Origin of the sequence: Janibacter sp. Y6, from assembly GCF_040900765.1 — a bacterium.
GTDB classification, from domain to species: domain Bacteria; phylum Actinomycetota; class Actinomycetes; order Actinomycetales; family Dermatophilaceae; genus Marihabitans; species Marihabitans melonis.
Genome location: NZ_JAKLYZ010000002.1, coordinates 1 through 55,577, shown reverse-complemented (window position 1 = coordinate 55,577; position 55,577 = coordinate 1). Strand labels below are relative to the sequence as shown.

The following is a 55,577-nucleotide window of genomic DNA, read 5'->3' as shown; positions in this document are numbered from 1 at the left end:
GACGTGCAGGTGGCCCTCGGTGGGCTTGATGTAGACGGTCTCGCCCTTCATCGGGGGGCGGCGGCCGTCGACGCGGGCGATGAAGGGCTTCGCCGTGTCGTCGTCGGTGGTGCCGACCTGCTCGGCGCCCTCGGCCGTGCCGTAGATGTAGGCGTCGGCGCCGAGCTCCTCGACGACGTCGACGGTGATCGCCAGGCCGTCACCCTCGCGGGTGAGCTCGACGTCCTCGGGACGCACGCCGACGATGACCCGGTCACCGGCCTGCGAGAGCGCGTCGCGCTCCACGGGCACGGTCGTCGAGCCGAAGCGGACGCCGCCGTCCTTGACGGGGGTCGAGACGAGGTTCATCGCGGGCGAGCCGATGAAGCCGGCGACGAAGACGTTGTCCGGGTGGTCGTACATGCGGCGCGGGGTGTCGCACTGCTGGAGGATGCCGTCCTTGAGCAGGGCGACGCGGTCGCCCATCGTCATGGCCTCGACCTGGTCGTGGGTGACGTAGACGGTCGTGACGCCGAGACGGCGCTGGAGGCTGGCGATCTGGGTGCGGGTCTGCACGCGCAGCTTCGCGTCGAGGTTCGACAGCGGCTCGTCCATGAGGAAGACCTGGGGCGAGCGCACGATCGCGCGGCCCATGGCGACACGCTGACGCTGACCACCGGAGAGGGCCTTGGGCTTGCGGTCGAGGTACTGGGTGAGGTCGAGGATCTTCGCCGCCTCCTCCACCCGCTTGCGGATCTCGCTCTTGTCCGTGCCGGCGATCTTCAGGGCGAAGCCCATGTTGTCGGCGACCGACATGTGCGGGTAGAGCGCGTAGTTCTGGAAGACCATCGCCACGTCGCGGTCCTTCGGCGAGAGGTCGGTGACATCGCGGTCCCCGATCCAGATCTTGCCGTCGTTGACCTCTTCCAGACCGGCGAGCATGCGCAGGGACGTGGACTTGCCGCAGCCCGAGGGGCCGACGAGGACGAGGAACTCGCCGTCCTCGATGTCGATGTCCAGAGCGTCCACGCTGGGCGTGTCGTTGCCCGGGTAGACCCGGGTGGCGCTGTCGAACTTCACTGTTGCCATGGCGTCGTTGCCTTTCCTTCACCGGCAGGTACGTGCCGGACGATCCGTCGTAAAGGGTGGGGTGGTGCGCGCCGATCGTAGCCCGGCGGCGCCCCCTCCGCCCGGTGGTCGCCCCAACCGTTACCCGCCGGTTGCAAGAAGTGTCGGCCGTTGCCGACTTCTTGCAGCCCCGGTTATCGTGCGCCCGTGGACCATCCCTCGCAGCCCACGCCCGGGAGCCCGGCCACGCGCCGCTCCCGGCTCGCCGACCTCGCGGCGCACGCGGGCGTGAGCGAGGCGACCGTCTCGCGGGTCCTCAACGAGCGGCCGGGGGTCTCCGAGAGCACCCGGCAGGCCGTCCTCACCGCGGTCGACGTCCTCGGCTACGACCGCCCGACCCGGTTGCGCACGACGGCGGTCTCGCTCGTCGGTCTCGTCATCCCCGAGCTGACCAACCCGATCTTCCCCGCCTTCGCCCAGGCCATCGAGGTCTCGCTCGCGCACCGCGGCTTCACCCCGGTGCTGTGCACGCAGTCCGAGGGCGGCGTCCACGAGGACGAGTACGTCGAGATGCTCCTCAGCCGCGGGGTCGCCGGGATCATCTACGTCTCCGGCCAGCACGCCGACGCCGGCACCTCGCCCGAGCGCTACGCCCGGCTGCGTGAGCGCGGGCTGCCGATCGCCCTCGTCAACGGCTACATGGAGGGGGTCGACGCCCCCTTCGTCTCCGACGACGACGTCGCCGCGATGGATCTCGCGGTCACCCACCTCGCCGAGCTCGGCCACGAGCGGATCGGCCTGGCGCTCGGGCAGGAGCGCTTCGTGCCGGCGCGGCGCAAGGTCGCCGGCTTCCGCGCGTCGATGGCGGCGCTGGGTCTCGAGGTGCCCGACGAGCACGTCGTCCACACCTTCTTCAGCGTCGAAGGGGGAGCGGTCGCGGCCGCCGCCCTCGTCGAGCGCGGGGTCACGGCGATCGTCTGCGGGTCCGACCTCATGGCGCTCGGCGCGATCCGTCAGATCCGCACGACGGGGCGCTCCGTGCCGCAGGACGTCTCGGTCGTCGGCTACGACGACTCCCCGCTCGTCGGCTTCACCGACCCGCCGCTCACGACGATCCGGCAGAGCGTCCAGGCGATGAGTCAGGCAGCGGTGCGTGCGCTCACCGACGAGATCGCCGGCGACGCCGCGGCCCGCGGCGAGTTCGTCTTCCGCCCCGAGCTCGTCGTGCGCCGCTCCACCGGGGCCGTCCCGGCCTGAGCCGCCCTGGAGCCCGAACTTTCCCGCCCAGGGCGGGAACATGCGACCTCGGGAAGGAAATGTTCTTGCCCGAGGTCGAGCTTTCCCGCCCTGGGCGGGAAAGCTGAGGCGGGGCGAAGGGGGGTCAGCCCCCGGAGCGCAGGGAGCGCAGGAGCGCGAGCACGGCGGGGACGTCCTCGCAGCGCTCGACGCGGTGGCGGGCGGCGGTGTCGCCCTCGCCGACCTTGATCGTCACGTCGTCGGGGCCGGCGGCCTCGAAGACGTGCTCGTCGGTGACGTCGTCGCCGAGGTAGACGAGCGCGTCGCTGCCGAGCTCGCGAGCCAGCGCGAGCAGGGCGGTCCCCTTGTCCGCCTCGGCGACGCTCAGCTCGACGACCGACTTGCCCCGCATGAGGCGCACCCCGTCGGCCGTCGCCGCGTCGTCGGCGATCTTGTCGACGACCGCCACGTCGGCGTCGTCGAGCCCGCGGGTGTGCAGGACAGCGGCGCTGGGCTTGAGCTCGAGCCGAGCCCGCGGGCTGCGCTGCGCGACCTGTGCCTGGAGGTGCCCGACGAGCGCGGCGAGCCGGGCCCGGGCGGCGGGGTCGAGCTCGGGGGCGGTGCCGCGGCTGGACTCGCCGCCGTGGCTGCCCAGGCGGGTGAGCCCGTCCTCGGACCCGGTGAGGGTCACCAGCGTCTCGAGGTCGCGCCCGGAGACGAGCGCGGCATCCGTGCCCGGCACGGCGGCGAGGGCGCGCAGGTCCTCGAGCGTGCCCTCCTGAGCACGGGCCTGCATGGGGTCGAGGACGAGCGGGGCGAGCACCCCGTCGAAGTCGGAGGCGACGAGCAGCCGCTCGACCCCGGCGACCCGCTGCAGCGCCACGACGAGGTCGTCGGGCAGGCCTGCGGTCACGACGCGTCCCGCCGGCGCTCGGGGCGCTCCGGCGCGGCCTCGAGGTTGGCGAGGAAGCGGTCGGCCCACACCCGCACGTCGTGGTCGGCGACCCGCCGGCGCAGAGCGCGCATGAGGCGCTCCTTGTCCTTGGTCTCGGTGCCGATGGCGCGCAGGATCGTCTGCTTGAGCCCCTCGATGTCGTGGGGGTTGCACACGAAGGCCTGGTGCAGCTCGTGCCAGGCGCCGGTGAACTCGCTGAGCACGAGCGCCCCGCCGTTGTCGTGGCGGCAGGTGACGTACTCCTTGGCCACGAGGTTCATCCCGTCGCGAAGGGGGGTGACGAGCATGACGTCGGCGGCGAGGAAGAGAGCGGCCATCTCCTCGCGCGGATAGCTCTGGTGCAGGTAGTGCACGGCCGGCGACCCGATCGCGCCGTGGTTGCCGTTGATCCGCCCCACGGTCGTCTCGACCTCGGTGCGCAGCTGCTTGTACGCCTCGACCCGCTCGCGGCTCGGCGTCGCGACCTGGACGAAGGTGACGTCGGGCGTGCTCAGCCGGCCGTCGGCGAGGAGCTCCTCGTAGGCCTTGAGCCGGTGCCGGATGCCCTTGGTGTAGTCGAGCCGGTCGACGCCGAGGAGCAGGGTCTTCGGGCTGCCGAGCGACGCCCGGATCTCCGCGGCCCGCTCCTGGACCTCCGGGGTGCGGGCGAGGGCGTCGAGGCCCTCGAAGTCGACGCTGATCGGCACGGCGCTCGCCCGGACGGTGCGCTGGGGGCGCCCCTCGTCGGAGGGGAGGGTGACGGTCTCCCCCTTCGTGCTCGCGCCCAGGTGCTGCCGGCACGCCCGCACGAAGTTCTGCGCGTCGGCCTGGCGCTGGAAGCCGAGGTAGTCGGCCCCGAGGAGGCCGGTGAGGAGCTGCTGGCGCCACGGGAGCTGGGCGAAGAGCTCGACCGGCGGGAAGGGGATGTGGTCGAACCACCCGATCCGCACGTCGGGGCGCAGCTCGCGCACCATCGCCGGGACGAGCTGGAGCTGGTAGTCGTGGACCCACACGACGGCGCCCTTCGCGGCGACCTCGGAGATGGCCTCGGCGAAGCGGCGGTTGACCCGCTCGTAGGCCTGCCACCACACCCGGCGGAAGCGGGCGGGGACGATGACGTCGTGGTAGATCGGCCACAGGGTGTCGTTGCTGAAGCCCTCGTAGTACTGCTCGACCTCCTCGGCCGAGACCGGCACCGGGTGGAGCCACATGCCCGCCTCGTCGAAGGGCTCGGGCGCGTCACCGGTGTCGCCGGCCCAGCCCACCCAGGCGCCGTCGCGGCCGCGCATCACCGAGTCCATCGCCGTGACGAGACCGCCGGGGGAGCGGTGCCACTCGACCTCGCCGTCCGGTCCGACGACCCGGTCCACGGGCAGCCGGTTGGCTGCGATGACGAAGTCGAAGGTCGTGCGGCGTGCCATGGTCTCCCTCACTGCGGCGGCCCTTGCCCCGCCACCATATGACCCCTTCACGCGGAGAGGGCTGGGGACTACCGTGCCGATCATGAAGATCTCGGACGTGCTGCGGGACAAGGGCCAAGACGTCGTGACCATCGGTCCTGACGCCACCGTCGGCGAGCTCCTCGCCCTCCTCGCCGAGCACCGCATCGGCGCCGTCGTCGTCTCCACGGACGGGGCGAGCGTCGACGGGATCGTCAGCGAGCGCGACGTCGTGCGGCACCTGCACTCCGAGGGTGCGGCGATCGTCGAGGGGCCGGTGCGCTCGATCATGACCGCCGAGGTGCACACGTGCAGCGTCGGCGACCAGCTCGTCGACCTCGAGAGCGCGATGACTCAGCGGCGCATCCGCCACGTGCCGGTCGTCGAGGACGGCCGGCTCGTCTCGATCGTCTCGATCGGCGACGTCGTCAAGCACCGCATCCGCGACCTCGCCGCCGAGCGCGACCAGCTCGAGGCGTACATCCGCCAGTAGGACGCGGAGCGGCTCGACACGCTCAGCCGGCGCACAGCCGGTGCTGCGAGAGCGCCCAGCGCGGTGCCCCTACCCTGGACGGCATGACGACCGAGCTCATCCCGGGGGACCCCGTGCCCGAGGAGCCGGACGGGCAGGACAGCACGTCCGAGGACCTCGTCGTCGACGACTTCGCGCGGATCGGCCCCTACCGGGTGGTCCAGCAGCTCGGCGAAGGGGGGATGGGCGTCGTCCACCTCGCCCTCGACCAGCGCGGTCGCGCGGTCGCGGTCAAGGTGCTGCGCCCCCACGTCGCCCACGACGAGGACGCCCGGGCCCGGCTCGCCCGCGAGGTCGCGACGCTCGCGCGGGTGCGCTCGCCGCGGGTGGCCCCGGTCTTCGACGCCGACCTCGACGGCGACCAGCCCTACATCGTCACCCGCTACGTCCCCGGGCCCTCCCTCGACGCCCACGTCAAGGAGCACGGCACCCTCTCGGCCGAGGAGCTGCTGCGCCTCGGGCGGGGCCTGGCCGAGGCGCTGCGCTCGCTGCACGAGATCGGCGTCGTCCACCGCGACCTCAAGCCGGGCAACGTCCTGCTCGTCGACGGCGACCCCGTGCTCATCGACTTCGGCATCGCCCACGACGCCGACGCGTCCCGGATGACGATGACCGGTCTCGTCATGGGCACCCCCGGCTACCTCTCGCCCGAGATCATCGAGGGCGCCGAGGTCGACGCCGCCACCGACTGGTGGGGCTGGGCGGCCACCCTCGTCTTCGCGGCGAGCGGGCACCCCCCCTTCGGCAGGGGCGGGATGGAGGCCGTCCTGTCCCGCGTCACCCGGGGCGACGTCGACCTCACCGGCGTCGACCCCCGCCTCGCGCCGCTCCTCTACGCCGCGCTCACCCCCGACACCGCCCGGCGGCCGCACGCCGACGAGGTGCTCGAGGCCCTCGAGACGTACGCGAAGGGGCACCCGGTCACCGAGGCGCTCCCGCAGCGTGCGCGGGCGATGCCCGGCAGCGAGCCGACGAGCGTCGTGCCGGCCGCGCCGCAGACGTCCGTGCTGCCCGCGGTCGCCCCCGCCCCGGCCCCCCGGCCCGAGCCCGCGCCCTCCATCGCCCCGCGGCCGACGCACCAGCCGCCCGCGCACCAGCCGTACTCGCCGCAGGCCTACGCCTCGCAGCAGCTCGCCCCCCAGCCCGCGCCGCAGCAGCTCGACCCCTCGCCCCAGGCCTGGCCGGGCACGACGCCGTCCTCCCGCGAGGGCGACCCCCGGATCGGGCTGCCCCGGCGCACAGGCGTGCTCCTCGGTCTGCTCGCGGCCGTCGTCGGCGGAGCGGCGGTCGCGCCTCTGCTCACCGCTGTCGTCGTCCTCGTCGGCTCGGCGCTCGCCCGTCTCGTCGACCGCTCGATGACCTCGACGGTCATGCGCCGTTACCAGCACGGCCGGCGCCGCAGCGACGGCGCGGTCGCCGCCGCGAAGTCCCCGCTCCACCTCGTCGTCGCCGTCGTCGGCGCACTCGTGGCGATGCTCCTGCCCCTCGCGGTCGGCGCGAGCACGCTGCTGCTCGTCTCCGTCGCCTTCTCGCTGCTCGCCGTCGACGTCGGCCCCGACCACCCGGCCGGGCTCGCGCTCGCCGGGCTGATAACGGCGCTCGTCGTCTGGTGGGGGCCGGGCAGCGCCTCGCTGCGGCGCGGCACCCGAAGCATGACCCGGGCGGTCACGGGCAGCCCGGCCGCCCGCACCGGCATCACCCTCGCGCTGTGGGCGCTCGGGGTCGTCCTGCTCGGCCTCGCGCTGAGCGCGGGCTTCCCCTCGACGTGGTGGCCGCTCGTCGAGTCGCCGCTGCCCGACACGACCTGGCTCCCGGCGCGGTGAGCGAGGAGCAGTGAGCGATCGACCCAGAGGCGCACGGACCGGCCGGCAGGCGTGGCTGCCCGGGCAGTACCGCCAGCCGCGGCAGACCCAGCCGATCCCGACCCAGCCCGGTCTGCCGAGCCAGCCGATCCCCGTCAAGCCGGCGACCATGCCGACGAAGCCGCCGCAGGGCACGAAGCCGGCCCAGCCGAGGCCCCGGCGCCGCCCGACCGTGCGCGGCGAGGCACCGACCGAGACCCTGCCGATGCTCGGGTCGCTGCGCGGCACGCCGTACCGCGACCCCCGTGTCACCCGTGCCGTCGCCGAGGAGCACGCGGTCGCCGAGGTCATCGACGTCTGCCTGCGCGTCGGCGAGCTCATGCTGCGCAGCGGCGCCGGTGCGCCGTCCGTCGAGGCCGCCGTCATCGGGGTCGCCGTCGCGGCCGGTGTCGACGAGATGGACATCGACCTGACGATGCAGTCCCTGCACATCCAGGCGCGCACGCCGTCGGGGTCGAGCATCTCGCGGCTGCGGGTCGTGCGCGCGCCCCAGATGGACTTCGGACGGCTGGCGTCCGTGCACTCCCTCGTCGACGACGTCATCTCCGGCGAGACGAGCATCGACCAGGCACGGGTGCGCTTGCAGGAGATCCGCCGGGCGCCGCGCACGTGGGCCCGGTGGATCGTCACGACGGGCCAGGGCGCGGTCGCCGCGGGCGTCGCGATGGCGCTCGGCGCCGGGTGGGTCGGTGTGCTCGTCGCGCTGCTCACCGCGATCGTCGTCGACCGCGTGCTGCGGGCCCTGTCGGCGGTGCACCTGCCCGACTTCTACACGGGCGCGATCGGGGGCGCCGTCGCGACCGTCGTCGCCTTCGTCGCGTACGCCCTGGGGTCTATCGAGTGGTTCCCCATGACGCCCTCGGACTTCGCCTACGTCGTCGCGGGGGGCATCGTCATGCTCCTGCCCGCGCGCACCATCACCTCGGCGATGGAGGACATCATCGGGGGCTACCCGGTGACCGGCACCGCCCGGCTCTTCGCGGTGCTCCTGCACTCCTTCGGCCTCATCGTCGGCGTGGCCGCCGGGCTCACCGCCTCGCTGGCCGTCGTCGAGATGCTCGGCGTCGTGCTCAGCCCGCCGGACGTCGGCCGGCTGGCCTGGGCGTCGGCGAGCCCCCAGACGGTGCTCCTCGGCTCGGCGATCGTCGGCGCGGCCGGGGCGATCACCGTGCAGGCGCGACGCCGCATGCTCGTGCCTGCGGCCCTGCTCGGGGTCGTCGCCGTCGGCCTCGCGAGCTATCTCACCCAGAGCGGCCTCGGCCGGGTGACGGCCACCGGCGTCGCGGCGGTGACGCTCGGCTTCGCCGCCCGCCTCGTCGCGCTGCGGATGGACTCGCCGCCGATCACCCTCGGCATCCCCGCGAGCTTCGGCCTCATGCCCGGTCTGTCGATCTTCATCGGGCTCTACCACCTCACGGTGCCGGGGTCGGACGCCGGCGCGCAGGGGTGGACCAGCGTGCTCACCGCGCTCGGCATCATCTTGGCCATCGCCACCGGCGTCACCCTCGGCGAGGTGCTCGCCGCCCCGCTGGACTCGCCGGTCAACCAGAGACGACGTCTCGAGGGCGTGCGGGACACGCGAGACGACCCCTCGGGGGCGAGCCACCCGGGGACGTGAGCGGGTCCCCCTTCGTCGAGGGGCGGTTGACCCGAAAGGTCACGGGAAGGTAACGTCCGTACGCGTCGCGCGTCTGACCCCTGGACGGCGCGCACGTGCGTTGATCCCCCTGAGAGGACCCTGCCCTGATGTTCTACGCGCCCAAGCACGCCCTGCCCACCCACCGCTCGACCGCCCGTCGGCGCGTCACCGGTGTCGCCGTCGCCGGTGCGACCGCCGCCGTCGGCACCGTCGCGACCGCGGGCTCCGCCTCCGCCGGCACCGTGTGGGACCGCGTCGCCGCGTGCGAGTCCGGCGGCAACTGGTCGATCAACACGGGCAACGGCTTCTACGGGGGCCTGCAGTTCCACCCGCGCACGTGGAGCGGCTTCGGCGGCGGCCGGTACGCCGCCTACGCCCACCAGGCGAGCAAGTCGCAGCAGATCGAGATCGCCAAGAAGGTCCTCAAGGCCCAGGGCCCCGGCGCCTGGCCCGTGTGCTCGCGCCGTGCCGGTCTGACGACCGCCAACGGCCTGGCCGTCGGCACCGAGCCGCAGCGCGCCGCCCGCTCGCAGGTGCGCGTCTCCGAGAACGGCTACGTCGCCGTCGACGGCATCCGCGGCCGCCAGACCAACCGGGCCATCGAGAGCTGGATCGGCTCGCGCCAGGCGCGCAACGGCGTCCTCTCCGCGAAGTGGGAGGTGCACCGCCTCCAGCGCAAGGTCGGCGTGCCCGCCGCGCAGCGCAACGGCAACATCAACGACGCGACCTTCGTCTCCGCGCTCCAGCGCACGCTCGGCGTGAGCCGGACGGGCTCGTGGGACGTCAGGACGGTCAAGGCGCTGCAGAACCACCTCAACACGGTCGGCTGACCCGACCCGCGTCCAGCGAAGGGGGCCCGCTCACCACGGTGAGCAGGCCCCCTTCGCCGTGCCCGGGCGCCCTGGCCGCCCTCGCCGTCCCCACCCTCGACCCCACTCGACGAGACACCCGGCTACCACGCAGTACTGGTCGTGATCACCACCAGTACGGCGTGGTAGCCGGGGTCTGGACGGGCCGGGGTGGGGCAGATGGGGCCGGAGTTACAGGTCTGTATTTACGCGCCAGGTGTTGTTGGTGTGACTGAAGTGCACATAGCGTCGCGCACGGCTCCCGCGAGGACCCCCTGACCTCGCGCCAACCGAAAGGCCCGCCACATGCTCGCCACCACCGACTTCCCCGACCGCTCCTCCCTTCGCCGCCGGATGCGCCTGCGCGCCGGTGTCGCCGTCCTCGGCGCGACGGGTGCCGTCGTCGGCGGGATCGGCCTGGCGAGCAGCGCCGGCGCCGCCGGCACGGTCTGGGACCGCGTCGCCGCGTGCGAGTCCGGCCAGAACTGGTCGATCAACACCGGCAACGGCTACTACGGCGGGCTGCAGTTCTCCGCGCAGACGTGGAGCGGCTTCGGCGGCGGGCGTTACGCCGCCTACGCCCACCAGGCCACGCGCTCGCAGCAGATCGAGATCGCCCAGAAGGTGCTCCGGGTCCAGGGCCCCGGCGCCTGGCCGGTGTGCTCGCGTCGCGCGGGCCTGACCCGCACCAACGGCCTGGCCGTCAACCCCTACACCGGCGGCGACCGTCCCTCGCGCGACGACGCCCGCCCCCCGGTCACCTCGACCGGTGGCAAGCTCGTCGTCGACGGCGTCATGGGCCCGCGCACCAACGCCGGCATCGAGACCTGGGTCGGCGGCTCCGTCAACGGCTGGCTCGACACGAGCGACAAGATGAAGATGCAGGGCAAGCTCGGCGTCGCCCGCGACGGCGCCATCGGCCCGCTGACGACCAAGGCCCTCCAGCGTCGCGTCGGCGCCACCCCCGACGGCGCGTGGGGCCCGCAGACCACCTCGCGCCTGCAGAGCTACCTCAACGGCAACGTCCTGCGCTGACCCGCTCGCCCACCCGGGCGCACCGATGGCCGCGACCTGACGGGTCGCGGCCATCGGCATGCTGCGGCGAAGGGGAGCTGGCGGGGGGACTCGAACCCCCAACCACCTGTTTCCCTGCGGGGCTCCTCGGTTGGGTACTGCTGGGACTCGGATTCCCTGTGTTTCCAACGGTCTTCGCGTGCATGTGCGGAGCCGACTCGGGCTGGATCGGTCCTTCTCTGGACGAAAGAGGAGGCGTAAGTGGAGGGCTGGCCGGATCTAGCCACCGACCCTGTAGCGGAGCAGAGGATCCTGCCGGAGTGGCCGGGTCAAGGGTGGACGGAGTCCATCACGCAGTGACGCGGAGCGCCCTTGATGCGGTCCGGAGGTGGGCGGAGAGTGAAGCGGAGGGTCGGAGGCGTGAAGGTGACGTATTCGCGCGGCGGCGTGTCCGCCCAACTTCACTTCTGGACCACCGACCTTGCTCACGTCATTGCTCCGAGCCAGCAAGGCCATCTCGGCTGCAGTTCCGTCGATGTTTCGTTGGCGCTATGTCCCAGATAGGACCTGGACTAGCTGTTCAACTGTGGGAGAACCCTCCACGCCATCTGGTGTCCGATACAGCCGACACGACAGCCCGACCGGCGCGCCTGGCTCGGCGAAGTGGTCCTCACCGTCGACAAGGATCGACGGCGAGCCACGAAAGCTCCACTGCTCAGCTTGTTCGGGGGTGGTCACCAGGACCTTCTCCACGTCGACGTGGATGCCTAGGGTTTCCAGCGCTTCACGGATGCGGCCGTCGGCCACCTGCCAGTTCGGGCACCCGTCGAAGTACAGGAGTTGGACGCGCATACTGCCAGCCTACTTATCGCACGGTGGCAATCACGTAGCTGCATGGCGAAGGGAGCGACGCTCGGGATGAGGTCCTGGGCGTCGCTCCTTTTGGTCTGCCGGTTGGGTCGAGGTTCGCCGCCGCGCCCGGAACGGCCGCAGGCCGCACGCCCGGCACGGCGGCGGGCCGAAGGCCCGCCGGCTCGCGCCGGAGGCGCGCTTGAGTCAGTGGAGAAACTACTCACAGGTTGGACGGAGGTCAGCGTCCCTACTTGGGCGGCCCTGCTACAACGTCGGCTTCTAGGATGTGAAGGCAGGAACTGTCGTTTGGCCCACAAGAGGCGGTCTCTTCAAAGAGCTAAGACGGTTGCGTCACGAGTGGGTTCGTCTAGTCTCCGAGTCGGGACAAGACAGATGGCCAACCAGCAACTTGGGGCGCCGCAGTAGGGACTGTCCGGCCACGGCTGGGCCTGAGGGGAAAATCTATGGCAAACGAACCAAAGGTCTGGATGACCAGTGATGTCGCCGTACCTCAACGCGTATTGGACGCTTTGACCGAGGGGCGCTTGGTCCTCTTTGTCGGCGCCGGCGCCTCAGTGGATGAGCCATCAAATCTCCCACTTTTCGATGCACTCGCCAGAAAATTGGCCGAACTCGCTCACTCTGACTACGAGCCAGACCTGGCTATTGACTTCTTCCTCGGCTCTTTACCTAAAGATTTCGACACTCACACACAGACCAAAAATCTGCTCTCGCGGGGCGAGTCCCGACCAAATTCAACTCATGACGCGATAACTCGGCTGGCCAGCGCCGGAGGCCCACTTCGTCTTGTCACAACAAACTTTGACGACCATCTCGCCGAGAGTGCAGCACTTCAAGATATTCCTGTTCCTGAGAGGTGGGATGGTCCAGCCCTACCGATTGGCGACGACTTCGTTGGCCTGGTCCACCTGCATGGATCTGTACTAGGCGAGGCTCGCCGATTGGTCCTGACTGACAGCGACTTCGGGCGCGCCTATCTAACCCAAGCGTGGGCAACCCGGTTCCTGTTACCAATGTTTCAACATTTTACTGTCCTCTTTATCGGATATAGCCACGACGACCCAATCATGAGGTATCTCGGGCTCGGTCTTCCTGCAGGCAGCTCTAGGTACGCGTTTGTTTCTACAGAGGATGCGCTGAGTGCACGGTGGGCCAGACTTGGAGTTTCACCAATCGGATATCCCGTCAAGCAGGGCGACCATGCCGCTCTTGTCGCCTGTCTAGACGCGTGGGCCACCCGGGCACGCATGGGGCAACTTGAGCATAGGGCGAGAATACAAGAGATCATTAGAGGAAACACTTCACTGACTCCCGTCGATCAGGATTATCTAACGGAGAGAATCGGGTCCGCGTCCGGCGCCAAGGAGTTTGCTCAAGAGGTTCGTGACTCGACTCCCTCCCAGCGCATCAGTTGGCTCCGGTGGATTGAGGGGCAAGAAACTTTCCAGGGACTCTTCCGAGGCGCCCCCCAGTCCGAGGCGACATCGGTCCTAGCCCGCTGGTTTGGTGAGTGTTTCATCGCCGACCCCGACCTGCACTGCGAGGCACTGGGCACCGTTCAGCGGCTGGGACAGAACTTTAGCGAAGAGCTCTTTAATTGGGCCTGTTGGGCTGCTGGGGATCTCAGCAGTCTGGATGCCGTCGCGGGCATTCGCTGGAAGACCCTGTTAGGCACGTCCGTCCAGAATGTTCCAAATATCGCCCCCCTCATACGTTACCTTCCCGGTGACTCTGCAGAGAATAGCGCGGTTCTGCGCACTGTGTTAAGGCCGCGGCTTGAGTTGAAGGCAGACTGGCTCGCTGAAGAGTCGTCCGAGCCCATGAGTCGGCCTCCTGATGTGGAACTCAAGTGGCCCATCAATGCAGAGAGTCTGTCAGCCAACCTTCTGAAGGCAATTGAAGCGAGCGAAGCCGGCAATCGCAGCCTGGGAGTCCTCCTAGAGGACACACTGAGCGGGATTCACGAGCTTTTCAGTGCATTTTTGGGGAAGCCCAATGACCGCAGGATGAGCTTCGCCCGATCCGCAATTGAACCGCACGATCAAGATCAGTTTCCGCGGCCCATCGACTCCCTCATCGACGCTCTCCGCACCTATGGTGAGCGGGCCATCGGAGTTGACCCAAACCTCCCGAACGCTTGGTGGTCCCTTGGATACACCTTATTTCAGAGACTCGCACTACATCTTTTAGTTGAAGATGCCTCACGCACGCCTGACGAAAAGATTCGGTGGCTTCTTGATCGAACTTCGCTCTATGCTGCCGACCTGAAGCACGAGGCGTATCGGGTTCTCTCTGTAACCGCTGAACATGCGTCTCAATCAGTCCGCGAAGAACTCTTAAGCGCAGCAGAAGCGGGGCCTGATTATCCCGAAGAAGTTCCCGACCGAGAACGCCATATTGCCTACGGGAGATACAATCTGCTCGTCTGGCTCGCTCGAGTAGCTCCCACTTGGGTCGAGGCCGCGACAAAGCTGAAGGAAATCGAGGACGCGAACCCGACATTTGCCCCGAGGGATCATCCTGATTTCGACCACTGGATGGAGAGTGGAGTATGGGGACGCAGGCTACCAATGGAGGTCGATGAGTTTATTGGTCGTTTCGAGCAGCGCCCTCATGAGACTCTCGATGAATTGCTGAAGCGGGACTATTCGAGAATAGAGTTTAGCCAACCTGAGTGGAGCGATGCACTCGACTTGCTGCGAAGCGTGGCAGAGTCGCGCGCCGACCTAGGCTTGCGGCTTTGGAGGGAAGCTAGCGCCCGATCTGACCTCACTACCCGGAGTAGCGAGATCCAACGGGCTGTCGTTGGTGGCTGGGCAGGTGCCGATCTTGGTGAAAGTTCAGGGGACGTCCTCTCCCTTGTAGGATCTCTGGTCAATGACCCTGACTCAACGGACGTCATCTGCGATTTTCTGTCCCGTCAGGCCGAGGCACACATTGAGTGGAGCGAGTCTGAGTCGATAATCGCAATGCGCGCGATCGCCAATGAAGTATGGGACGCGCAGAAGGAATCCTTCAGCAGCGTTGAGGACGCGGGAACCTTGTCCTTCGCTCCAATGTACTTGAACTCCTGGCCGGGCCAGCTTGTATCATTCTGGTTACGGGAGATCGATCGGCGGTGGCGCCGCCATAGGGCAGAGTGGTCAGGGTTTAGCGATGAAGAGGCCTCCAGCCTCGGCGCGCTCTTGTCGGGCCCAAGCGCTACCCACGATGCCGTCCATCCGGCATTCGCCCGCGCCCTCTACTTCCTATTTGCAGCTGACCCAGTCTTCGCCCAAGGACGGCTCTTCCCTCTTTTTCGAGGCGAGTCCTCGACGAAATGTTGGTTTGCCTACCTCCACCACCCCCGCGTGAACGACAAGATGCTTGCGGGTGGTCTCCTAGAACTGATCCTTGAAGAGTGGGTTTACCTCGACCGGTTCGATGAGCACCTAGACGTTCAAGGAAGTTTTCTACGGCTGGTCGCGTCCATCGCTTGTTTTGCTGGAATTAGCGGGGATGATAGGCGCTCATTGCTGGCACAGAGCGTTGTCGCCCGAGAGGGCGCGTTTGCCCCAGCCTTTGCATCGGCAACCATTGATGTCTTGCGCGCCGATGAAGTCGATGGAGGCGAAGTCTGGACGACTTGGTTGCGGGAACACGTTGACAACCGCCTTCGGGGCATACCCAGAATTGCGAAACGGGATGAGCTGATGCGGTGGGCAGATGTGGTGCCATACCTTGGCGCAAGCATTCCGGAAGGAATCGAAATGCTTTCAAGTCAAGGCCTCGACCTAGGTGAGGGATTCCGTGAATACAATCCCCCCAACGGGGCGATTAATGATTATGGGAACGATCTTGTCTTGCACTATATGCAACGACTGGATCATTCCAGTTCACTCACGGGGTTGAACGCCTACAGGATTAATAAGTTGATTGCCTCCTTGCGAGAGATCCTCGGCACAGAGGCGGTTCAACCGCTCGTTGATAGAGCAAAAGAAAAGGGAGTTGGGGAGTAACGTTAGCGGCTAGCCTGGCCAACAAAAGGCTAGTGCTTTAACGCGGCTCCCTTGGGTGATGACGTGGTCTAACTCGCCGAGAAAGCGCCAACCGGATGAGCGGTATAGCTGGATGGCATTTCTATCTTTGGACATTACATCAAGCACTACCGCTAGGTCATCACGACGCGCTCGGTCCAAAGCTGCGTCCAGAAGACATCTTGCCGCAGAGCGGCCTCGCGCTGTCGGGGACACGAAAAGACGGGCCAGGGTGGCAATGCGCGATGGCGGGACGCCCTGCTGCTCAGTGAGTAATCTTGGCGCTCCGTCTCCAAGATCAGGCCGCTTCAGTGCCACGTGGCCAACGGGCTGCCCTTCCAGCAGAGCGGTCCACTGGCCTAGCGCCTTCGGCAGGTCGACCCATGCCCGGGCGTCATCAACACCTTCGACTGGATACCCATCGGTCGCGTGGACCTGAAGCAGAATATCGGCCAGGGCGTCAAGGTCAGCCGGAATAGTTGGGCGAATCTCGATATCGCTCATTCGTCCACCTTCATCGTGTAGTCGAGGCCCGAGTAATCAGCGCGCATGATGAACTGCGTCACCTCAAACGGCTTGCGGTCTTGGTCCAGGCCAGTGTGCAGAACGACGAGGACCGGAACTCCTTCGGGCAGCCGCAGCCCGTCAACCTCATCGAGCGTTGGCATACGGGCTGTGACTTCCTCACGGGTATAAGTGATCTCGTGCCCCAGTTCGGCGAAGCGGGCATAGAGGTCGCCTTTGCCGAGGTTGTCGCCTTCCCCGAGCTCCGTTCCGCCCGCGATGCTCCACGGCACGTAGGTGACGCCAATCTGCATCGGCTCGTCGTCTGCGAAATACCAGTTCTCCCGCCGCACCACGCTCGCCTCGGTAGGGCTGACGTTCAGGCGCTCAGCGATCTCAGGTGATGGCACTACACGGCCAATCTCCTTCAGGAAGGCGTTCGGCACTCGACCCTGGGCGGCTACCTCAGCGTGGAACGGAGACAGGCCCGTCTCTTCGCGCAGTCTCCGGGAGTAGCGCCACTGGCCGAACCGCATCAGCCGCGGCTTGGTCCGCACGAAGACGCCCTTGCCGTGGTGTGCGGTCACGAGCCCCGCCTCGGCTAGTTGCCGCACGGCCTCGCGGGCGGTGTTGCGAGCAACCCCGTGGTCTGCAGCCAGCACGCGCTCAGAGGGCAGCCGGTCGCCTGGCTCGTACTCCCCCGACTCGATGGCAGCACGCAACGCGGCCGCCACCTGACGACTCGCCGTGCCCGCCCCTTGGGCCGACACCTTCTTCTCACTCATATCCACAGTGTAGGCCCCTGGCTTAAGCCACCTGTTGACACTGGCTTGAGCCAGTTGTAGCGTCGTCGCACTGGCTTAAGCCAGCACCAATCAAGAGGAGCAAATCATGGCGATGCAACGTCGGTTCCCGGTCGGTCACGCGGACGTCTTCCCCGCGGGTGCGTTCTTGAAGGGGGGTGTGGAGCCGGTGGCGGACTTCGATGCGGACAAGCGGCCGGATGGTTCGCGGCCGCAGCAGTTGGATAAGGACTCGGGCCTGCCGTTGTGGCAGGTGACGGTCCTGGACGCGGACGAGGAGGCCGGCAAGAAGGAGACGGCTCTGTCGATCAAGATCGCGGCGAAGGTGCAGCCGGTTCCTCCGGACAACGGGACGCCGTTCCCGTGGACTCCGGTGGAGTTCGTGGGGCTGACGGCTCTGCCCTACGTCGATGACAACGGGGTGCGTCCTCGGTTGGCGTGGTCCTTCCGGGCGGAGGGGATGACTGCTCCGGGCAAGGGGGCGAAGCCCTCGGTCTCGGGTCGCTCGGAGTCGGCGGCTGCGTGATGCGTGCCGTGAGGGTTCGTCGTCTGGTCCGTGGGGGTGTCCTCGCGGTCCAGGCGGCTGGCCCGGTCCTGTGGCGGCTGCTGGCGGTGTGCGTGGCGCTGCTCGGTGCGGGCTGGTTCGCTGGTCGCGCCCCTGAGCGGACGTTATGGGGGCTGCCGACCGATCCGTCTGACACCTCGTGGGTCGCGGCCTTCGGGTCGCAGCTCCAGATGCTCGGGGCCGTGGTGGGCGTGGCTGCGCTGCTCGTCTTCATCGCGGCCTTCGTGGTCGCGCTGCGGTACCCAAATCAGGTCGTGGCGTGGTTCTACCGGCGCTATGTGCGTGGAGACTTCGCGCATGTCGCTCGGGCGGCTGGCCTGTCGAAGGAGATTCAGACCAAGGACGGTCGCGGGTGGGTCGATCCGGCGTTGCTGGGTGTGACCTCGTGCGGTGGTGTGGTCGTGGCTCGCATCCGGGCTCGCCGGGGGCAGTCGTCGTCGGAGATCGCTGCGGTGGCGGAGAAGTTCGCGGCTGACTTCGGTGCTGCGAGTTTTCGTGTCTCGACGCCTTCGGCTGCGGTCGCGGTGCTGCGGTTGACGATGGGTGACGCGCTGGCGGGTGCGACGACGGCGAGGATTCCTGCGGATCGTGCGCCGGGTGCGGCCCTGGAGCCGGTGGAGGTCGGTCGGGAGGAGTCGGGCGACCCGTGGCGGCTGTCGCTGGTGGGTCGGCACACGCTGGTCGCGGGTCGGTCGGGCTCGGGGAAGGGCTCGATCCTGTGGGGCTCGGTGGCTTCCTTGGGTCCGTGGATCAGGCAGGACACGGTGCGGGTGCACGGCGTGGACCTCAAGCGTGGCGTGGAGATCGCGATGGGCGACGGGCTGATGTATCGCACGGCGTATAAGCCGGAGCAGGCCGTGGAGGTGCTGCGGGATCTGCTGGCGATCATCGATGAGCGTGCGGTCCGCATGGTCGGGCAGTCGCGGCTTCATGAGCCGATGCCGGGTGATCCGCTGCACGTCTTGGTCATTGACGAGCTGGCGGCGTTGACGGCCTATGCGGATGCCGGGGTGAAGAAGGAGGGCAATCGCCTGCTGTCGGAGATCTTGACGCAGGGCCGGGCGATGGGGGTTGTCGTCGTCGCTTTCGTGCAGGACCCGAAGAAGGAGACGGTCCCGATGCGGGGGCTCTTCACGCAGACGGTGGCGCTGCGTCTCCAGAGCGTCGAGGAGGTGCAGATGGTCCTTGGGTCGGGTCTGAGTGATGAGGCTCCGGCCCATCGCATCCCGGATGACATGCGGGGTGCTGGCTATCTCGTCACGGAGGAGGGCGAGGTGGCGCGGGTGCGGGCGCACTTCTGGCCGGACTCGCTCATCAAGGCCACAGCGGCGCACTACCCGGCGGCGAAGCGCTGGGAGTCATCTCGGGAAGGGGTTCGTCATGATGCCGAATGAGCGCTCTCGCGCTGCCACGCGGACGTTGGCAACGCTCAATCTCCACGGGGCGTGCGTGCGCCATCCGCACCCGGATTGGTGGTTTCCGGAGCGTGGCCGCGACGACACGGACAAGGCGCTGGAGGTGTGCGCCTCGTGCCCGGTGCGGGCGATGTGCCTGGACTACGCGCAGACGTGGGACGACCAGGGCGTGTGGGGCGGCACGTTGGATCACGAGCGGTTCGGGCTGGGTGAGACGGCATGAGCTGGATGCTGGCGGCGGCTCCGTCTGAGGTGCTCCCCCTTCGCTCGTCGTTGGGTCGGGGTGCGGCGGTCGCGTGCGATGAGTGCGGGGTGGTCTTCGTGCGGCGCTTCGATGCGCGGACGATCTTCCCGACGACCTCGGACGCCATCGCGGCGGCGACGACGTTTTGTGAGGGCTGGGCCTATGTGATCGGCAATGGCCGCGATCACCTCGTGTGTCTCGACTGCGTGTGTGCGAGTGGCGCGGCAGGCGAGTTCTGATGGTTGACCGCAGCGCCCCCTTCGGGTTCCCCGGCTACAGCGACGATGCGCCGCTGGATCTGGGGAGCCTCGGGGCGGCTGCTCGGCAGGGCGTGGTGGATCGCCTCGTGGGCGGCACCTTCGATGCCTGGGCGGATGCTGCGGCGCGGGTGGGTCATTGCGCGCACCCGATCCGGCTGGTCGGGTCCTCTCGTCGCGTCGACCGGGCCACGGGTGAGGTGTTGAGCAGCTATTCGTCTGCTCACGAGCCCTTCGGGGTGACCTATGTGCGGTGCGGCAATCGGCGGGCGAGTGTGTGCCCGGCCTGCTCGCGGATCTATGCGCGGGACACCTTCGAGATGATCCGGGCCGGTGTGGTCGGGGGCAAGAGCGTGCCGGAGGAGGTCAGCGGTAATCCGTTGGTCTTCCTGACGTTGACGGCTCCGTCCTTCGGTCCGGTGCATGCGGCGAAGGGGGGCCAGCGGTGCCGTCCTCGTGATGGGCGCGGGGTGTGCGAGCACGGTCGTCCGGTGGCGTGTTGGCGGGCTCACGAGGACGGTGACCTCGACGTGGGGACGCCGATCTGCTCGGACTGCTACGACTACGTGGGGCACGCGATCTGGCAGTGGTGGGCTCCGGAGTTGTGGCGGCGGTTCACGATCGCGGCGCGTCGGGTCATCGCGCGTGCGCTGGGTGTGCCGGACTCTCGGCTGCGGGAGGTGGCGACCTTGCAGTACGCGAAGGTCGCGGAGTACCAGGCGCGGGGCGTGGTGCACTTCCATGCGTTGGTGCGTCTCGATGGGCCGAAGACGCTAGAGGGGTATGCGGCTGCGCCTGCGGCGGTCTCGGCTGGGGTGTTGGCGGGGCTCCTCGAGGATGCGGTGGCGCGGGTCCACTTCGATGCTCCGTCGTGCGGTGGTCAGGGTGGCGGTCGGCTGCGGTTCGGCGCTCAGGTCGATGCCCGGACGGTGACCGGCTCGCGGGGCGATGATCCGGACGCCCCGCTCGTGGGTGAGCAGGTCGCTGGCTATCTGGCGAAGTACGCGACCAAGGCCGCGTCGGACACGACCGATCCGCGAAGGGAGTCGGCCCACTACCGGCGTCTGCGGGCGACTCTGGATGACCTCGCGGACCAGCGCACGGCCGGCGATGACTACGAGCTGCTGGGCAAGTGGGTGCACATGCTCGGCTTCCGGGGGCACTTCTCCAGCAAGTCGCGCAAGTACTCGATCACGCTCGGGGCTTTGCGTCGGGCGCGGCAGCGGTGGCAGCGGATCGCCTCCGACTGTGCTCGGGAGGGGCGTGAGGTGCCGGTCCTCGACTTCGCGGACCTGATCGCGGATGACGAGGAGGAGACGACCCTCGTCGTGGGCTCCTGGAGCTACGTGGGCACCGGGTGGGACAACGACGGTGACACGGCGCTGGCTCTGGCGGCTGCGGACCGTGCTCGGGCCTACGACCAGTGGCGTGCCGAGAAGGCACGGGCGAACTGAGAAGACACGACAGACAAGGGAGAGAAGGGATTCAGATGTGCAATCGACATGACCCGCTGTGGACGGTGCAGGACGTCGCGACGTTCCTCGGGGTGCCCGTGGGGGCGCTCTACGACTGGCGGTGCCAGGGCGAGGGACCTCCGGCGTTGAAGATCGGTCGTCGCCTGCGCTACCGGGAGAGCGACGTCTTCGAGTGGCTCGACGAGCAGACGGCAGCGTGAGCCGTGGGACGGCAGGGGTTGGCTCCGGGCGAGTGGGGTGCCATCTCGACGGTGCGCGTGGCCACGGACTCCGGGGCGGCGTACAAGGCTCGGGCGTGGTTCCGGGGCTTCGACGGTCGCAAGCGTCGGGTGGAGCGGTGGGGGTCGTCGCAGGCGGCGGCTCAACGGGCACTCACGACGGCTCTGGAGGATGCGGCCACGACCGGCGTCGGTGGGCTGACGGCTCGGGACACCTTGGACGAGGCGGTGCGGCAGTGGTTGGCCGACCTCGACCAGCTCGTGCGGATGGGTGAGCGGTCGCCGGGGACGGTGCAGACCTATCGCTACCAGTGGCAGCGACACGTCTCCCCCGCGTTGGGCAACCTGCGGTTGGGTGAGGTGACGACGCCCATCGTGGACCGCTTCCTCGTGGACCTGCACGAGCGGGTCGGGTCGGCCACCTCGCGCACGTCGCGGGCGGTGATCTCCGGTGCGATGGGTCGGGCGGTGCGTGAGGGTGCGGTGCGGTTCAACCCGACTCGTGAGGTGCGTCGGCTCAGTGCTGGCCCTCGTCGTCGGCCGCGTGCGTTGACCGAGCAGGAGCGGGCGGCGTGGTTCCTGGCCGTGACCCGTGATCCTCGGGCCGTCGAGCACGACCTGCCGGACCTGTGCGCCTTCATGCTGGCGACGGGTCTGCGGATCGGTGAGGTCGTCGCGGTGCTGTGGTCGGAGATCGACCTGGAGGCCGGCACGGTCGCGGTGACCTCGACCCTCATCCGGGTGACGGGTCAAGGCTTGATCCGCAAGCCCACGAAGTCGGCGGCCGGGCAACGGCTCCTCCCCCTTCCACAGTGGTGCGTGGCGATGCTGCGGCGGCGCGCTGAGATCGGGGTCGGGCCGGAGGAGCCGGTCTTCGGCACGGTCGACGGTGGCTTCCGGGAGCCGCGCACGGTGAGTCGGTGGCTCTACGAGGTGCGCCTCGACAGTGATCTGGAGTGGGTGACGTCGCACGCCTGGCGCAAGACGACGGCGAGCATCCTCGACGGGTCCGGGGTCACTGCGCGGATCATCGCGGACCAGCTCGGCCACTCGCGGGTGTCGATGACGCAGGACGTCTACCTGGGCCGTGGGGAGCAAGATCCTCGGGTGCTGGCGGCGCTCGAAGCGGCCGACCCTCGGCCCCCTTCGCCGGGCCAAAGTGGAGGCGAAAGTGGAGGCTTCGGCCTTCCGGAGGGTGGGGAGTGAGGTGTTTCCCTTGATTTCAGAGCTGGCGAAGGGACTCGAACCCTCAACCACCTGTTTACAAGACAGGTGCGCTGCCAGTTGCGCCACGCCAGCGGCGGCGGCCGGGGCCGCCCTGCGCCCCGCGCGGGACGCGGCCACGATGCTACGGCAGGGGAGGGGTCACCCCTTCGCCCGTGCTCGACGGTCGAGCTCCTCGGGGATCTCGCGGACGGGCACGACGACGACGTCGTCGACCTTCCAGTCCAGCGCCCGGGCGACCTGCGCGGCGTGCTCGAGGTCGCCGAGGTCTGGGGTGTGGCCGGCGTGCGGCACGACGAAGCTCTCGACGTGGAAGACGTGGCCCATGTCGCGCACGCGGCTGCCGCTGCGACGCACCCAGGCGATCTCCTCGAGCGCCTCGTCGACCTGGCGGGTCAGCGGGTGCGGCTGCGAGCCCTCGACCGTGCGGGCCTGCGAGTCGACGAGCGCCCCGGAGGCGTGCCGGACGTTGGTCCACCCGTCGCGGATGATCGAGAAGGAGATGGCGATGGCGACGACCGCGTCGGCCCACCACAGCCCGAGACCGATGCCGAGCACGCCTACGACCGTCCCGGCGGCGGTGCGCCAGTCGGCCTTCTGCATGTCGGCGTCGGCGTAGAGGACCCGGTCGTGCAGCGCGTCGGCGAGCGGCATCTTCATCCGTCCGAGGATCACCGGGCCGACACCCGTGTAGACCATGGCGGCGATCATCACCCAGCCCGCCCACACCGCGTGACCGAAGATCTCGACGGTGGCGACCGGGGGGTGCTCGGCCTTGATCAGCCCCATCGCGGAGTCGACGGCGAGGTAGGTGCCGGTGCCGAGCAGGGCGACGGCTGCGGCGAGATGGCCGGCGCCGACGGCGCGGTGGTAGCCGTACGGGTGGTCGGGGTCGACCGGGCGGCGGGCCCGGCGCTGGGCGAGGAGGAAGGCGATCGGCGGGATGAAGGCGAGGAGGTCCTCGACCCATGCCGTCTTCATCGCCTGCGAGCTGCCCATCGCGAGGTAGACGACGGCGACGGCGGTCGTCATGAAGGCGATGGTCACCCACTCGAGGTGGACCGCGCGCGTCAGGGCCCGGCGCTGCTCGTCGGGCAGCTGGGTGCGCCCGAAGGACAGAGCCCCCTCGGTGCTCATGGCGCCCTCCCGTGGTCGTCGAGCCAGCGCTCGAGCGAGGACTGCAGGGCGTTCTCGCCGGCCGGCACGGCCATGACGTGCGCGTGCGTGCCGTCCGGCCCGGAGACCTCGACGTAGGGACGGGTCATCCCGACCTTCGAGCTCCAGGCGCTCTTGTCGGTGAGCCCGCCGACGACGACGTCGACGTCGCCGCGCTCGAGGGCGGCCACGAGCGCCTCCTCGCCGTCGACCCGCCAGGTGGGGCGGGCGCCGAGCGACTCGGCCCACGCGGTGACGAGCTCGACCTCGGAGCCGGTCGGGGGGTCGGTCGTGCCGTCGGTCCACGGCGGGTGGTGCGAGACCCCGACCCTCAGCTCGCCGGTGGAGCGGACCTGCTCCAGGGTGCCGTCGGGGTCGCGAGGGATGCTCGCGCAGCCGGTGAGCAGCGCGAGGACGAGCAGCAGAGCCGCCGCACGCATCGCTCAGCCAGACGTCTGGCCGTCGTCGACGACGAAGGAGGTGCGGGCGCCGTCGCCGTCACGGGCGATGAGACGCAGCTGGTCGCGGTGGAAGCCGTGGTCGATGCCCCACAGCACGGCCTGGCTGCGCGAGGAGACGCCCATCGTCCGGTAGGCGGCGCGGATGTAGGACTTCACCGAGTTGATGCTCAGGTAGCACTGCTTGGCGATCTCCTGGTTGCTCAGCCCCTCGGTGACGAGCGCGATGACCTCGGACTGGCGCGGGGTCAGGCCCTGCTCCTGCCCGGGCCAGCCGGCCGCGCGGGGCTCGACGTCCGTCGCGGCCTGCGGGGTGAGCAGGGTCTCGCCGGCGCAGATCCGGCGCAGCGCGGAGACGAGCTCCTGGGCGCTCATCGACTTCGAGAGCACGCCGGACAGGCCGCGGTCGCGCGCCGCGGCGATGACCTCGGGCCCGGCGGCCCAGGTGTAGAGCACGGTGTGCCCGACCTTGTCGTCGGAGACGATCGTGTCGAGCTTGCGGGGGGCGTTCGACGGCGCGGCGAAGGCGTCGTACAGCGCGATGTCGACGGGCTGCGACAGCGGCATGTCGCAGTCCAGCTCGACGACGCGGATCTCGTCGGCGAAGGGGGCGAGCATGGCCGCGACGCCGTGGACGACGACCTCGTAGTCGTTGAGGACAGACAGGCGGATGGGCCCGCTGGGACCGGCTTCGTGCATGGGCCCAAAATAGCCCGTCCGATGCTCACTGCCGAGTCCGCGCATACACCCCAAGGGGGGTGTCTGCTCCCGCGTCCCGCGGGAGGCCTGCGTGCTTGTGTCGAGGGACGGCGCGAGACCTCGCGCCGACCCGACCGGGAAGCAGTCATGGCAGCCAAGAACACCTCCGAGGACGTCCGCGGGGCCGGCGACGAGCTCCACCAGCGCAGCGGCGGCGACAGCCCCCCGCTGACGACCGCTCACGGCGTGCCCGTCGAGGACGACCAGAACTCCCTTCGCGCCGGTGACCGGGGCCCGACCCTGCTCGAGGACGCGCACTTCCGCGAGAAGATCTTCCACTTCGACCACGAGCGCATCCCCGAGCGCGTGGTCCACGCCCGCGGCTACGGCGCCCACGGCGTCTTCGAGGCCTACGAGTCGCTCGCCGACATCACCCGGGCGAGCGTCTTCGCGCAGGCCGGCAAGAAGACCGAGGTCTTCGTGCGCTTCTCGACGGTCGCGGGCAACCTCGGCTCCTTCGACCTCGCGCGCGACGTCCGCGGCTTCGCGACGAAGTTCTACACCGACGAGGGCAACTGGGACCTCGTCGGCAACAACATCCCCGTCTTCTTCATCCAGGACGCGCTGAAGTTCCCCGACCTCGTCCACTCCGTCAAGGAGGAGCCGGACCGCGGATTCCCGCAGGCGCAGTCGGCGCACGACACCTTCTGGGACTTCGCCTCGCTCATGCCCGAGTCGACCCACATGACCCTGTGGCAGATGTCGGACCGCGCGATCCCGCGCTCCTTCCGCACGATGCAGGGCTTCGGCGTGCACACCTTCCGCTTCGTCACCGCCGAGGGCAAGAGCTCCTTCGTGAAGTTCCACTGGACCCCGCTGCAGGGCATGCAGTCGGTCGTGTGGGACGAGGCGGTGAAGATCAACGGCGCCGACCCCGACTTCCACCGGCGCGACCTCTACGACGCCATCGAGTCCGGTGACTTCCCCCAGTGGGAGCTCGGCGTGCAGGTCTTCGACGACGACTTCGCCGACTCCTTCGACTTCGACGTGCTCGACGCGACGAAGATCATCCCCGAGGAGGTCCTGCCGGTCCGCCCGATCGGCCGGATGACCCTGGACCGCACGGTGACCAACGTCTTCGCGGAGACCGAGCAGGTCGCCTTCATGACGCAGAACGTGCCGCCGGGCATCGACTTCAGCGACGACCCGCTGCTCCAGGGGCGCAACTTCTCCTACCTCGACACCCAGCTCAAGCGGCTCGGCAGCACGAATTTCAGCCAGCTGCCGGTCAACGCGCCGCGCTGCCCCGTCGCGCACTTCCAGCGCGACGGCCACATGCAGACCTCGCTGCAGCCGGGGCGCGCGACCTACGAGCCGAACTCCTTCAGCGGCGCCGAGCGCGGTCCGCGCGAGGCCGGCGCCGAGGGCCACGTGCCCGTGCCGGAGCGCGTCGAGGGCACGACCCGGCGCATCCGCAGCGAGTCCTTCGCCGACCACTACAGCCAGGCGCGGCAGTTCTGGGTGAGCCAGACCCCGGTCGAGCAGGACCACATCGTCGCGGCCTACGTCTTCGAGCTCGGCAAGTGCGAGATCGAGGCCATCCGCTCACGGATGGTCGCCAACCTGCGCAACGTCGACGAGGAGCTCGCCGGCCGGGTCGCGAAGGGCCTGGCCCTCGACCTGCCGGAGGCCAGCCCCGCCGCGGTCGAGACCCGCACCGACCTCGACCCCTCGCCGGCGCTGAGCATCCTGGCCAACGCCCCGGAGACCTTCGCCGGGCGCAAGCTGGGGCTGCTCCTCGGCGAGGGCGCGGACGCCGGCACCGTGGCCGCCGTCGAGAAGTCGGTCACCGACGCGGGCGGCATGGTCGAGGTCATCGCGATCGCCGTGGGGGGCACGACCCTCTCCGACGGTCGCCGCATCCCCGCGGACCAGGCGATCGCCGGGGCCCCCTCGGTGCTCTACGACGCCGTCGCGATCATCGCCGGCGATGCCGGCGGCGCGGCGCTCGCCGACGAGCCGGCCGCCCGTGACTTCGTCACCGACGCCTTCACCCACTTCAAGGTCATCGGGCTCGGGGGAGCGACGAGCACGCTCGTCGCCGCCGCCGGTCTCGACGGCAAGGTCGACGCCGACGACGCCGTCCTCACGGTGTCCGGCGCGGACGACGCGCAGACCTTCATCACCCGGTGCGCGGGACCCCGCCACTGGGACCGGGCCATCACGGCCTGACGAGAGGAGCAGCATGAGAGCACTCACCTGGCAGGGCACCCGCGACGTGCAGGTCGTCGACGTGCCGGACCCCCGCATCCAGGAGCCCACCGACGCCGTCATCAAGGTGACGTCGACGGCGATCTGCGGGTCCGACCTCCACCTCTACGAGCCCCTCGGGCCCTTCCTCGCCCAGGGCGACGTCCTCGGCCACGAGACGATGGGCGTCGTCGAGGAGGTCGGCGCCGAGGTCACCCACATCAAGCCCGGCGACCGCGTCGTCATCCCCTTCAACATCTCCTGCGGGCACTGCTGGATGTGCCGGCGCGGCTACACCGCCCAGTGCGAGACGACCCAGGTCACCTCGCAGGACAAGGGGGCGGCCCTCTTCGGCTACACCGAGCTCTACGGCTCGGTGCCCGGCGGCCAGGCGGAGTACCTGCGCGTCCCGCAGGCGCACTTCGGGCCGATCAAGGTGCCGGACGGGGTGCCCGACGAGCGCTTCCTCTACCTCTCCGACATCCTGCCCACCGCCTGGCAGGGCGTGGAGTGGGCCGAGGTGAGCGAGGGCGACACGCTCGCGGTCTTCGGGCTCGGCCCGGTCGGCCTGCTCGCCACGCGCATCGCCCGTCACCGCGGCATCCGCGTCATCGGTGTCGACAACGTGCCCGAACGGCTCTCCGCCGCCCAGGCGTACGGGGTCGAGGTGCTGAGCACCGACGAGGTCGACGACATCCCCTCGGCGATCAAGGAGATGACCGACGGCCGCGGCGCCGACGGCACCCTCGACGCGGTGGGCATGGAGGCGCACGGCACGCCGGTCCTCGGCGCGGCCGTCAAGGGCGCGGGACTGCTGCCCGACGCGATCGCCAAGCCGCTCATCAAGAAGGCCGGGGTCGACCGTCTCGCCGCGCTCTACGACTCCATCAAGTCCGTCCGTCGCGGCGGCACGGTCTCGGTGAGCGGGGTCTACGGGGGTCAGTCCGACCCGATGCCGATGATGGAGATGTTCGACCGCGGCATCGCGCTGCGGATGGGCCAGTGCCACGTGCGGCGCTGGGTCGACGACATCATCCCGGTCCTCACCGACGACGCCGACGTCTTCGGGGTCGAGACCCTCGCGACGCACCGGCTGCCGCTCGAGGACGCGCCGCACGGCTACGACATCTTCCAGAAGAAGGAAGACGGCTGCATCAAGGTCGTCCTCAAGCCGTGAGCACCGACGCGTCCCACGCCGTCCCCGCGTCCGGGGGCGTCGCCCTCGTCGCGGGGGCGTCGCGCGGGCTCGGCCTGCTCGTGAGCATCGAGCTCGCCCGCCGCGGCTACCGGGTGCACGGCTGCGGCCGTGACGCAGGGACCCTCGACCGGGCCGCGACCATCGTCGCGGCCCGGTCCGGGCGTGACGAAGGGGGAGCCGGCTCCCCCTTCGTCCCCGCGGTGTGCGACGTCCGCGACGCGGACGCCGTCGAGAGCTGGGTGCGCTCCGTCGTCGACCTCGAGGGCGGGGTCGACGTCGCGATCCACGTCGCCGGGATCATCCAGGTCGGGCCGGTGTCCTCGACGACGCTCGGGCACTTCCGTGACGCCGTCGACACGATGCTCATGGGCCCGGTCCACGTCGCGCTCGCCGTGCTGCCCTCGATGCGCGCCGCCGGCAGCGGGCGGATCGGTGTCGTCAGCTCCGTCGGCGGGGTCGTCAGCGTGCCGCACCTCCTGCCCTACTCCGTCGCGAAGTTCGGTGCCGTCGGGCTCACCGAGGGCCTGCGGGCCGAGCTCGCCGGGACCGGCGTCACCGCGACGACCGTCGTGCCCGGCCTCATGCGCACCGGCGGCCACGTCGCCGCCCAGCTCGTCGGGGACGCCGAGCGCGACTACGCGTGGTTCGCTCCCGGCGCCTCGCTGCCGGTGCTGTCGATCGGGGCCGAGCGCGCGGCCCGGCGCATCGTCGATGGCGTGCTCGCCGGCCGCTCGCAGGTCGAGCTCACCCCCCTGACGATGATCGGGCGACGCGTCCACGGCATCGCCCCCGCCCTCACCGTCGGCGTCATGGGGCTCGCCGCCCGGCTGCTGCCCGACGGGCCCGACCGCGGCCCGTCGATGTCCGCCGAGCGTCCCCGGGTCACCGGGGCCACGGCTCGAGAGCGCCTCGGCTCCCGCGTCGTCGACGCCCTGAGCGTCCTCGGCGACCGCGCCGCCCGCCGCACCAACGAGCGCGTGGACGGCGGCGCATGATCCTGCGACCCGACCCCGGCCTCGGCGACCGCGCGCGCACCCTCGGGGCGGCCGTCGCCGACGGCGGGGACCTCGACGAGGTGCTCGCCCTCGCCCGCGAGCTGAGCCCGACGGCCCAGCGCCTCGGGTCCGACAGCGCGCCCTACCTCATAGCGCTGCTCTCGGTCGGCGCGGGCGACCTCACGGTCGCCCGGGTCGTCGAGCCGCACCTCGACGCCGTCGCGATCCTCGCCCAGAGCGCCGTCGCGCACGAGACGAGCGACGTGGTTAGCGACGGCGTGTGGGGCGTGTACGCCGCCGAGGGCCCCGGTCACCACCTGGCCGGCACGCCGGACGAGCACGGCGCCTGGACGCTCACCGGTCGCAAGCCCTGGTGCTCGCTGGCCTCCGAGGTGAGCCACGCCGTCATCACCGCCCACACCGGTCCGGGCACGCGACGCGCCTTCGCCGTCGACCTCGGGCACCCGGGCGTCTCGCACCCCGAGCAGCGGTGGGTCTCGCGCGGGCTGACCCGGGTGCGCTCGACGAGCCTCGAGCTCGACGGCGTGCCCGCCCTCCCCCTCGGCGAGGACGGCTGGTACCTACGACGTCCGGGCTTCGCCTGGGGCGGGATCGGCGTCGCCGCCGTGTGGCTCGGTGCGGCGACGGCGCTGCGTGACGCGCTCTGCGCCGCGAGCAGCCGACGAGAGCCCGACCAGGTGGCCCTCGTGCACCTCGGTCGCGCCGACACGCTGCTCCACGCCGCGACCTGCGTGCTCGACGACGCGGCCCGGGCGATCGACGCCGGGCAGGCCACCGGTGACGCCGGCGAGCTGCTCGCCGCGCGCGTCCGCGCGACGTGCGCCGAGGCAGCCGAGGAGCTCGTGCGCATCACCGGCCACGCCCTCGGGCCGGGCCCGCTGACCGGCGACGAGGAGCACGCCCGACGGGTCGCCGACCTCACCGTCTACGTCCGCCAGCACCACGCCGAGCGCGACCTCGCCCGGCTCGGCTCCCTCGTGCTCGGGGGCGGGCGATGAGCGGGCCCCGCCCCTTCGACGCCGCCGACCCCGGCACGGACGAGGCGACCTGGCTGCTCGACCCGCGGTGGGACACGGTGCCCTCGACCTCGGCAGCCGACCTCGTCGCCCCCTTCGAGCAGGTCGTCGTCCTCGCCCCCCACCCCGACGACGAGAGCCTCGGCCCGGGCGGGGTCCTCACGGCCGCCGCGGCCGCCGGGATCCCCACCCACGTCGTCCTCGCCTCCGACGGCGAGCGCTCGCACCCGCAGGGATCGACCGACCCCGCCGCGCTCGCCGCGGTGCGGCGCGAGGAGGTCGCCGCCGCGGTGGCGCACCTCGGCGCCTCGGTCGAGCTGCACCGCCTCGCCCTCCCGGACGGCGGGCTCGCCGACCACGTCGAGACGATGGCCGCGGCGGTCGTCGACCTCGTCGGCGACCGGCTCGCGCTCGTCCTCGCCCCGTGGCGCGAGGACGGGCACCCCGACCACCACGCGGCCGCCGACGCGGCCTGCCTCGTCGAGCGCACGACGCAGGCCCAGGTGGCCCTCGTGCCCGTGTGGCTGTGGCACTGGGCCACCCCCGACGAGCTGCCGTGGGACCAGCTCGAGCTCGTCGACCTCGGGCCGGCCGAGCTCCGCGCGAAGGCTGCCGCCGTGGCGAGCCACCGCAGCCAGGTCGAGCCGCTCGGCCCGGGGCACGGCGACGGCGTGCTGCTGGGGCAGCACGTGCGCGTGCGCTTCGAGCGGGTCGTCGAGACGATCATCCGCACGACGCCGCTGCCCCGCGTCCCCCGCGAGGACGGGTCCTGGGAGCGCGGCGCGGCCTTCGACGCGATGTACGCCGCCGACGACGACCCGTGGGACTTCGGGTCCTGGTACGAGCGGCGCAAGCGGGCGCTGACGCTCGCCGTGCTCGCGAAGGAGCGCTACGGCCGGGTGCTCGACCTCGGCTGCGCGACCGGTGAGCTCACCCACGGGCTCGCCGGACGGGCCGACGCGATCACCGCGGTCGACCTCAGCGAGAGCGCGCTCGAGATGGCCCGTGCCCGTCCGCCGGCGCGCTCGGCGCCGCAGGTCCGGTGGGTGCAGGGCGAGTGCCCCGACGTCCTGCGCGAGCTGCTCGAGACCGGCGAGGTCTACGACCTCGTCGTGCTCTCCGAGATCGGCTACTTCCTCACCGGCTCCGAGCTGCTCTCGACGCTGCGGTCGGTCCGTCGGCTGCTCGCGGACGGCGGCGAGCTCGTGCTCGCCCACTGGAGCCACCCGACGGCCGACATCCCGCTCGACGGCGTCGCCGTGCACGCCCAGGTGCGCTCCGTGCTCGGCGAGCCACGGGTCGCCTACCGCGACGCCGACGTGCTCCTCGACGTCTACGGCGGGCAGGTCCGGTGAGCGACCGGGTCGCGCGGGTCGCCGTCGTCGTGCCCGCCCGCGACGAGCAGCTGCTCGTCGGCTCGTGCCTGGCGGCCCTGCTCACGAGCCGCGACCACCTCCGGCGCTCACGCCCCGACGTCGTCGTCGACCTGCTCGTCGTCCTCGACCGCTGCACCGACGCCACGGCACCCGTCGTCGCGGCCGCCGGTGTCTCCGCGGTCGTCAGCGACCACGGCCAGGTGGGCGCGGCCCGCGCGGCCGGCGCCCGGAGCGTGCTCGCCCGGTCCCGTGCCGCCGGGGTGCCCGACGACGCGCTGTGGCTCGCCTCGACCGACGCCGACACCGTCGTGCCGGTCGACTGGCTGGCCGTCCAGGTCGAGCTCGCCGAGGGCGGCCTCGACGCCGTCGTCGGCACCGTCGAGCCCGGTGACGTGGAGGACCCGCGGGCCCTCCTCGCCTGGCACTGCCGCCACGAGCTCGGCGAGGGCCACCCGTACGTGCACGGCGCCAACCTCGGCGTGCGGGCCAGCACCTACCTCGCCGCCGGCGGGTACCCGCCCCTCCCGCTCCACGAGGACGCCGTCCTCGTCGACGCGGTCCGCGCGACCACCGACCGCTGGGTCGCCACGGACCGCACCCGCGTCTGCAGCTCCGGCCGCCGTGCCGGCCGCTGCGACGGGGGCTTCGCCACGCACATCGACGAGATCACCAGAGAGGCGGTCTAGATGCGCATCGCGGTCCTCGCGACGTCTCGCAACCCCCTTCGCCAGCCCTGGCTCGGGGGCCAGGAGTCGCACACCGGCCTGCTCGCGCAGGCCCTGCGCGCTCGAGGGCACCACGTGACCTTGCACGCCCGGCCCGGGTCGGACCCGGCGCTGGCCGACGAGATCGTGCCCTACCCCGACCTGCCGCCGTTGTCGGTGGCGGCCGCCGCGGACCCCGACGTGCCCCCGCTCGCGATGATGCGCGACCACGCGGCCTTCACGAGCGCGATGTCGCTCCTGCTGCGCGACGGCGGGGTCGACCTCGTGCACAACCAGAGCCTGCACCACCTGCCGCTCGCCATGAGCGCGGTGCTCGACCTCCCCCTCGTCACGACCCTGCACACCCCGCCCCTGCCGATGATGGAGATGGGCGTCGCGCTCGCCGACCCGCGCAACCGCTACGTCGGCGTGAGCCAGACGACGGCCCGTGCCTGGACGACCCTGCCGCAGCCCGCGACGGTCATCCGCAACGGCGTGCCCACCGGTGGCGGCCCCCCGGGCCCGGGCGGCGACCACCTGCTGTGGGTCGGTCGGATCACCGCCGAGAAGGGCGTCGACATCGCCATCGCCGTCGCCCGGGCCATGGGGTGCCGGCTGCGCATCGCCGGGCCCGTCTACGACCCCGAGTACTTCGAGTCCGTCATCGCCCCGGTGCTCGGCCCCGACGTCGAGCTGCTCGGCCACCTCAGCTCCGAGGAGCTCGTGCACGAGCGCGACCACAGCGCCGTGAGCCTGGTGACCTCGCGCTGGGAGGAGCCCTTCGGTCTCGTCGCGGCCGAGTCGATGGTGCGCGGCACCCCGGTCGTCGCGCTCGACCGTGGGGGTCTGCGCGAGGTCGTCGGGCCGCGCGGCGGTGTGCTCGTGCCGGGCCAGGAGGACGACGGGCTCGTCTGCCGCGTCGTCGAGGGGGTACGGGCGGCCCTCCGCCTCGACCGCCAGGACGTCGCGGACTGGGCGCGCAGCACCCACGACATCGAGCTCATGGTCGACCGCTACGAGCAGCTCTTCGAGGACGTCGTGAGGTCGCGATGAAGGTCGGGATCTACGTGCACCACCACGGCGCAGGCCACCTGCGCCGGGCCCGCTCGATCGCCGAGGAGCTGCGCGTACGGGGGGCCGAGGTCACCCTGCTCGGCTCGCGCGGCGACGTCGACATCGCCCTGCCCCGCGACGACGACGGGCCGCCCGCCGACCTCGTCGGCACCACCGCCGACGGGCAGCTGCACTGGGTCCCCCTTCGCCACGAGGGACTGCGCGAGCGGATGGCGGCGGTCGCCGCCTGGGTCGCGCAGGAGGACCCCGCCGTCATGGTCGTCGACGTCTCCGTCGAGGTCACCGCCTTCGTCCGCCTGCTCGGCGTCCCCGTCGTCGTCGTCGCCCAGCCCGGGCTGCGCGACGACCCGGCCCACGAGCTCGGCTGCCGCCTCGCCGAGGCGATCATCGCGCCCTGGCCCTCGTCGGTCTGCCCGGCGCCGCACCTGCGCCGCTGGGAGGACAAGGTCGCCCACGTCGGCGGGATCAGCGCGCTGCGCCCCGGCCCGCCGGTGCCCCGCGAGCCGCTCGCCGTCCTCCTCGGCGGGGGTGACGGCTGGCCCGACCCCGCGCTGCCCGAGATGGTCACCTCGGCCGTGCCCGACCTGCGCTGGCAGGTCGTCGGCGGGTCGAGCTGGGTGAGCGACCTCGGACCGCTGCTCCAGCGGGCCTGCGTCGTCGTCAGCCACGCGGGCCAGAACGCGGTCGCCGATCTCGCCGCCCTCGAGGTCCCGGCGGTCGTCGTGCCCCAGCCGCGCCCCTTCGACGAGCAGGACTGGATGGGTCTCGCCCTCGCCCAGGGCCGCTACTGCGTCACCGTCGGCGCGGCCCTCGCCGCGCACCCCGAGGAGGTCGACTGGTCGCACGTCGTCCACGCGGCCCAGGACTTCCCCACCCGGTGGCAGGACTGGGGCACCGACGGGGCCGCCGAGCGCGCCGCCGAGGTCGTCCTGAGGGTCGGCCGTGGCTGAGTGCACCGTCGTCGTCACCGTCGCGCATGGCCGCCACGACCATCTGCTGCGGCAGCGCCGCCTGCTGCGCGAGGTGGCCCCGGGCACGCCGCACGTCGTCGTCGCGATGGACGACGCTCAGATCGTCGCCCTGCTGCGCGACGACCCCCACGTCGGCGTCGTCGAGGTGGCCGGCCACCGCGACGGGCTGCCGCTCTCCGCCGCCCGCAACGCGGGCGTGGCGACCGCGCTGGACGCCGGCGCCGACCTCGTCGTCCTGCTCGACGTCGACTGCCTGGCCGGGCCGGGTCTGCTCGAGGGCTACGAGCGGGCCGCGGCCGAGGTGCCCGACGACCTGCTCTGCGGGCCGGTCACCTACCTGCCCGAAGGGGTCCTGCCCGAGCGGGCCGACGAGCTCGCCGGGCTCTCCCGGCCGCACCCCGCCCGTCCGGCACCCCCGCCGGGGGAGCTCGTGAGGGACGGCGACCACGACCTCTTCTGGTCGCTCTCCTTCGCCGTCACCCCGTCGACCTGGCGCACGCTCGGCGGCTTCTGCGAGGAGTACGTCGGGTACGGCGGCGAGGACACCGATCTCGCGTGGACGGCCCGCGACCGCGGCGTCGGGCTCACCTGGGTGGGCGGCGCGCAGGCGTACCACCAGTGGCACCCCGTCTCCTCGCCGCCGGTCGAGCACGTCGTCGACATCGTGCGCAACGCCCGTGTGGCGCACCGGCGGTGGGGCCGCTGGCCGATGCGGGGATGGTTCGCCGAGCTCGAGGCGCTCGGGCTCGTGCGCTGGGAGGCCGACGGACCGGTGGTTGCGGGGGAGTCGGTCCCCGGCCCTACCATCGGCTCGTGATCACCCAGCAGCGCGTCCTCGCGACCCAGATCCCCGGCCCGCGGTCGGTCCAGATGCAGCAGCGCAAGCTCGCCGCCGTCGCCGACGGGGTCGGCACCGGCCTGCCGGTCTACGTCGAGGCCGCCGAGGGTGGCATCGTGCGTGACGTCGACGGCAACCAGCTCATCGACTTCGGCTCCGGCATCGCCGTGACGAGCGTGGGCAACCGCAACCAGCGCGTCATGGACGCCGTGACCGCGCAGGTGCAGGACTTCACTCACACGTGCTTCATGGTCACCCCCTACGAGGAGTACCTCGAGGTGTGCGAGGCGCTCGCCGAGGTCACCCCCGGCGACCACGCGAAGAAGTCCGCGCTCTTCAACTCCGGCGCCGAGGCGGTCGAGAACGCCGTGAAGATCGCGCGGCACGCCACCGGCCGCAGCGCGGTCGTCGCCTTCGACCACGGCTACCACGGCCGCACCAACCTCACGATGGCGCTCACGGCGAAGAACATGCCGTACAAGGACGGCTTCGGCCCCTTCGCGGGCGAGGTGTACCGGGCGCCGATGGCCTACCCCTACCGCTGGCTCACCGGCGAGAAGCAGTGCGCCGACGAGGCCTTCGACGCCTTCACCTCGATGGTCCACGCGCAGGTCGGCGAGCAGAACTGCGCAGCCGTCATCCTCGAGCCGATCCAGGGCGAAGGGGGATTCATCGTCCCGCCCGCCGGCTGGACCAGGCGGGTGGCCGACTGGTGCCGCGAGCACGGCATCCTCTTCGTCGCCGACGAGGTGCAGTCGGGCTTCTGCCGCACCGGTGACTGGTTCGCCAGCGACCACGAGGGCGTCGTGCCCGACCTCATGACGACCGCGAAGGGCATCGCCGGCGGCATGCCGCTCGCGGCGGTCACCGGTCGCGCCGAGCTCATGGACGCCGTCCACGGCGGCGGTCTCGGGGGCACGTACGGCGGCAACCCCGTCGCCTGCGCGGCGGCACTCGCGAGCATCGAGACGATGCGCGAGGAGGACCTCGCCGGGCGCGCCCGCGAGATCGAGGCGGTCCTCGTCCCGCGCCTGCAGGCGCTCGCCGACTCGACGGGCGTCATCGGCGAGGTCCGCGGTCGGGGCGCGATGATCGCGATCGAGCTCGTGTCGGACCTCGACCTCAAGACGCCGGCCCCGCAGCTGGCCGCCGCGGTCAACGCCGCGTGCCATGAGCGCGGCCTCGTCACCCTTACGTGCGGCACCTACGGCAACGTCTTCCGCTTCCTGCCCCCGCTCACCATCGGCGACGACCTCCTCGCCGAGGGGCTCGACATCCTCGAGGAGGCCTTCGCGCAGGCCCTGCGCTGACCCTCTTCGCCCGTGCCCACGCCGTCTCCCGTCCGCGGGAGGCGGCGTGCGTCACATCCGGGGGTTGTCTACTACGCTACGTAGTACTACATTAGGTAGTGCCAGCAGGAAGGGATCCTGCCGGACCCGGTTCCCGACCAGGAGGACACCATGACCGCCACACAGGACGCCCGCCGCACCACCGGTGCGCAGGTCACCCACCACGAGGACGTCGTCCGCTCGCCGATCGCCCGGTACGTCATGGGCGCGCTGCGGGTCGTCCTCGGCTTCACCTTCCTCTGGGCCTTCGTCGACAAGCTCTTCGGCTTCGGCTACACGACCCCGGCCGGTGCCGGCTGGCTCGACGGCGGCTCGCCGACGACGGGCTTCCTCACGAAGAACCCCGCGGTCACCGAGGGCCCCCTCGGCGACGTCTTCGCCGGCTTCGCCGGCGGGGTCTGGGACTGGCTCTTCATGGCCGGTCTGCTTGGCATCGGCGTCGCGGTCCTGCTCGGCGCGGGCATGAAGGTCGCCGCCTGGGCGGGTGTCGTCCTCCTCGGCCTCATGTACCTCGCCGAGCTGCCGATCGGCCGTCCGGATGCCGGCTTCACCAACCCGCTCGTCGACAGCCACTGGGTCGAGGCGCTCGCGCTGCTCGCCCTGGCCTACACCTTCAGCGGTGACACCCTCGGCATCGGCCGGTGGTGGGGCCGGGTCGTCGGCGACGGCTTCCTGCGCTGACCGCGCCGCACCCTGACGGCTCCCCGGGAGATCTCCCGGGGAGCCGTCAGGCATCTCCCGGCGAAGGGGGAGGAGGCGTCGGCTAGCGTCGGCTCGGGACGACCGCCGGGTCGCCCCGGCTGACGGACGGAGACGGCATGCGCGCGGAGACCCTCGCCTGGCTCGACGCGCGCAGCTCGAGCCACGAGGACTGGCCGCTCGCCGATCTCGTCGCCCGCAAGGTCGCCGGCGGCACCCGGGTGAGCGTCGTCGTCCCCGCGAAGGACGAGGCCGCCACCGTGGCCGACGTCGTCGGGGGGATCCGCGCCGAGCTCGTCGAGCGGGCCGCGCGCGACCACGGGCACCCGCTCGTCGACGAGCTCGTCGTCGTCGACTCCGACTCCCGCGACGGCACCGCCGAGATCGCGCGGGCCGCGGGCGCGGTCGTCCACGCGAGCGCCGCGATCCGCCCCGACCTCGGCACCCACCCCGGCAAGGGCGAGGCGCTGTGGAAGTCGCTCTTCGTCACCAGCGGCGACCTCCTCGTCTTCGTCGACGCCGACCTCCGGCTGTGGGGCACCCACTTCGTCACGGGGCTGCTCGGCCCGCTGCTCGCCCACCCGCAGACCCAGCTCGTCAAGGGCTACTACGACCGGGTGCTCGACCGCGAGGGCGAGGCCGCGAGCACCCAGGGCGGTCGGGTGACCGAGCTCGTCGCCCGGCCGCTTCTCGACCTGTGGTGGCCCGAGCTGGCCGGCGTCATCCAGCCGCTCGCGGGGGAGTGGGCGGCGCGCCGCGAGCTCATGAGCTCGCTCGCCGTGCCGACCGGCTACGGCGTCGAGATCGCGACCCTGCTCGACACCTACGCGCGGTACGGCCTCGACGCGATCGCCCAGGTCGACCTCGGCGTCCGCGCCCACGAGCACCAGCAGGACCACGACCTGGCCGTCATGGCCGCCGAGCTGCTCGCCGTCGCCCGCTCGCGGTGCGACGGCGACGCGGGGGCGCCGCGTGCCGCGGTCCTCCAGCAGCACACCCGGGCCGAGGGCTGGCGGGAGCGGCCGGTGCCGCTCGCCGTGCGGCCACCGGCCGCCGACGTGCCCGGGGCGACCCCGGGCGGAGGAGGACCCCGATGAGCCTGCGCCTGGGGCGGCGCACCTTCGCCGACACCGATCTGCTCGTCATGGCGATCGTCAACCGCACGCCCGACTCCTTCTACGACCGGGGGGCGACCTTCGCCGACGACACGGCGATGGCCCGGGTCGACGCCGTCGTCGCGCAGGGCGCCGACCTCGTCGACATCGGCGGGGTCAAGGCGGCGCCGGGCGGTGAGGTGTCGGTCGTCGAGGAGGTCGACCGGGTCGTCGGCTTCGTCGCCGCCGTGCGCGAGCGCCACCCCGACCTCGTCATCAGCGTCGACACGTGGCGCCACGAGGTCGCCCGTGAGGTGTGCGCCGTCGGTGCCGACGTGCTCAACGACGCCTGGGGCGGGGTCGACCCGCTGCTGCTCGACGTCGCGGCCGAGCACGGCGCGGCCGTCGTGTGCACGCACACGGGCGGCGCCGCCGTGCGCACGCGGCCCTTCCGCACCGGCTACGACGGCGACGTCGTGCGGCACGTCCTCGACGGCGTCCTCGACTACGCCCACCGCGCGGTGGCCGCGGGCGTCGACCGCGAGTCGGTGCTCGTCGACCCGGCGCACGACTTCGGCAAGAACACCCACCACACGCTCGAGGTGACCCGTCGTCTCGACGAGATGGTGCAGGCGGGGTGGCCCGTCCTCGTCTCGCTGTCGAACAAGGACTTCGTCGGCGAGACCCTCGACCGGCCTGTCGACGAGCGGGTCGTCGGCACGCTCGCGACGACCGCGGTCTCTGCCTGGCTCGGTGCGCGCGTCTACCGGGTGCACGAGGTCGCCGAGACGCGTCAGGTCCTCGACATGGTCGCCACCCTGCGCGGCGAGCGCCCGCCGGCCCGCACGGTGCGAGGTCTGGCATGAGCCTCGTCGCCGCTGTCGTCGTCCCCGCCGCCCCCGCCCTGCTGCCCGGTCTCGGCGGCTCGGCCGACCCGCTCGGCCCCCTTCGCTCGACCGCCCGCGACGCGGTCGCCCGGGTCCTCGCCGCGGCGCCGGGTGCACGGGTCGTCGTCGTCGCGTCCGCGACCCATCGCGAAGGGGGAGCCGCCCGTCGCCCGGTGCGCCAGGAGTGGCCGCTCGACGCGCCGTCCGGGGCGGCCCGGTACACGCACGGCCGGGTCATGCCCGACGCCCTGCCGACGGGGCTGGAGATCGGGCGCGAGCTGCTCGACGGCCTCGGCGCGGGCGAGCGGGTCCGTCTGGTCAGCGTGGCCGACGACGCGGCGCCGCCGGAGTGCGCGACCCTCGGCGCCCGGCTCGTCGCGGACGCCCCGACGGTGCTCGTCGTCGTCGGCGACGGGTCCGCGACCCGCACCCTCAAGGCCCCGGGCCACCTCGACGAGCGCAGCGAGGACTTCGACGCGGCCCTCTCGCAGGCGCTGGCAGCCGTCGACGGCCCGGCCCTGCTCGCCGTCGACCCCCACCTCGCGGACGCCCTGTGGTGCCGGGGCCGCCCCGCCCTGCAGGTCCTCGGCGGCGCCGCTTCGCAGGCGAGCGCGCTGCACGGCCGCGTCGTGCTCGACGAGGCGCCCTACGGCGTCGGCTACCTCGTCGCGACCTGGCTCCCGCGCTGACGCGCTACGGCGCGGTACTGGTCGCGATCGTGACCACTACTGCGCCGTAGGTGGCACCGAAGGGGGGCCGTGCTCGTCGCGCCGGTCGGAGAAGGCGTCGTCGACCGCGGCCCGGGCCTGGTGCGCGGTGACGCCCAGGGCAGAGACCTCGGCGACGAAGGCTGCCGCAGACCGTCTCAGGTGCACGTCCACCCGGTCGTCGACCGGCTTCCAGGCCCTCGTGCCGCCACCGCGGCGGGTGCGCACGACGCCGTCGGCCTCGAGCTCCTTGTAGGCGCGGGCCACGGTGCCGGGCGCGACCCCGAGCTCCGCGGCCAGTCCGCGGACCGAGGGGAGCCGCTCGTCGTGGGCGATCTGCCCGGTCTCGACGAGCCGAGCGAGCTGGCGGCGCACCTGCGCGAAGGGGGGATCGGGGTCGGCGTCGTCGATCCGCACGTCGGTCATCGCCGGGTCACCCCGCTCGGCTGCGGGGTCCGGGCGACGAGGACGGCCGCTGGTCGCACCGATGTCAGCGCGGAGGCATGCGCAGCGCGCCGTCGAGACGGATGACCTCGCCGTTGAGCATCGAGTTGTCGACGACGTGGGCGACGAGCTTCGCGTACTCCGCCGGCTGGCCGAGGCGCGATGGGTGCGGCACCTGGGCCTCCAGGACCGCGGTCGCCTCGGCGGGCAGGCCCGCGAGCATCGGGGTGGCGAAGGTCCCCGGCGCGATCGTCGTGACGCGGACGGCCTTGTCGGCGAGGTCGCGGGCGGCCGAGAGGGTGAGCCCGACGACGCCGCCCTTCGAGGAGGCGTAGGCGGCCTGGCCGACCTGGCCGTCAAACGCGGCGATGGACGCGGTCATGACGACGACGCCCCGGTCGCCGCCGACCGGCTCGAGCTCGGCCATCGCGGCTGCGGCGAGCCGCAGGACGTTGAAGGTGCCGATGAGGTTGACCTCGATCACCTGGCGGTAGGTCTCGAGCGGGAGCGGGCCCTTGCGCCCGACGACGCGGCCGGGCGTGCCGATGCCCGCGCAGGTGACCGCGATGCGCAGCTCGCCGAGCTCGGAGGCGGCCGCGACGGCGGCGAGGACCTGGTCCTCGTCGCGCACGTCGGTGGCGACGAAGCGGGTTCGCTCGCCGAGCTCGGCGGCGAGCTGCTCGCCGGGGCTCGAGGCGAGATCGGCGATGACGACGGCGGCCCCCAGGTCGTGGAGGTGGCGGGTCGTGGCCTCGCCGAGGCCCGAGGCCCCGCCGGTGACCAGGGCGACGGTGGTGTCCGTGATGCGCATGGCCGCGAGCATAGTGAGCCAGACGATCTCCACCCCGCTGGCCGGACCCGGGGGCTCGCGGGAGAGACTCTGTGGTCATGACCCCTGCTGAGCGCACGCCCCTCGAGGCCGCCGTCGACCGCTGGGGCGGCCGGCTCGAGACCGTCGACCTCGACGGCGACGCGCACATGGCCGTCTTCGCCGGTCCGGAGGGGGCGAGCGCCACCCCGGCCGTCCTCGTGCACGGGCTCGGCGGGCACGTGACGAACTGGGTCCTGCTCGCCGACGAGCTGCGCCGGGAGCGCGACGTCTACGCCGTCGACCTCGGCGGTCATGGGCTGACCCGCGCCGACGTGCACGCCCCGAGCGTCGGGTCCAACGCCCAGCTCGTGCGCCGCTTCGTCGACGAGGTCGTCCTGTCACGCACCGGCGCCGACGAGGTGCTCCTCGTCGGCAACTCGATGGGCGGGCTCGTCGTCACCCTCGTCGCCTCGCGGGACGAGCGCGGGATCGCGGGCGTCGTCCTGCTCAACCCGGCGCTGCCGGCGCCGCGCAGCCGTCCCCACGTGCAGGCCCGCACCCTCGCCACCCTCGTGCGGCCCGCCCTGAGCCGCGCAGTCCGCACGCGGCGCGGCACGCCGGTCACCCTCGAGGAGGAGGTCGAGCGCTCGCTGCGCATGTGCGTCGGCGACTGGAGCCGGATGGACCGCGACGCGCTCGACGCCCACGTCGTCATGGCGCGCAGCCAGCACGGCTTCACCGAGCTGGCCCGCGCGCAGACCGAGGCGGGGCGCACGATGATCGCCGCCCTAGGGCGTCACCGCGTCGTCGCCGAGCGGCTGCGCCGGATGTCGGTGCCGGTGCTCCTCGTGCACGGCACCGAGGACCGGCTCGTCGACGTCTCCGCCGCCCGCTGGGCGGCGAAGGTCGCCACGGACATCACGTACGAGGAGCTCAGCGGCGTCGGGCACGTGCCGATGCTCGAGATCCCGGCCGAGACCGCCGAGATCGTGCGGCGCTGGGAGCGCGAGCACGTCGAGGGCTGACCGGCTCGGGCGCCCGCTCCCCGTCATCGCGGTGCGGTCAGCGCCCGCGCGCGCCTCAGCGCACCGAGCGCAGCAGGTCCCGGCTGATGACGAGACGCTGGATCTGGTTGGTCCCCTCGAAGATCTGCGTCACCTTCGCCTCGCGGAAGTAGCGCTCGACGGGGAAGTCTGCGGTGTACCCGGCGCCGCCGAGCACCTGGATCGCGTCCGTCGTCACCCGCATCGCGGCGTCGGTCGCGACGAGCTTGGCCACCGCGGCCTGGCGACCGAAGGCGCGCCCGGCGTCGCGCAGCCGTGCGGCGTGGAGGTATGTCGCCCGGGCCGAGGTGACGGCGGCCTCCATGTCGGCGAGGAGGAAGGCCAGGCCCTGGTTGTCGGCGATGCTCCGCCCGAACTGCTGGCGCTCGGCCGCGTACCGGGCGGCGGCGTCGAGGGCGCCCTGGGCCAGACCGGTCGAGGCGGCGGCGATGCCGAGGCGGCCGGCGTCGAGGGCGGACAGGGCGATCGTCATGCCCTGGCCGATCTCGCCCACCCGGTGGTCGTCGGCGACCGGCACGTCCTCGTAGTAGACCTCGCGCACGGTGTCGCCGTGCAGGCCCATCTTGCGCTCGGGGGTGCCGAAGGTCAGGCCGGGCGCGTCCGCGGGCACGACGAAGCACGTGATGCCCCGGCCGCCGTCGTCGCTCGTCCGGGCGAAGGTCGTGTAGAAGTCGGCGTGCCCGGCGTGGCTGATCCAGGCCTTGCGGCCCCGGACGACCCAGCCCTCGTCGGTGCGCGTCGCCCGGGTCGTCATCGAGCCGACGTCGGAGCCGGCGAGGGGCTCGGAGAGCGCGTAGGCGCCGAGCTGAGTACCGGAGAGCATCTCCGGGAGCATCCGCTGCTGCTGCTCCGGGGTGCCGAAGGCCGCCACCGGGTAGCAGGTGAGGCCGTGCACGGAGGTGCCGACGGCCACCGACATCCACACCGAGGCGATCTCCTCGACGACCTGGAGGTAGACCTCGTAGGCCTGACCACCGCCGCCGAGCTCCTCCGGGTAGGGCAGCGAGAGCAGACCGGCCTCGCCGAGCTCGGCGAAGATCTCGCGCGGGAAGACCTCACCACCCTCGGCGGCGCGCTCGGTCTCGTCGACGGCCGGGCGCAGCACCCGGTCGCAGATCGTGCGGGTCATCTCGATGAGGTCGTCACCGATCTCCGTGGGCATGAGCCGGGTTGCGGGCATGTCTCGCAGCGTAGACGAGCGAGCCTCGAGACCACCCAGCCCCGTGTGGTGCCATGGGGACGTGCGCACCTCAGCCCTGCCCGTGACGCTCACCGCCGCGATGAGCGCCCTCACCCTGGCCGCCTGCACCGGCCCCGCCGACGAGCCCAGGGCCTCGGCGACCCCGTCGACGACGTCCTCGGCCACCCCTTCGTCCGCCGCCGCCTCGGCCTCGAGGTCCGCGACCACCTCCCGGATCTCCGGCGCCCCGGCGGGCCTGCGTGACGTCGTCACCGCCCGCTACGGCTCGGCCGTGACCGGCTCGGCGGAGCGCGGCCGCTGGCGCGGTGACGACGTCGCCGTCGTCACCGGCAGCGGCGGCCAGGACGGCGACGTCACCCTCGCCGTGCGCCCGAAGGGGCGCCAGGGGTGGAAGGTCGTCGGCGGCTGGTGGCCCTCGCTCGGCCCGACGAAGGGCAAGGCGCAGCTCGGCGGCCGTGGGCACGTCCTGCTCATCGGCTCGGACGCCCGCCCGGGCGAGGACCCCGCCCGCACCCGGGCCGACGCCCTCCAGCTGCTCGGCGTCGACGGCACCGGCGGCGCCGGTCTCATGGGCTTCGCGCGCGACCTGTGGGTCCCGATCCCCGGTCACGGCGAGGGCAAGCTCAACTCCGCCCTCGTCTACGCAGGCCCGCAGGGACAGGTCGACACCGTGCGCCGCCTCACCGGCATCACCCCGACCGGCTACGTGCTCACCGGCTTCGAGGGGTTCGAGGGCGTCGTCGACGACCTCGGCGGCCTGAGCTTCCGGGCACCCTTCAGCATGGACAGCCACCTCAGCGGCGGCACGATCGCGAAGGGGGCGCGCCGGCTCAGCGGCCGGCAGGCGCTCGCGTGGTCGCGCGAGCGCAAGAGCCTGCCCGGCGGGGACTTCGACCGCTCGCGCAACCAGGGGCTGCTCCTCGCGGCTGCGGCGATCCAGGCCCGGCTCGCCGGCCCCTCCGCGCTGCCCCGCGCGCTCACCGTCGTGGACCGGCACACCGAGTCCGACCTCACCGGCGAGGAGATGCTCCTCTTCGCGGCCGCCTTCTACCGGGTCGACCCGGGACAGGTGGGTCGGGCCGTGGCGAAGGGGCCGACCGGCACCGCCGCCGGCCAGTCCGTCGTGCGCCTCGACGACGCCTCCCGGGCCGCCTTCCGCGACTTCCGCGACGGGCGCATCAGCGGCTGACGAGCCGTCCGGGTGGCCGCGACGGTGGGACCTCAGCCGCCGAAGGGCAGCTCGCCCGGCCGCAGCGGCGCCAGCTCGGGCCGCTTCGCGTCGAGCGCGTCCCCGGACGACCGGCCGGTGAGCCGACGGTGGACCCAGGGCCCGGCGTACTCCCTGGCCCACCGGCTGCTCTCGGCGAGACGCTCCCGGCGCGGCGCCAGGGCTGCCGGCGGCAGCGGGGCGTCCCACGCGCCGCGGTCGGTCTCGACGCCGAGCGCGTCGAGGGCGGCGAGCGCGACCCGACGGTGACCCTCGGGGGAGAGGTGGATGCGGTCCTGCGACCACATCCGCCAGTCGCGCAGCGAGCGCATCGTCCACAGGTTGAGCACGTGGGCACCGTGCCGCTGGGCGATGGAGAAGAGGTTGGCCGTGTGCACCGCGTGCCGGGGACGAAGGGAGGCCAGCAGCCCCGCCTTCGCCGGGTCGGTCGGGGTCGCGAGGAGCACGTCGGCGCCGGTCGCGCGGATCCGGACGACGGCGGCCTCGAGCCGGTCGGCGATCGCGTCGAGGTCGACGCTCGGCCGCAGGATGTCGTTGCCACCGCCGACGAGGGAGACGAGGTCGGCCCCCATCGGCAGCGCGAGCTCGAGCTGGCGGCCCACGACGTCGTCGAGCTTGCGCCCCCGGACGGCGAGGTTCGCGTAGCGGAAGGGCTGGTCCGCGTCGCCGGCCGCGTCCTCGTGCCGCTGGGCGAGCGCGTCGGCGAGGCGGTCGGCCCAGCCGAGGTACGAGCCCTCGACCCGGGGGTCGGGGTCGGACATCCCCTCGCTGAAGGAGTCGCCGATCGCGACGTAGCTGGACCAGGTGCGGGTCATGGGAGCCTCCAGTCGACCGGCTGCGCGCCCTGGCGGGTGAGCAGCTCGTCGGTGCGCGAGAAGGGACGGGAGCCGAAGAAGCCGTTCCGGGCGGACAGCGGCGAGGGGTGGGCGGACTCGACGACCGGGACGTCACCGAGGGCGGGGGCGAGGGAGCGGGCGCCGCGGCCCCACAGGATCGCGACGAGCGGACCGCCGCGGGCGGCGAGGACCTCGATGGCGCGGTCGGTGACCTCCTCCCACCCCTTGCCCTGGTGCGAGGCCGGGGCACCCGGTCGCACGGTGAGGGTGCGGTTGAGCAGCATGACGCCCTGCTCGGTCCACGGGGTGAGGTCGCCGGTGCTCGGCATCGGCACCCCGAGGTCGTCGACGAGCTCGCGGTAGATGTTGCCCAGGCTGCGCGGCACGGGGCTGACGTCCGGCGCGACGGCGAAGGACAGCCCGATCGCGTGCCCGGGGGTCGGGTAGGGGTCCTGGCCGACGACGAGGACGCGGACGTCCTCGAGCGGGATGGTGAAGGCGCGCAGGACGTGCTCGCCGCTCGGCAGGTAGCCGCGGCCGGCCTCGACCTCGCCCCTCAGGAAGTCGCCGAGCGCGGCGATGGTGCCCGCCACCGGCTCGAGGGCCTGCGCCCACGACGGGTGGACGAGGTCGGCGAGGTCGCGGGGCACGAGCGCCAACCTAACCCCGGCGAAGGGGATGACACCCGCCGGGTGGTCAGGCCCGGTCGACCCCGAGCGAGTCGAGCAGGGTGACGACCCGGTCGCGGATGGCGTCGCGGATCGGGCGCACCGCCTCGACCCCCTGGCCCGCGGGGTCGTCGAGCGGCCAGTCCTCGTAGCGCGTGCCGGGGAAGACCGGGCAGGCGTCGCCGCAGCCCATGGTGACGACGACGTCGCTGGAGCGGACCGTCTCTGGCGTGAGGACCTTCGGCTGCGCGGCGCTGATGTCGATGCCGACCTCGGCCATCGCCTCGACGGCTGCGGGGTTGACGGCATCACCGGGCGCGGACCCGGCCGAGCGGACCTCGACGGCGTCACCGGCGAGGTGCGCGAGCCAGGCCTGGGCCATCTGCGAGCGCCCGGCGTTGTGCACGCAGACGAAGAGGACGGAGGGGCGGGCGGCGGTCATCGGGTCTCCTGGGGCGAGGGGGTGGCGGGCGTCCATCGGGGACGCCGGCGCAGGGCGAGCGAGACGTAGACGAGGCCGACGAGGACGGGCACCTCGATGAGCGGTCCGACGACGCCGGCCAGGGCCTGGCCGGAGGTGACGCCGAAGGTCGCGACGGCGACGGCGATGGCGAGCTCGAAGTTGTTGCCGGCGGCGGTGAAGGCGAGCGTCGTCGTGCGCTCGTAGCTCAGCCCGAGGCTGCTGCCGAGGAGGTAGCCACCTCCCCACATGACGGCGAAGTAGACGAGCAGCGGCAGGGCGATCCGCGCGACGTCGAGGGGCCGGCTCGTGATCTGGTCGCCCTGCAGCGCGAAGAGCAGGACGATCGTGAAGAGCAGCCCGAGCAGGGCGAAGGGGGAGATCCGCGGCAGGAAGGTGCCCTCGTACCAGGCGCGGCCGCGCACCCCTTCGCCGATCCGCCGCGAGAGGTAGCCGGCGAGCAGGGGCACCCCGAGGAAGACCAGGACCGAGACGGCGATCTGCCCGAAGGAGACGTCGAGGACGGTCTGCTCCAGGCCGAGCCAGCCCGGGAGGACGGCGAGGTAGAACCAGCCGAGGGCGGCGAAGGCGAGGACCTGGAAGAGCGAGTTGAGCGCGACGAGCACGGCGGCGGCCTCGCGGTCGCCGCAGGCGAGGTCGTTCCAGATGATGACCATGGCGATGCAGCGGGCCAGCCCGACGATCACCAGGCCGGTGCGGTACTCGGGCAGGTCGGGCAGGAAGACCCAGGCGAGGGCGAACATCAGCGCCGGGCCGAGGACCCAGTTGAGGACCAGGGAGCCGGCCATGAGGCGGCGGTCGGAGGTGACGGTGCCGAGGCGGTCGTAGCGGACCTTGGCCAGCGGCGGGTACATCATGACGAGCAGCCCGATCGCGATGGGCAGCGAGATGCCGTGCAGCTGCACCGCGTCGAGCGCCGGGCCCAGGCCGGGGATCGTGCGGCCCAGGGCCAGGCCGAGGACCATCGCGACCCCGATCCACACCGGCAGGAAGCGGTCGAGCGTGGACAGGCGGCCGGTGACGTCCGCGGGCGCGTCGTGGGTGGTCGTCACGCGTCGGCACCCGCGGGGGCGCAGCAGGGCGAAGGGGAGCCGAGCACCGGCAGCGACGCGGTGGCCGGGCGGGCGTCGGCCGGGTCCTCGTCCTTGACGACGTAGACCTCCCACGGCGCGCCGGCGGGGTCGTGGACCCACACCTTGTCCTGTAGGGCGTAGCAGCACGTCGTGTCGTCCTCGTCGAAGGTCGCCAGCCCGGCGTCGGCCAGACGGGTCCGCGCCGCGGTGACCTCCTCGCCGGAGCCGACCTCGACGCCGAGGTGGTTGAGGGCCCCCTTCGCCCCGGTGCCGCGCGTGGCCTCGTCGCTCTGGATGAGCACGAGCTTGAGCGGCGGCTCGGCGATCGCGAAGTTCGCGTACCCGGGGCGGCGCTTGTGGGGCTCGACGCCGAAGAGGGTGGAGTAGAAGGCGACGGACGCCTCGAGGTCGACGACGTCGAGGGCGAGCTGCACACGGCTCATGGCGGGTCCTCCCGATCAGATATCGACGAGCATCGATACAGAGACTCTGGCACCGCATATCGACGTATGTCAATATGGAGGCATGACGACCGCCCCGACCGCCGACGGACGCCCGCTGCTGGCCCAGGCCGTCGAGCGGTGCTGCGCCGCCGAGGGCAGCGCCCCGATCACCCGCGAGGACGCCGAGGTCGTCGCCCGCCTGCTCAAGGCCGTCGCCGACCCCGTGCGCCTGCAGATCCTCGGTGTCGTGCGCTGCTCGCCGCAGCAGGAGGTCTGCGCGTGCGACCTGCCCGCGCCGCTCGGGCTGGCCCAGCCCACCGTGAGCCACCACCTCAAGGTCCTCGTCGAGGCCGGCCTGCTCACCCGCGAGCGTCGCGGCCAGTGGGCGTGGTTCACCCTCGTGCCCGAGCGGCTCGCGCTCGTGCGCCGCGCCCTCGAGGTCTGAGCGGGACGGGCGACGTCGGGGCCGCCGTGCTCGTAGAGTGCGCCCCATGCATGGCCAGACTGACGCGACCATCGAGCGGCTGGGCCGCCAGGTCCTCGAGTACGCCGAGGGGCGGCTCAAGCTCGACCCGGTGCCGCTCGACTACACGCTGACCCCCGAGGAGCTCCTCGACCGGGCCGGCCAGACGGTGACCCCCGACGGGCTCGGGGGCGAGCGGGCGATGGACATCTTCGCCGAGGTGCTGGCCCCGGCCTGCCTGTCGGTCGACCACCCCCGCTACCTCTCCTTCATCCCGTGCGCCCCGAGCGACGCGGCGGCGATGTTCGACCTCGTCGTCGGCGCCTCCTCGGTGTACGCCGGGTCCTGGCTCGAGGGCTCCGGCGCGGTCTTCGCCGAGAACCAGGCGCTGCGCTGGATCGCGGACCTCGCCGGGCTGCCCCCGCAGGCGGGCGGTGCCTTCGTGCCCGGCGGCACGATCGGCAACCTCTCCGCGCTGGTCGCGGCCCGCCACAGCGCGCGGGCCCGGGCCGCGAGCGCGACCTCCGAGGGCTCGCCGACCTTGCGCCCGTGGCGGGTCGCGGCGACCGCAGGTGCGCATTCCTCCATCCAGTCGGCGTGCGACGTCATGGACGCCGAGCTCGTCACCGTCGAGCCCGACGCCGACCTGCGGCTCACCGGTCCCGCCCTGCGCGAGGTCCTCGAGCGCGAGGGGCCCGAGAGCTTCTTCGCCGTCGTCGCCACGGCCGGCACGACGAACTTCGGGGTCGTCGACGACCTCGAGGCCGTCGCCCAGATCTGCGCCGACCTCGGCATCTGGTTCCACGTCGACGGGGCGTACGGCGGCGCGGGTCTCGCGGCCCCGAGCGTGCGCCACCTCTTCGCCGGCGTCGAGCGGGCCGACTCCTTCATCGTCGACCCCCACAAGTGGCTCTTCGCCCCCTTCGACTGCTGCGCGCTGCTCTACCGCGACCCGCTCCTCGCCCGGGCGGCGCACACCCAGAAGGCCGGCTACCTCGACGTCCTCACCGAGGCGCCGGACTGGAACCCCACCGACTACTCCGTCGGGCTCACCCGGCGCGCTCGCGGGCTGCCGCTGTGGTTCAGCCTCGCGACGCACGGCACCCGGGCGTACACCGACGCCGTCGAGCGCACGCTCGAGGTGGCCCGGCACGCCGAGCGCGAGATCGCCGCCCGGCCCGAGCTCGAGCTCGTGCGGCACCGCGACCTGTCGGTCGTCGTCTTCCGTCGTCTGGGCTGGCAGCCCGCCGACTACCAGGCGTGGTCGGACCGGATGCTCGGCGACGAGTTCGCCTTCGTCGTCCCGACGACGCACGCCGGCGAGACCCTGGCCCGCTTCGCGATCGTCAACCCGCAGACGACGACGGATGACATCGACGCCATCCTCGACACGATGCGGGAGTGACCGCAGGGGCGTGCGGGACGGCTGAGCACGTCTGGTGAGACGGTGTCCAGCCGCCACGCCGCACGAATGACATCCGTGTCATTCGCGCGATAGGCTGCGCTTGCAGTCCCCGCCGTCCACGAGAGGTCACCCGTGACACCCGCCTCCCAGCAGCAGACGCAGAGCCCGTCGGCGCAGCTGAGCGACCGCGACCGCGAGATCCTCGCCTTCGAGCGCCAGTGGTGGACCTACCAGGGCGCGAAGGAGCAGATGATCAAGGAGCTCTTCGACATGAGCTCCACGCGCTACTACCAGGTGCTCAACGCGCTCATCAACAACCCGGCGGCGCTCGCCGAGGACCCGATGCTCGTCAAACGGCTGCGGCGCATGCGCCAGGCCCGTCAGCGCAGCCGCAGCGCGCGCCGGCTCGGCTTCGACGCCTGAGCCGACCACCGGCGGTGAGCGACGAAGGGGGACCCACGGGTCCCCCTTCGCGCTGCCCGGCCCGCACGTGCGGCAGGGTGGGGGCATGAGCGAGCTGGACTGGAGCACGACGCAGGGCCTCGCGGCGATCAAGGAGCACCTCGCCGGTGAGATCGAGGGCTGGCGCGAGCCGGTGACCTTCGCGGTCGCCCTGAGCCCTGCGACCTCGGACCCCGAGTGGGAGATCGGCCACCTCAACCCCGTCGGCGGGCGTCACGGCCTGGCCGCCGTCGTCCTCGCGACCGTCATCGGGCACGACGGCTCGACGGCCACCGTGCCGCTGACGACCGCTCACCTCGACGCCGCGATCACCTCGCTCGAGCCGGCGCAGGCCTGCACCGAGGTCGAGCACCCGAACCTCGCCGACTGGCGTCGGGTGCGCGCCGCGCTCGAGGGCAACCCCGGGCGCGAGGTCGTCGCGGTCTTCGTCGCCGACCTCGCCGACCCCGTGACGAGCGAGGCCGACGGCGAGATGCGGGCGGCGCTCGAGCGCGCCTGAGGCCACCCGCGCCGGCCGTCGCGGTCGTGACGGACTCGTGACCAACCGGTCCTCGACCTGCCGCGTCCTGGTCTACGAGGGAGCGAGACACGCTCTCCGACCAGACAGGGGACCAGATCATGAAGACGCAGCTCGCCGCCATCGCCGTCGGCGTCACCGCTCTCACCGCCCTCCCGGCGGCCTCGGCCACCGCGCAGCAGCACGCCTCCGGTGGGGTCGTCGCCGAGCACGTGAGCGTGCAGACCGTCCTCGACGGTGCGATGGGCCCGGTCATCAAGGGCAACCAGCACCGCCTGCGCCTCGTCACCGACATCGAGGGGATGTCGGACCCCCGGCACGCCGCGAAGATCCAGTCCTACTACTGCCCCTCCGGCGCCCGGATCACGAACAGCTGGACCTCGAGCCGCTGCGTCTACCGGGGCACGACCTTCCTCACCTACGACCGCTCCGACTACCGCGTGAGCAGCACGATGCGCTCGGCCCGGGTCGTGGGGCTCGTCCAGACCGAGAAGACCTCGCTCGTCGCCGACCTCACGCTGCGCGCGTACGGCGACGAGGAGGTCGGGGGCTGGTACCCCGGGTCGGTCACCCGGTCGGTGGAGGCGACGGTCTCCGGAGAGCTGCAGGGCGCGACGGTCCGCTACGAGGAGCGCAAGGGCTCGGGCATCCACCGGCACGAGCGCGCCTGACCTGGACGCACGACGACGGGGTGGTCCGCAGGGGGCGGGCCGCCCCGTCGTCATGCACCGGGGCGCGTCTCGCGGGCCTCGACGGCGTTTGCACTCGACGGTCGAGAGTGCCAATATCGGCATTAGCACTCTCCTCGTGAGAGTGACAGAACCGACCGGTGCAGGTGAGGTCCTCGACGTCGCGGCGACGTGAGCCGTGCGAAGGGGGCCGTCCGTCGCGGGCACCTCCCGGTCACCACCAACCAACTCGTGTGGAGGACCACCCGAATGGCAAAGCTCATCGCCTTCGACGAAGAGGCCCGCCGCGGTCTCGAGCGGGGTATGAACACCCTCGCCGACGCCGTCAAGGTCACCCTCGGCCCCAAGGGCCGCAACGTCGTCCTCGAGAAGAAGTGGGGCGCCCCCACGATCACCAACGACGGCGTCTCGATCGCCAAGGAGATCGAGCTCGACGACCCGTACGAGAAGATCGGCGCCGAGCTCGTCAAGGAGGTCGCGAAGAAGACCGACGACGTCGCCGGTGACGGCACGACGACGGCCACCGTCCTCGCCCAGGCACTCGTGCGCGAGGGCCTGCGCAACGTCGCCGCCGGGGCCAACCCGATGGCGCTCAAGCGCGGCATCGAGAAGGCCACCTCGGCCGTCTCCGACCAGCTCCTGTCGATGGCCAAGGACATCGAGACCAAGGAGCAGATCGCGGCCACGGCCTCGATCTCCGCCGCCGACCCCGAGATCGGGTCCAAGATCGCCGAGGCGATGGACAAGGTCGGCAAGGAAGGCGTCATCACCGTCGAGGAGAGCAACACCTTCGGTCTCGAGCTCGAGCTCACCGAGGGCATGCGCTTCGACAAGGGCTACATCTCGGGCTACTTCGTCACCGACACCGAGCGCATGGAGACCGTGCTCGAGGACCCCTACGTCCTCATCGCCAACTCCAAGATCGGCTCGATCAAGGACCTGCTGCCGCTGCTCGAGAAGGTCATGCAGTCGGGCAAGCCGCTGCTCATCATCGCCGAGGACGTCGAGGGCGAGGCCCTGTCGACGCTCGTCGTCAACAAGATCCGCGGCACCTTCAAGTCCGTCGCCGTCAAGGCCCCGGGCTTCGGCGACCGTCGCAAGGCCATGCTCGCCGACATCGCCATCCTCACCGGTGGCCAGGTCATCTCCGAGGAGGTCGGCCTCAAGCTCGACACCGCCGAGCTCGACCTGCTCGGCCGTGCGCGCAAGGTCGTCGTCACCAAGGACGAGACGACGATCGTCGAGGGCGAGGGCGACCAGGACCAGATCGCCGGTCGGGTCAACCAGATCAAGGCCGAGATCGAGAACTCCGACTCGGACTACGACCGCGAGAAGCTCCAGGAGCGCCTCGCCAAGCTCGCGGGCGGCGTCGCCGTCATCAAGGCGGGCGCGGCCACCGAGGTCGAGCTCAAGGAGCGCAAGCACCGCATCGAGGACGCCGTGCGCAACGCCAAGGCTGCCGTCGAGGAGGGGATCGTCGCCGGTGGTGGCGTCGCCCTGCTCCAGGCGACCGAGGCCGCCTTCGCGGGTCTGTCCCTCGAGGGTGACGAGGCCACCGGCGCGAACATCGTGCGCGTCGCCGCCTCCGCCCCGCTCAAGCAGATCGCGGTCAACGCCGGTCTCGAGGGCGGCGTCGTCTCCGAGAAGGTCGCCAACCTGCCCTCCGGTCACGGCCTCAACGCCGCGACCGGCGAGTACGTCGACCTCATCGCCGCGGGCATCATCGACCCGGCCAAGGTGACCCGCAGCGCGCTGCAGAACGCCGCCTCCATCGCGGCGCTCTTCCTCACCACCGAGGCCGTCGTCGCCGACAAGCCCGAGAAGACCGCTCCGGCGATGCCGGGTGGCGACGAGATGGGTGGGATGGGCTTCTGAGGAAGGCGCAACCGAGGTTGGCGGCGAGGAACGAGCTGCCGGCTGAGGCGGAGTCGACGAAGAAGACCCGAGGGCTGGGCTTCTGATCGAGCCCCCCTCGCTGGTCGAGGTGCGACGAGCTCTGCGAGGAGCCTCGAGACCACCGACACCGCTGCACCACCGCTGACGACGGGGTGGACCTCCCAGATCTGGGAGGTCCACCCCTTCGTCGTCCCGGCAGGCGTACTGTCCTCCTCCGTGACCTCAGCACCTGGTGCCGTCGAGCGCGACGGCAGCACACATCACGGGGGCGCCGCCGGGCTCGTCCTGGCCGCCCTCGGCGTCGTCTTCGGCGACATCGGCACGAGCCCCCTGTACGCCCTGCGCACCGTCTTCGCCCTCGACGGGGGCATCGTCGGCGCCTCGCAGGAGGACGTCTTCGGCGTCGTGTCGATGATCTTCTGGTCAGTGACGCTCGTCGTCTCGATCAAGTACATCGGCTTCATCCTGCGGGCCGACAACGACGGAGAGGGCGGCATCATGTCGCTCGCCCACCTCACCCGCCGCAGCGTGCGCCCCGGGGGTCGCCGCTTCGCCCTGGCGATGATCCTCGGCGTCTTCGGCGGCTCGCTCTTCTTCGGCGACAGCCTCATCACCCCGGCGATCTCGGTGCTCTCGGCCGTCGAGGGCCTGCGCGTCGCCGCACCGGCCCTGTCGGACTACATCGTGCCCATCGCCGCGGTGATCGTCGTCGTCGTCTTCAGCGTCCAGCGCTTCGGCACCCACAGCGTCGGGCGCTTCTTCGGCCCGGTCATGGTCGTGTGGTTCCTCACCCTCGGCGGGCTCGGGCTGTGGCACGTCGTCCAGGACCCCGAGGTCCTCCTCGCGCTCTCGCCCCACCACGCGGCCCTCTTCGTCCTCGACCGCCCCTTCGTCGCCTTCGTCGCGATGGGCGCGGTCGTCCTCGCGATCACCGGTGCCGAGGCCCTCTACGCCGACATGGGGCACTTCGGGCGGCCCCCGATCGCTCGTGCGTGGTTCCTCCTCGTCTTCCCGTGCCTCACCCTCAACTACCTCGGGCAGGCCCAGCTGGTCATGCAGGACAGCCACGAGACGGCCAACCCCTTCTTCCACCTCGCACCGGGCTGGGCCCAGCTGCCGCTCGTCGTCCTCGCGACGCTGGCGACCATCATCGCCAGCCAGGCGGTGATCTCCGGGGCCTTCTCCGTCGCCCGCCAGGCCGAGCGGCTCGGCTTCTTCCCCCGCCTCACCGTGCGCCAGACGAGCGAGAGCTCGGGCGGGCAGATCTACGTGCCGTCGGTGAACTGGCTGCTCTTCGCCGGCGTCATGATCCTCATGGTGACCTTCCGCGACTCAGAGCGCCTCGCGACGGCGTACGGCGTCGCCGTCACCCTCGACCTGCTGCTCACGACCTCGCTCTTCAGCGTCTACGCCGTCGCTGCGCTGCGCTGGTCGACCCCGAAGGTCGTCCTCTTCGCCGGGGTCTTCGGCACCGTAGAGCTGCTCTTCTTCAGCGCCAACATCGCCAAGGTCCTCCACGGCGGGTGGCTGCCGCTGCTCGTCGCGTGCACCCTCGCGACGGTGATGACGACGTGGGGCCGCGGCCGCGAGCTCGTCACCACCCGCCGCGAGAAGCTCGAGATGCCGCTGAGCACCTTCCTCGACGAGGTCGCGACGAGCACGAAGATCCTGCGCGTGCCCGGCACGGCCGTCTTCCTCCACCCCAACGCCGAGACGACCCCGCTCGCGCTGCGCGAGAACCTCCAGCACAACCACGTCCTGCACGACGAGGTCGTCATCGTCACGACGCAGTCGCTCAACGTCCCCTTCGTCCCCGACTCCGAGCGGGTCGTCGTCGACGACCTCGGCAACCCCTACGACCACGTGAGCCACGTCCTGCTGCGCTACGGCTTCAGCCAGGAGCCCGACATCCCCGCCGGGCTGGCGATCGCGCGGGACGAGGGCCTCGACATCGACCTCGACGGCACGACGTACTTCCTGTCGCGGATCACCGTGCACCAGAGCCAGCGGCCCGGGATGCACCCGTGGCGCAAGCGTCTCTTCATCGCGCTCGCGCACAACGCCGCCGACCCCACCGACTACTTCAACCTGCCGCTCGGCCGCACGATAACCATGGGGGCTCAGGTCAAGCTCTAGGTGTACTCGGTCACGACGTTGGTGACAGGCGGCTGATGGGTGGGAGTCCGCCCAGAGCGGTGTGGCGTCGTCGAGTGTTGTACTGCTCGAGCCAGGGTGCAAGGGCGGCTGCGCGGTCGGTGTT

Annotated in this window: 55 protein-coding genes and 1 tRNA gene (1 of these 56 running past the window's edge); 37 read left to right on the top strand and 19 right to left on the bottom strand. The window is 71.6% G+C overall.

Annotation, left to right across the window (positions count from 1 at the left end):
- Positions 1-1,068, bottom strand: the 5' portion of a protein-coding gene (locus tag L6241_RS05150; protein ID WP_368245212.1) for an ABC transporter ATP-binding protein. The gene continues 36 nt to the left of window position 1, outside the view; 1,068 of the gene's 1,104 nt are visible here — the first part of the coding sequence; its start codon is at positions 1,066-1,068; the stop codon falls past the left edge of the window.
- 186 nt (positions 1,069-1,254) lie between these two features.
- On the opposite strand from L6241_RS05150, the gene L6241_RS05145 reads away from it, so the two are divergent.
- Positions 1,255-2,304: a LacI family DNA-binding transcriptional regulator gene (locus L6241_RS05145; protein ID WP_368245210.1), complete on the top strand. Its 1,050-nt coding sequence runs from the start codon at positions 1,255-1,257 to the stop codon at positions 2,302-2,304.
- Positions 2,305-2,428: 124 nt separating this feature from the next.
- Here L6241_RS05145 and otsB read toward each other — a convergent pair whose 3' ends face one another.
- Together otsB and L6241_RS05135 are read right to left on the bottom strand one after the other, a co-directional pair.
- Entirely contained in the window at positions 2,429-3,196 is a 768-nt protein-coding gene (gene otsB, locus L6241_RS05140; RefSeq protein ID WP_368245208.1) for a trehalose-phosphatase, read from the bottom strand.
- Positions 3,193-4,638 (bottom strand): trehalose-6-phosphate synthase, encoded by a 1,446-nt coding sequence (locus tag L6241_RS05135; RefSeq protein ID WP_354588442.1) that lies wholly within the window; start codon positions 4,636-4,638, stop codon positions 3,193-3,195. The genes otsB and L6241_RS05135 overlap by 4 nt, the downstream gene beginning before the upstream one ends.
- Before the next feature lie 82 nt (positions 4,639-4,720).
- Between L6241_RS05135 and L6241_RS05130 the strand changes: the two genes are divergently transcribed.
- The 5 genes from L6241_RS05130 to L6241_RS05110 all read left to right on the top strand — a co-directional run bounded on the left by L6241_RS05130 (position 4,721) and on the right by L6241_RS05110 (position 10,572).
- The gene (locus L6241_RS05130) at positions 4,721-5,149 is read left to right on the top strand and encodes a CBS domain-containing protein (protein WP_368245206.1); all 429 of its coding nucleotides are present in this window, start codon (positions 4,721-4,723) and stop codon (positions 5,147-5,149) included.
- Positions 5,150-5,232: 83 nt separating this feature from the next.
- Complete coding sequence (locus tag L6241_RS05125) at positions 5,233-7,011, top strand: protein kinase (RefSeq protein WP_368245204.1); 1,779 nt, start codon at positions 5,233-5,235, stop codon at positions 7,009-7,011.
- A gap of 10 nt (positions 7,012-7,021) precedes the next feature.
- The gene (locus L6241_RS05120; RefSeq protein WP_368245202.1) at positions 7,022-8,668 is read left to right on the top strand and encodes a threonine/serine exporter family protein; all 1,647 of its coding nucleotides are present in this window, start codon (positions 7,022-7,024) and stop codon (positions 8,666-8,668) included.
- A gap of 128 nt (positions 8,669-8,796) precedes the next feature.
- Entirely contained in the window at positions 8,797-9,519 is a 723-nt protein-coding gene (locus L6241_RS05115; protein ID WP_123093535.1) for a transglycosylase family protein, read from the top strand.
- 324 nt (positions 9,520-9,843) lie between these two features.
- Positions 9,844-10,572 (top strand): transglycosylase family protein, encoded by a 729-nt coding sequence (locus tag L6241_RS05110; RefSeq protein ID WP_368245201.1) that lies wholly within the window; start codon positions 9,844-9,846, stop codon positions 10,570-10,572.
- A gap of 528 nt (positions 10,573-11,100) precedes the next feature.
- On the opposite strand, the gene L6241_RS05105 is transcribed toward L6241_RS05110, so the two are convergent.
- The gene (locus L6241_RS05105; RefSeq protein ID WP_007924834.1) at positions 11,101-11,403 is read right to left on the bottom strand and encodes a thioredoxin family protein; all 303 of its coding nucleotides are present in this window, start codon (positions 11,401-11,403) and stop codon (positions 11,101-11,103) included.
- Positions 11,404-11,891: 488 nt separating this feature from the next.
- Between L6241_RS05105 and L6241_RS05100 the strand changes: the two genes are divergently transcribed.
- Entirely contained in the window at positions 11,892-15,422 is a 3,531-nt protein-coding gene (locus L6241_RS05100; RefSeq protein WP_368245200.1) for an SIR2 family protein, read from the top strand.
- Positions 15,423-15,431: 9 nt separating this feature from the next.
- Here L6241_RS05100 and L6241_RS05095 read toward each other — a convergent pair whose 3' ends face one another.
- Positions 15,432-15,944: an N-acetyltransferase family protein gene (locus L6241_RS05095; RefSeq protein ID WP_368245198.1), complete on the bottom strand. Its 513-nt coding sequence runs from the start codon at positions 15,942-15,944 to the stop codon at positions 15,432-15,434.
- Positions 15,941-16,729, bottom strand: coding sequence for a GntR family transcriptional regulator (locus L6241_RS05090; protein ID WP_368245197.1), 789 nt, complete (start codon positions 16,727-16,729; stop codon positions 15,941-15,943). The genes L6241_RS05095 and L6241_RS05090 overlap by 4 nt, the downstream gene beginning before the upstream one ends.
- A gap of 106 nt (positions 16,730-16,835) precedes the next feature.
- Here L6241_RS05090 and L6241_RS05085 point away from each other — a divergent pair, with 106 nt between their 5' ends.
- The 7 genes from L6241_RS05085 to xerC all read left to right on the top strand — a co-directional run bounded on the left by L6241_RS05085 (position 16,836) and on the right by xerC (position 22,127).
- A complete protein-coding gene (locus L6241_RS05085; protein ID WP_368245196.1) occupies positions 16,836-17,273 on the top strand; it encodes a plasmid replication, integration and excision activator in 438 nt (145 codons plus the stop codon).
- A gap of 92 nt (positions 17,274-17,365) precedes the next feature.
- Positions 17,366-18,706: a hypothetical protein gene (locus tag L6241_RS05080; protein WP_368245195.1), complete on the top strand. Its 1,341-nt coding sequence runs from the start codon at positions 17,366-17,368 to the stop codon at positions 18,704-18,706.
- Positions 18,693-18,950, top strand: a complete 258-nt coding sequence (locus tag L6241_RS05075; protein ID WP_265230629.1) for a WhiB family transcriptional regulator — start codon at positions 18,693-18,695, stop codon at positions 18,948-18,950. Before L6241_RS05080 ends, L6241_RS05075 begins: the two co-directional genes overlap by 14 nt.
- Positions 18,947-19,210 (top strand): hypothetical protein, encoded by a 264-nt coding sequence (locus tag L6241_RS05070; RefSeq protein ID WP_368245194.1) that lies wholly within the window; start codon positions 18,947-18,949, stop codon positions 19,208-19,210. The genes L6241_RS05075 and L6241_RS05070 overlap by 4 nt, the downstream gene beginning before the upstream one ends.
- Complete coding sequence (locus L6241_RS05065) at positions 19,210-20,682, top strand: replication initiator (protein WP_368245193.1); 1,473 nt, start codon at positions 19,210-19,212, stop codon at positions 20,680-20,682. The genes L6241_RS05070 and L6241_RS05065 overlap by 1 nt, the downstream gene beginning before the upstream one ends.
- A gap of 35 nt (positions 20,683-20,717) precedes the next feature.
- The gene (locus L6241_RS05060; RefSeq protein ID WP_368245192.1) at positions 20,718-20,903 is read left to right on the top strand and encodes a helix-turn-helix transcriptional regulator; all 186 of its coding nucleotides are present in this window, start codon (positions 20,718-20,720) and stop codon (positions 20,901-20,903) included.
- A 57-nt stretch (positions 20,904-20,960) separates the two neighbouring features.
- On the top strand, positions 20,961-22,127 hold the full coding sequence (gene xerC, locus L6241_RS05055; protein WP_368245190.1) for a tyrosine recombinase XerC: 1,167 nt from the start codon (positions 20,961-20,963) through the stop codon (positions 22,125-22,127).
- 20 nt (positions 22,128-22,147) lie between these two features.
- On the opposite strand, the gene L6241_RS05050 is transcribed toward xerC, so the two are convergent.
- From L6241_RS05050 to L6241_RS05035, 4 genes are all read right to left on the bottom strand, one after another.
- Positions 22,148-22,220: transfer RNA gene (locus L6241_RS05050), tRNA-Thr, on the bottom strand.
- 66 nt (positions 22,221-22,286) lie between these two features.
- A complete protein-coding gene (locus L6241_RS05045; protein ID WP_368245189.1) occupies positions 22,287-23,282 on the bottom strand; it encodes a cation diffusion facilitator family transporter in 996 nt (331 codons plus the stop codon).
- A complete protein-coding gene (locus L6241_RS05040) occupies positions 23,279-23,740 on the bottom strand; it encodes a transporter substrate-binding domain-containing protein (RefSeq protein WP_368245187.1) in 462 nt (153 codons plus the stop codon). Before L6241_RS05040 ends, L6241_RS05045 begins: the two co-directional genes overlap by 4 nt.
- A 3-nt stretch (positions 23,741-23,743) precedes the next feature.
- On the bottom strand, positions 23,744-24,457 hold the full coding sequence (locus tag L6241_RS05035; protein ID WP_224766850.1) for a response regulator transcription factor: 714 nt from the start codon (positions 24,455-24,457) through the stop codon (positions 23,744-23,746).
- Between the two features lie 147 nt (positions 24,458-24,604).
- On the opposite strand from L6241_RS05035, the gene L6241_RS05030 reads away from it, so the two are divergent.
- From L6241_RS05030 to L6241_RS04965, 14 genes are all read left to right on the top strand, one after another.
- The gene (locus L6241_RS05030) at positions 24,605-26,689 is read left to right on the top strand and encodes a catalase (protein WP_368245186.1); all 2,085 of its coding nucleotides are present in this window, start codon (positions 24,605-24,607) and stop codon (positions 26,687-26,689) included.
- Positions 26,690-26,702: 13 nt separating this feature from the next.
- Positions 26,703-27,884, top strand: a complete 1,182-nt coding sequence (locus tag L6241_RS05025) for a zinc-dependent alcohol dehydrogenase (protein ID WP_123093530.1) — start codon at positions 26,703-26,705, stop codon at positions 27,882-27,884.
- Positions 27,881-28,900, top strand: a complete 1,020-nt coding sequence (locus L6241_RS05020; RefSeq protein ID WP_368245184.1) for an SDR family NAD(P)-dependent oxidoreductase — start codon at positions 27,881-27,883, stop codon at positions 28,898-28,900. The genes L6241_RS05025 and L6241_RS05020 overlap by 4 nt, the downstream gene beginning before the upstream one ends.
- The gene (locus L6241_RS05015) at positions 28,897-29,919 is read left to right on the top strand and encodes an acyl-CoA dehydrogenase family protein (protein ID WP_368245182.1); all 1,023 of its coding nucleotides are present in this window, start codon (positions 28,897-28,899) and stop codon (positions 29,917-29,919) included. The genes L6241_RS05020 and L6241_RS05015 overlap by 4 nt, the downstream gene beginning before the upstream one ends.
- Complete coding sequence (locus tag L6241_RS05010; protein WP_368245180.1) at positions 29,916-31,292, top strand: PIG-L family deacetylase; 1,377 nt, start codon at positions 29,916-29,918, stop codon at positions 31,290-31,292. The genes L6241_RS05015 and L6241_RS05010 overlap by 4 nt, the downstream gene beginning before the upstream one ends.
- Positions 31,289-31,999 carry a glycosyltransferase gene (locus tag L6241_RS05005; protein WP_368245178.1) on the top strand — a complete coding sequence of 237 codons (711 nt, stop codon included), beginning with the start codon at positions 31,289-31,291 and terminating at the stop codon, positions 31,997-31,999. The genes L6241_RS05010 and L6241_RS05005 overlap by 4 nt, the downstream gene beginning before the upstream one ends.
- Positions 32,000-33,070: a glycosyltransferase gene (locus tag L6241_RS05000; protein ID WP_191563755.1), complete on the top strand. Its 1,071-nt coding sequence runs from the start codon at positions 32,000-32,002 to the stop codon at positions 33,068-33,070.
- On the top strand, positions 33,067-34,041 hold the full coding sequence (locus L6241_RS04995; protein ID WP_368245176.1) for a glycosyltransferase: 975 nt from the start codon (positions 33,067-33,069) through the stop codon (positions 34,039-34,041). Before L6241_RS05000 ends, L6241_RS04995 begins: the two co-directional genes overlap by 4 nt.
- Entirely contained in the window at positions 34,034-34,879 is an 846-nt protein-coding gene (locus tag L6241_RS04990; protein ID WP_368245175.1) for a glycosyltransferase family 2 protein, read from the top strand. The genes L6241_RS04995 and L6241_RS04990 overlap by 8 nt, the downstream gene beginning before the upstream one ends.
- Positions 34,880-34,932: 53 nt before the next feature.
- Positions 34,933-36,210 carry a 4-aminobutyrate--2-oxoglutarate transaminase gene (gene gabT, locus L6241_RS04985; protein ID WP_232311780.1) on the top strand — a complete coding sequence of 426 codons (1,278 nt, stop codon included), beginning with the start codon at positions 34,933-34,935 and terminating at the stop codon, positions 36,208-36,210.
- 150 nt (positions 36,211-36,360) lie between these two features.
- A complete protein-coding gene (locus L6241_RS04980; RefSeq protein WP_123093521.1) occupies positions 36,361-36,930 on the top strand; it encodes a DoxX family protein in 570 nt (189 codons plus the stop codon).
- 137 nt (positions 36,931-37,067) lie between these two features.
- Entirely contained in the window at positions 37,068-38,045 is a 978-nt protein-coding gene (locus tag L6241_RS04975) for a glucosyl-3-phosphoglycerate synthase (RefSeq protein WP_368245174.1), read from the top strand.
- Complete coding sequence (gene folP / locus L6241_RS04970) at positions 38,042-38,908, top strand: dihydropteroate synthase (protein ID WP_368245173.1); 867 nt, start codon at positions 38,042-38,044, stop codon at positions 38,906-38,908. Before L6241_RS04975 ends, folP begins: the two co-directional genes overlap by 4 nt.
- The gene (locus tag L6241_RS04965; protein ID WP_368245171.1) at positions 38,905-39,618 is read left to right on the top strand and encodes a hypothetical protein; all 714 of its coding nucleotides are present in this window, start codon (positions 38,905-38,907) and stop codon (positions 39,616-39,618) included. The genes folP and L6241_RS04965 overlap by 4 nt, the downstream gene beginning before the upstream one ends.
- A 36-nt stretch (positions 39,619-39,654) precedes the next feature.
- On the opposite strand, the gene L6241_RS04960 is transcribed toward L6241_RS04965, so the two are convergent.
- A complete protein-coding gene (locus L6241_RS04960) occupies positions 39,655-40,062 on the bottom strand; it encodes a GntR family transcriptional regulator (protein ID WP_368245170.1) in 408 nt (135 codons plus the stop codon).
- Between the two features lie 64 nt (positions 40,063-40,126).
- Entirely contained in the window at positions 40,127-40,891 is a 765-nt protein-coding gene (locus L6241_RS04955) for an SDR family NAD(P)-dependent oxidoreductase (protein ID WP_368245168.1), read from the bottom strand.
- A 77-nt stretch (positions 40,892-40,968) separates the two neighbouring features.
- Between L6241_RS04955 and L6241_RS04950 the strand changes: the two genes are divergently transcribed.
- On the top strand, positions 40,969-41,916 hold the full coding sequence (locus L6241_RS04950) for an alpha/beta fold hydrolase (protein ID WP_368245167.1): 948 nt from the start codon (positions 40,969-40,971) through the stop codon (positions 41,914-41,916).
- 55 nt (positions 41,917-41,971) lie between these two features.
- On the opposite strand, the gene L6241_RS04945 is transcribed toward L6241_RS04950, so the two are convergent.
- Positions 41,972-43,135, bottom strand: a complete 1,164-nt coding sequence (locus tag L6241_RS04945) for an acyl-CoA dehydrogenase family protein (RefSeq protein ID WP_368245166.1) — start codon at positions 43,133-43,135, stop codon at positions 41,972-41,974.
- 61 nt (positions 43,136-43,196) lie between these two features.
- Here L6241_RS04945 and L6241_RS04940 point away from each other — a divergent pair, with 61 nt between their 5' ends.
- Positions 43,197-44,345, top strand: coding sequence for an LCP family protein (locus L6241_RS04940; RefSeq protein WP_368245165.1), 1,149 nt, complete (start codon positions 43,197-43,199; stop codon positions 44,343-44,345).
- 32 nt (positions 44,346-44,377) lie between these two features.
- On the opposite strand, the gene L6241_RS04935 is transcribed toward L6241_RS04940, so the two are convergent.
- From L6241_RS04935 to L6241_RS04915, 5 genes are read right to left on the bottom strand one after another with little or no spacing between them, the layout of a single operon-like run.
- Positions 44,378-45,199, bottom strand: a complete 822-nt coding sequence (locus L6241_RS04935; RefSeq protein WP_123093512.1) for an SGNH/GDSL hydrolase family protein — start codon at positions 45,197-45,199, stop codon at positions 44,378-44,380.
- Positions 45,196-45,870: a uracil-DNA glycosylase gene (locus tag L6241_RS04930; RefSeq protein ID WP_251718269.1), complete on the bottom strand. Its 675-nt coding sequence runs from the start codon at positions 45,868-45,870 to the stop codon at positions 45,196-45,198. The genes L6241_RS04935 and L6241_RS04930 overlap by 4 nt, the downstream gene beginning before the upstream one ends.
- Before the next feature lie 46 nt (positions 45,871-45,916).
- On the bottom strand, positions 45,917-46,330 hold the full coding sequence (locus L6241_RS04925; protein ID WP_368245164.1) for an arsenate reductase ArsC: 414 nt from the start codon (positions 46,328-46,330) through the stop codon (positions 45,917-45,919).
- A complete protein-coding gene (gene arsB, locus L6241_RS04920; RefSeq protein WP_368245163.1) occupies positions 46,327-47,421 on the bottom strand; it encodes an ACR3 family arsenite efflux transporter in 1,095 nt (364 codons plus the stop codon). Before arsB ends, L6241_RS04925 begins: the two co-directional genes overlap by 4 nt.
- On the bottom strand, positions 47,418-47,885 hold the full coding sequence (locus tag L6241_RS04915) for an ArsI/CadI family heavy metal resistance metalloenzyme (RefSeq protein WP_123093814.1): 468 nt from the start codon (positions 47,883-47,885) through the stop codon (positions 47,418-47,420). Before L6241_RS04915 ends, arsB begins: the two co-directional genes overlap by 4 nt.
- An 82-nt stretch (positions 47,886-47,967) precedes the next feature.
- Here L6241_RS04915 and L6241_RS04910 point away from each other — a divergent pair, with 82 nt between their 5' ends.
- From L6241_RS04910 to L6241_RS04880, 7 genes are all read left to right on the top strand, one after another.
- Positions 47,968-48,330 (top strand): helix-turn-helix transcriptional regulator, encoded by a 363-nt coding sequence (locus L6241_RS04910; RefSeq protein WP_252974530.1) that lies wholly within the window; start codon positions 47,968-47,970, stop codon positions 48,328-48,330.
- 46 nt (positions 48,331-48,376) lie between these two features.
- The gene (locus L6241_RS04905) at positions 48,377-49,753 is read left to right on the top strand and encodes an aspartate aminotransferase family protein (protein WP_368245162.1); all 1,377 of its coding nucleotides are present in this window, start codon (positions 48,377-48,379) and stop codon (positions 49,751-49,753) included.
- A gap of 132 nt (positions 49,754-49,885) precedes the next feature.
- Positions 49,886-50,176: a DUF3263 domain-containing protein gene (locus tag L6241_RS04900; protein ID WP_068269737.1), complete on the top strand. Its 291-nt coding sequence runs from the start codon at positions 49,886-49,888 to the stop codon at positions 50,174-50,176.
- A gap of 85 nt (positions 50,177-50,261) precedes the next feature.
- Entirely contained in the window at positions 50,262-50,714 is a 453-nt protein-coding gene (locus L6241_RS04895) for a hypothetical protein (RefSeq protein ID WP_368245161.1), read from the top strand.
- A 119-nt stretch (positions 50,715-50,833) separates the two neighbouring features.
- Positions 50,834-51,403 (top strand): hypothetical protein, encoded by a 570-nt coding sequence (locus tag L6241_RS04890; protein ID WP_368245159.1) that lies wholly within the window; start codon positions 50,834-50,836, stop codon positions 51,401-51,403.
- A 267-nt stretch (positions 51,404-51,670) separates the two neighbouring features.
- Positions 51,671-53,296 carry a chaperonin GroEL gene (groL, locus tag L6241_RS04885; protein WP_368245158.1) on the top strand — a complete coding sequence of 542 codons (1,626 nt, stop codon included), beginning with the start codon at positions 51,671-51,673 and terminating at the stop codon, positions 53,294-53,296.
- A 237-nt stretch (positions 53,297-53,533) separates the two neighbouring features.
- A complete protein-coding gene (locus L6241_RS04880) occupies positions 53,534-55,453 on the top strand; it encodes a potassium transporter Kup (protein ID WP_123093793.1) in 1,920 nt (639 codons plus the stop codon).
- 10 nt (positions 55,454-55,463) lie between these two features.
- Here the strand turns inward: L6241_RS04880 and L6241_RS04875 are convergent.
- Positions 55,464-55,577, bottom strand: a 114-nt coding sequence (locus tag L6241_RS04875) for an integrase core domain-containing protein (RefSeq protein ID WP_368245600.1), incomplete at its 5' end; no start/stop codon positions are given.

What these genes read in the sequence shown, in the direction of transcription:
- L6241_RS04915 (WP_123093814.1), bottom strand. Translation starts at nt 47,885, where the DNA reads ATGAGCCGTGTGCAGCTCGCCCTCGACGTCGTCGACCTCGAGGCGTCC.
- L6241_RS05115 (WP_123093535.1), top strand. Translation starts at nt 8,797, where the DNA reads ATGTTCTACGCGCCCAAGCACGCCCTGCCCACCCACCGCTCGACCGCC.
- L6241_RS05070 (WP_368245194.1), top strand. Translation starts at nt 18,947, where the DNA reads ATGAGCTGGATGCTGGCGGCGGCTCCGTCTGAGGTGCTCCCCCTTCGC.
- L6241_RS04975 (WP_368245174.1), top strand. Translation starts at nt 37,068, where the DNA reads ATGCGCGCGGAGACCCTCGCCTGGCTCGACGCGCGCAGCTCGAGCCAC.
- L6241_RS05010 (WP_368245180.1), top strand. Translation starts at nt 29,916, where the DNA reads ATGAGCGGGCCCCGCCCCTTCGACGCCGCCGACCCCGGCACGGACGAG.
- L6241_RS05000 (WP_191563755.1), top strand. Translation starts at nt 32,000, where the DNA reads ATGCGCATCGCGGTCCTCGCGACGTCTCGCAACCCCCTTCGCCAGCCC.
- L6241_RS05125 (WP_368245204.1), top strand. Translation starts at nt 5,233, where the DNA reads ATGACGACCGAGCTCATCCCGGGGGACCCCGTGCCCGAGGAGCCGGAC.
- L6241_RS05085 (WP_368245196.1), top strand. Translation starts at nt 16,836, where the DNA reads ATGGCGATGCAACGTCGGTTCCCGGTCGGTCACGCGGACGTCTTCCCC.
- L6241_RS05135 (WP_354588442.1), bottom strand. Translation starts at nt 4,638, where the DNA reads ATGGCACGCCGCACGACCTTCGACTTCGTCATCGCAGCCAACCGGCTG.
- L6241_RS04910 (WP_252974530.1), top strand. Translation starts at nt 47,968, where the DNA reads ATGACGACCGCCCCGACCGCCGACGGACGCCCGCTGCTGGCCCAGGCC.
- L6241_RS05045 (WP_368245189.1), bottom strand. Translation starts at nt 23,282, where the DNA reads ATGAGCACCGAGGGGGCTCTGTCCTTCGGGCGCACCCAGCTGCCCGAC.
- L6241_RS05035 (WP_224766850.1), bottom strand. Translation starts at nt 24,457, where the DNA reads ATGCACGAAGCCGGTCCCAGCGGGCCCATCCGCCTGTCTGTCCTCAAC.
- L6241_RS05025 (WP_123093530.1), top strand. Translation starts at nt 26,703, where the DNA reads ATGAGAGCACTCACCTGGCAGGGCACCCGCGACGTGCAGGTCGTCGAC.
- L6241_RS05105 (WP_007924834.1), bottom strand. Translation starts at nt 11,403, where the DNA reads ATGCGCGTCCAACTCCTGTACTTCGACGGGTGCCCGAACTGGCAGGTG.
- L6241_RS05075 (WP_265230629.1), top strand. Translation starts at nt 18,693, where the DNA reads ATGATGCCGAATGAGCGCTCTCGCGCTGCCACGCGGACGTTGGCAACG.
- L6241_RS05015 (WP_368245182.1), top strand. Translation starts at nt 28,897, where the DNA reads ATGATCCTGCGACCCGACCCCGGCCTCGGCGACCGCGCGCGCACCCTC.
- groL (WP_368245158.1), top strand. Translation starts at nt 51,671, where the DNA reads ATGGCAAAGCTCATCGCCTTCGACGAAGAGGCCCGCCGCGGTCTCGAG.
- L6241_RS04935 (WP_123093512.1), bottom strand. Translation starts at nt 45,199, where the DNA reads ATGACCCGCACCTGGTCCAGCTACGTCGCGATCGGCGACTCCTTCAGC.
- L6241_RS05030 (WP_368245186.1), top strand. Translation starts at nt 24,605, where the DNA reads ATGGCAGCCAAGAACACCTCCGAGGACGTCCGCGGGGCCGGCGACGAG.
- folP (WP_368245173.1), top strand. Translation starts at nt 38,042, where the DNA reads ATGAGCCTGCGCCTGGGGCGGCGCACCTTCGCCGACACCGATCTGCTC.
- L6241_RS05110 (WP_368245201.1), top strand. Translation starts at nt 9,844, where the DNA reads ATGCTCGCCACCACCGACTTCCCCGACCGCTCCTCCCTTCGCCGCCGG.
- L6241_RS04950 (WP_368245167.1), top strand. Translation starts at nt 40,969, where the DNA reads ATGACCCCTGCTGAGCGCACGCCCCTCGAGGCCGCCGTCGACCGCTGG.
- L6241_RS04890 (WP_368245159.1), top strand. Translation starts at nt 50,834, where the DNA reads ATGAAGACGCAGCTCGCCGCCATCGCCGTCGGCGTCACCGCTCTCACC.
- L6241_RS05090 (WP_368245197.1), bottom strand. Translation starts at nt 16,729, where the DNA reads ATGAGTGAGAAGAAGGTGTCGGCCCAAGGGGCGGGCACGGCGAGTCGT.
- L6241_RS04905 (WP_368245162.1), top strand. Translation starts at nt 48,377, where the DNA reads ATGCATGGCCAGACTGACGCGACCATCGAGCGGCTGGGCCGCCAGGTC.
- L6241_RS04945 (WP_368245166.1), bottom strand. Translation starts at nt 43,135, where the DNA reads ATGCCCGCAACCCGGCTCATGCCCACGGAGATCGGTGACGACCTCATC.
- L6241_RS05065 (WP_368245193.1), top strand. Translation starts at nt 19,210, where the DNA reads ATGGTTGACCGCAGCGCCCCCTTCGGGTTCCCCGGCTACAGCGACGAT.
- L6241_RS04955 (WP_368245168.1), bottom strand. Translation starts at nt 40,891, where the DNA reads ATGCGCATCACGGACACCACCGTCGCCCTGGTCACCGGCGGGGCCTCG.
- L6241_RS05040 (WP_368245187.1), bottom strand. Translation starts at nt 23,740, where the DNA reads ATGCGTGCGGCGGCTCTGCTGCTCGTCCTCGCGCTGCTCACCGGCTGC.
- L6241_RS04965 (WP_368245171.1), top strand. Translation starts at nt 38,905, where the DNA reads ATGAGCCTCGTCGCCGCTGTCGTCGTCCCCGCCGCCCCCGCCCTGCTG.
- L6241_RS05095 (WP_368245198.1), bottom strand. Translation starts at nt 15,944, where the DNA reads ATGAGCGATATCGAGATTCGCCCAACTATTCCGGCTGACCTTGACGCC.
- gabT (WP_232311780.1), top strand. Translation starts at nt 34,933, where the DNA reads ATGCAGCAGCGCAAGCTCGCCGCCGTCGCCGACGGGGTCGGCACCGGC.
- L6241_RS04925 (WP_368245164.1), bottom strand. Translation starts at nt 46,330, where the DNA reads ATGACCGCCGCCCGCCCCTCCGTCCTCTTCGTCTGCGTGCACAACGCC.
- L6241_RS05130 (WP_368245206.1), top strand. Translation starts at nt 4,721, where the DNA reads ATGAAGATCTCGGACGTGCTGCGGGACAAGGGCCAAGACGTCGTGACC.
- L6241_RS04995 (WP_368245176.1), top strand. Translation starts at nt 33,067, where the DNA reads ATGAAGGTCGGGATCTACGTGCACCACCACGGCGCAGGCCACCTGCGC.
- L6241_RS05100 (WP_368245200.1), top strand. Translation starts at nt 11,892, where the DNA reads ATGACCAGTGATGTCGCCGTACCTCAACGCGTATTGGACGCTTTGACC.
- L6241_RS05060 (WP_368245192.1), top strand. Translation starts at nt 20,718, where the DNA reads ATGTGCAATCGACATGACCCGCTGTGGACGGTGCAGGACGTCGCGACG.
- L6241_RS04980 (WP_123093521.1), top strand. Translation starts at nt 36,361, where the DNA reads ATGACCGCCACACAGGACGCCCGCCGCACCACCGGTGCGCAGGTCACC.
- L6241_RS04960 (WP_368245170.1), bottom strand. Translation starts at nt 40,062, where the DNA reads ATGACCGACGTGCGGATCGACGACGCCGACCCCGATCCCCCCTTCGCG.
- L6241_RS04895 (WP_368245161.1), top strand. Translation starts at nt 50,262, where the DNA reads ATGAGCGAGCTGGACTGGAGCACGACGCAGGGCCTCGCGGCGATCAAG.